The sequence below is a fragment of the Propionispira raffinosivorans DSM 20765 genome (assembly GCF_000381065.1).
Lineage (GTDB): Bacteria > Bacillota > Negativicutes > Selenomonadales > Selenomonadaceae > Propionispira > Propionispira raffinosivorans.
Genome location: NZ_KB905849.1, coordinates 1 through 57,671, shown reverse-complemented (window position 1 = coordinate 57,671; position 57,671 = coordinate 1). Strand labels below are relative to the sequence as shown.

Genomic DNA, 57,671 nt, shown 5'->3' with positions numbered 1-57,671 from the left:
ATACTTTCACTTAAATTCACTTTTTCCAAGTACTGATGTATCACTAAATAATTCGGCTCCGTTTTGAGCAAAAAGTATGGATATAACAAATTATCAGCTACGGTATCTTCAAACAAATGTGGTTTTTGCATAACATAGCCAATCCGCTTTCTAAGCGCTGTTGGCGAATACGATAAAGTATCCCTATCTAAATACATAACTTTGCCCTGGCTGGGACTTTGCAATAAATTCAAAATACGAAACAACGATGTTTTTCCTGAACCAGAACTGCCTAACAAACCTATACAATCTTTCTGATATACTTGAAATGAAAGTCCCGTCAAAACAGGTATCCCCTTAAATTCAAGCTTTAAATCCACCACATCCAACAACAGCATCTGGCACACCTCAACTTCTTTAATACAACATATATATATATATATTGGTTTATTTAACATTCATCCTCCTTTTCCCTGCATAGCAGCCCATACTTAGGATAAAAACTAAAAAAATGCACCTCCTTTACATATAAAAGAGATGCATTATACTATATAGCTTATTTGTTTAAAAAAGTTCTGATTCGATATCCGGTGTAAACGCAACTAATTGGTCAACTTCATTAGCATGGACTTTTTTTGCCCAGGCAGGATCAGCGAGCAAGGCTCTACCGACAGCTACTAGATCAAACTCTTTCTTTTCTAACCGATCCAATAAAGGAGCTACACTAGATACAGCAGCACCTTGCCCTTTCGTGAAAAAATCAATAAAATTCGTATCAAGACCAACGGAACCAACCGTAATCGTTGGCTTTCCTGTTAATTTTTTTGTCCAGCCAGCCAAATTCAAATTCGAACCTTCAAACTCAGGTTCCCAATAACGACGTGTCGAACAATGAAAAATATCCACACCAGCCTTAACCAGCGGATCTAAAAATGCAGCCAATCGTTCTGGTGTATCTGCTAATTTTGCTTTATAATCGCCAAGTTTCCACTGTGAAAAACGAAAAACAATCGGAAAGTCAGGACCGACAGCACGCCGACAAGCTTCAATCACTTCAACTGCAAACTGTGTCCGCTTAATCGCATCACCGCCATAACGATCCTGGCGTGAATTTGTTTTACTCCAGAAGAATTGATCAATTAAATAGCCATGCGCCCCATGAATTTCAACACCATCAAATCCCAATTTTTGCGCCTGTCCAGCAGCATCACCATAAGATTGAATAATTTGCTCAATTTCTTCAATCCCAAGTGGCTGCGTAACTTTTTTACCGGTCGCTACATCGATCCCCGATGGACCAACTGGAAGCACTTCCGGATGCGGATTGTCGCCACCGATCTGTCGAGCCATACCAACATGCCAAATCTGCGGAACGATTTTCCCACCAGCCTTATGGACAGCCGCTACAACCTTAGCCCAGCCAGCAAGAGGTTTTTCCCCATGAATAACTGGCCGATGCCGACCTTCTGCCGCTGCGGGGTGATTGATCAGCGTACCTTCCGTAATAATCAGACCCACTTCATTTTCCGCCCGGCGTCTATAATAGTCCACAACATTTGCTCCAGGAACACCATGCGGCGAAAAACCCCGTGTCATCGGTGCCATAACAATACGATTTTTCAAGTGAAGAGAACCAATTTTAATGGGTTCGTATAAAATATTTAAATCTTTTTTTTCAACTGCTAATTCTTGATTTATCATAAATAACCATCCTTTTTATTGAAATTAATGTCCTGCATCACGTAAAAATCAATGCAGAATGAGCTTTATACCAGATTGTATTAAACTTCATTTATTAAAACCGAAATCAACTGATAACAATTATTATCTAACTATTTTTAGTATAGTTCCTTTTTTAGCTTTTTGCAAGTAAAATAAATGAATTGAGTAAACAAAAAGAAGACAGTCCAACTAAACTTCATAGCCATACTTTGCCCGCTTTCCTCGACGGAAAATCATAGCGCCGATTTACTGCCCACAAAAAAGCACTCGTTACGATTACAATGAACGCGAGCAGCATATAACCATCCACAAAAATACTAGAATGATTCCATGGATTTAAAACAGGGGCAAATTTTAAATCCAAAAACTTTCCCGTTAAAGCCGGCCCCAAAGCCCCCCCGACAAAAGCACATAAATTATAAAGTCCCATCCCCACATTTACTTCGGCTTTAGGCAGTAGTTCAAACATATAGTTTCCCATAACGACCTGTACTGCCGCAAACCCAATATAAGCAAAAAGTGAAAAAGCAACGATTAAAAGATAAGACCCTCCTGCAAACGTAGCTGTGCACAAAAATCCTGCCAGCAGTAATACCAACACACCAGCAAGAGTATAAATCGCCCCACAAGTATCGTATAGCTTTTTTACATATTTCCCGGAAATAAAAGATAAAATTGACCCGGGAAGCAAGCATAGCCCAATTGCAAAAGCGGTCATGCCATTTACTTGTTTGAGCAGCATGGGCAGCAAGAACAAATTGCCAATGGATACAAGAAATGCAAATAATCCCACTAAAAGCATGCTGCAAAACATTTTGTTTTTCAATAAAGAAAGATCAATAAAAGATATTTTCGCATGCGAAATATAGAAAAAAAAGCCAGCTAAGCATAAAACTCCGCCAATAAAAAGATTCAGGTTAATCGAAATACCAACTACCAGCATAAAAATGCCGCAAATCAGTAAGAAACCGCCAAAAAAATCAAATTCAATCGGTTTAGATTGTCCTTTCGGCATAAGTTGGAATAAAAATGGAAGTAAAAAAATCACTGAAGCCGTAATTAAAAATAAACCTTTATAGCCAATAAAAGAAGTAATAAACCCGCCTAAAACAGGCCCTGCGCCCGTACCCAAAGAAGCGGTCGATGCGAGCAGCGTCATCCCAACCGATCTTTTTTCCACACTATAAAAAGTATGAAAAGCCAGCATCGTTAACGAAGGAATGGCAGCACCACCTGCCGCTTGAACAATACGACCCACTAATATAAAAAGAAAGGAATCGGCAAAATATCCGATAAAAGAGCCGCCAATCAATAAACTGGCTCCAATAATATACAATGTACGAAGCGGGAAAAAATCGGCGAGTTTTCCATAAATAATCGTCCCCACGGAAAAAATAGCTAAATACGTCACACTGACCAGGCTGACCTGCCCCGCTGTCAAATCATATATCGATTTGATAAAAGGCATTGCGACATTAAACATCGTGTTGTTGACAACAGCGAAAAAAATAAATAAACAAAGTATTATGGTTAATTTTGTATTAGATTTCATCTTTTATTTCACCTGCGAAAAATTATAGTTTAGTTTTTATTACGAAGTTGTAAGAGCTTTTGAAAAATCCCCTCTAAATATTGCATCATAGCTCTTTTTTCCTCGACATTCAAATTCGCACTGACTGTTTTTTCAAAATCAGCAAACAGTGCTTCAGACTTTTGTTGCAAACTTCTGCCTTGTTCCGTAAGACAGATTTGAACTTTTCTTGCATCCACTGGATGAATTTGTCGTTGCACTAAATTTTTTTTCAACAATTGCTCAACGAGCCCATTCACCGAAGAGGCTTTGATCAATAGTTCCTCCTGCAGCTGTTTTTGCATCAATGCATTTCTATTCCATAAGCAACGCAGCAGGCGCATTTGTGACAAAGTTAAACCGATTTCCTCAAGTCGTTCATTCGAAATCAAAGTAATTAAATGAGCACTTTTTTGAATATAATGCCCTAGTTCTTGTTCATATGGTTTTTTTAACATCAAAACACCTCTAGGTTAAAATTAGTTAGGTACCTAACTAATTTTAACCCAGAGGTGTTTGTGCGTCAAGCGAAAAACTTATAAAAATGAAACGCTGCCAGACACGGCTCGCCATGTATTGCAGCGTTTCATCTATATAAAATACACGAAATATATAAGTTGCATTAAATATTCTATATGGGAATCGTCAGTAATGAGGTATAGGGTTAAGTGACCTTCCGGAAGAAGCAATCGATGCATAGCTATTACAACGAATCTGTTTTCGCTGCCATAAATAAAGCTTTCGTACTAAGTGCCAAAACCGAAGCTGTGCCAAAAAGCAGCATCGCAATCGACAATGCGGCTACAATATGGATTTCATCTTTCGTCTGCGCAATATTACCTACTGAAGATGCCAGAAAAGCTACATATAACCAAGAAAAAGAATATCCCAACCCGCCAAGGCCCAAACATAAAGAAATAACTTTTTTTGATAAGTCCGCGATGTTGAGCTGTGCTAAAATTGCCAGCAAAACCAATGCTGCTGTACCAATTGCTGCTGCATGCATATGTGCTCGTTGCAGCATCTTCCAAGAACGTTCTACAATCATGGTTATTTTCTGCGGATCATTCTGATAAACTGTTGTCAATCCCGGTTGTGCCGCGGCCGTCCAAGCTTCCTTGATTTGTGATTCAGCGCCCCCCATCGCGGCGCCAAGAACAAATCCCAATAAAATTGTCAATACGGCCAAGGCAATACCCCATTTTACAGAAATTAAATTTTTCATCATCGCTAGACATCTCCTTAAAATTTTTGGACTTTTCTTTTGCCCAGTATGAATAAAGCATACACCTATATTTTGAAAATTAACGGAGAATGGCTTCCCTAAATTTACTGTAGCAAAAATAAAATGCAATAAAAATAAACCAGCATCGTCTTCATAAATGAATATAAAAACAAAAAGGAGCACTATATATGATAAAAATAGATCCTAGTGTAATAGAAGCTTTTGCTTTAATGTGGGGGCAATTCCCTGAACCTGTTACTCTCGTCCATAAAAACCGCACGGTTCTCGCAGTTAACGAAGCCGGTCAGGGAATGCGCGAAGTCGGAACAAACTGTGCTCAACAAGGTTCTCCTGATGCACATAGGGGTTGTTTAGCAAATCAGGCTTTAACCTCAGGCAAGGCAACGTATGTGAAAGGCGAATACAACGGTCGCAAAATGATTTCATACTGGCTGCCACTCGCTGGTTATCCTGAACTATTTGTTCATTTCGGTGTAGGTATCACGATTGATTATGACGCTGAACCGAAGCAAACTTAAACGTTTATACAAATAAAAATTAAAACGACCTTAGAAAAATCATCTCAACAATTTTTCTAAGGTCGTTTCATCTTTAACCACTATAAAAACGCTCCCACCATAATTCTTAAAGTTATTGCAGGTGCAGCAACTTCACTTTCAATATCCGTCGCACTGACGCATCAACTCGGTCGCGGCTAATCCGTCCATCGCGCAGCGCTTGCAGTATACCATTATATACAGCAATTTCATGATCGTATTCATGGCAAACCAACATGATATCCGCCCCCGCCAAAACAGCTTCGACGCCTAGTTCATCAAACGGATACAGTTTTGCTACCGCACCCATTTCCAGATCATCGGTAATAATCAAACCTTGAAAATCCAATTGTGTCCGCAATATGCCATGTATAATGGCTGGAGACAAACTCGCTGGATTTTCGGCATCCAGGGCTGGATATTTTAAATGAGAAACCATAACAAAAAAATCTGAATTATTTTGGGAACGAATCATCGAACGAAATGGCGCCATATCTTCTTTTTCCAGTTGATCACGTGTCACCATAATCTCGGATGATTCCAAATGCGAATCCACCTTTGACTTACCAATACCCGGAAAATGTTTTAGCGCAAAGAACAGTTGATCACGCTGATAACTTTTTCCGACTGCTGTAACAAAACTTATGACTTGTGCCGGATCCGAGCTATAAGAACGACCATTTGCCAATGCCAAATCCGCATCAGGCGCAAAATTAGTATTAATCCCCAAGGCCTTAAGTTCGCCTGCCGTCACATGCGCATAATCCGCAGCCAATTGAGGATTTCCTGTCTTACCCAATTCTTCGGCCGCTGGTGCTGCACTCAAATGTTGTTTCATTCGCACAACCTTGCCACCCTCTTCATCAATTGCAATAAATAGCGGCAAGGAATCCGCTTGTTCGGCCCTTTTTTGCAAATCTCCCGTGAGCATCTGCACCTGCGCAACGGTATCCATATTGCGATCAAATAAAATGATCCCACCGATATGATATTCCTGGAGCAAATAACTAACATTATCCTCAACCGTTTTTTCCTTAATACCAACCATCATCATTTGCCCAATTTTCTGTGAATCTGACATATTCACTAAAATTTCTTCAACCTGATCATCGAGGCTAGGCGGTGCAGCCTCCGGAACCTTGGAAATTTTCTCATCAATCAACCCATATCGTATCAACAATGTATGCCCCCAATTATTATTTGCCAAGATATAACCAAAAAAAACAGCAAAAACCACCAAGCCTAGTCCGCCAAATAGCCACATTTTTTTCTTATCCATATATACACCTTATCCGATACAATGATTCGTTGTTTTGAACCGGAAAAATCAATGTATCCTACTTTTTAATCTACATAAGCATTATAGTTACTGTTCTACTCGTTTGTGGCTTTCTCCTTTACTCAATAATTGTCGGTTGCTGAAGTAATACAAAAAGACCAAATAGCTCGAAAGCTATCTGATCTTTACTGTAACCCTGTTTGGAGCAATCCTTATAAAATCTATCTATTTTATGGTTTTATATAGCAATATCCTTGTCCCTGCAACGTAACCAGCCGAGTAATCCCCGCCGACACTACAGTAACATATTTAGGTAAATCTGTTTCTTGTACAGCATTGGCTTGCATGGCATTCCTACAAACCATTATCTTTATTCCCTGCTGCATGAGCCATTCCATTTCCTGCAATAGTTCATGCGACCCTTCATTATTGGTACCGTCAAAAATCTTTACAGCCTCGGCATTCGCAACAATTTCTATATAATACTCAGCGGTGCCAATATCTTTGATAAAATTTTTTGCATTACCTAAAGTTAGTGCCCATTTATGCATTTCGTCAATATGAAAAACGACCTTAAATAAATCCATTTTCTCCCCTCATCTCTGCTGCCATGGTTCTGTGCCCATATCGCTCAAGTTTAATTAACAGCGGCAAAACTTCATTTTATTAATTTTTATAGAAACACTTTCTATAAAGCACTCGCCGCGCAGCACCTGCAATTCTATTTATAAAGTACTAAGTACATTTTCTAATTCTTCTTTTGTCACGCCTCCCGTTTTACGATAACGAATCACTCCTTGCGAATCCACAATAATTGTTGTTGGCACCGCACGAACTCTAAATTCTTGAGATATACTTCCATCTGCATCAAGCAAAACAGGCAAACTATATCCATTGTTTTGCAAAAAATCCGTAATTGTATTTTCTGATTCTTCAATATTGATTGCATAAAACTGAACATCCTCCGTATGTGCATTCCCAAATTCATTGAGTTCTGGTAACTCCGCTTTGCAAGGCGGACACCATGTCGCCCAAAAATTCAATACATACGGCACACCTGTACCTCCAACCTGTACATTTTCTCCGTTAAGATTATTTGCCGTAAACGTCGGCATTTCTTTTCCCACTGACACACCTGTTTCTGCTTGAGCCTGACGTATCGAATACGCCCCGGTTTCAGCATTATATCCAGTTCCAAATAAGAAAGTAAAAAGCAATATACTCATGATAAAAATTATTTTGTTCACCATACACGCCCCTTTTCAATGGTTTATAGACTAGTCATAGAACCCAACTTCATTTTTCAAAAAATAGATAGGAACATGCCTAACCCTTTTTCTATCCAATCCATCCAAATAAAAATCCCGATAAAAATTAACATATAGCCTGCTATCTTTTGTATTTTTGGTAACCATTCATATATATTACGGATACAAAAAATATATTTTCTCAACACGACAGCCAATAAGAAAAAAGGAATCGAAAAACCCATCGCATAAACCAAAAGTAAAAAAGAACCCATCCCTACTGTATTTGTTCCACCTGCATAAAGCAAAATCGTTGCCAATATAGGACCCGTACAAGGTGTCCAACCAATAGTAAAAGCCATTCCCAATAAAAAAGAACCAAAAGGTCCGCGAAATGTTTGCTTTAAAAACGGACGATATTCTCTTTGCATCGGGGTGAATTTGATTAAGCCAGATAAAAAAACACCCATAAAAATAATCATCACGGCACCAACTTTTTTGAGTACGGGTTGATAATCAAAAAACCACTGACCCACAAAAGAAGCCGTTGCTCCCATCGCAATAAAAACCAAGGTAAAGCCTATCAAAAAACAAAGTGTATTGATATATATGTTCCGTGGTTTATCCGTTTCATCGGCAATCGAACCTGCTAAAATAGCAGAAAACGTCGGTAATAAGGGCAAAACACACGGCGACAAAAACGATAAGAAGCCGCCTAAAAACACAGCCATAATCGTCATATTTCCAATTTCCATCTTCGCACCTACAATTTCTTTATAATCGTTTCCAATTCGTTTGCTGTAACCCCGCCGCTTTTCCGGTAACGAATACTCCCATCCGCATCCACTACAATCGTTGTCGGGATAGCGGTAATTCGAAACAATTTAGCGACTTGTCCATCTGCATCCATTAATACAGGCAAAGAATAACCTCCAGTATTAAAGAAAGCAGAAATTTTCGGCTCATCCTCTTGCAAATTTACAGAATAAAATTGAACCGTATCTTTATTTTTTTGTGCAAAACTTACCAATTCAGGAAATTCCGCGCGGCATGGTGGACACCAAGTAGCCCAGAAATTTATTACAGTGACTTTTTTATCTTTGCCTACAGTTACTTTTTTTCCATCTAATCCAACAAGTGTAAATTCAGAAATAACATTCCCTATATTCACACCTTGATCTTCTTTAGCAGCAGTTTGGTGGTTATTTATCACAAAGTTATAACCTATGATCCCAATCGTGAAAATTCCTAACACCACAATAGCTATAATCCAATATTTACGCAATTATACGTTCCCCCTTTTCATATTTAGATACAAACCATTTTTTTAATTACATTCGAAACAATAACTAAGGCAGCAATATCTTGTCTGTTTTTCATTAACATAATTCCGCCTTCAAGCATTGCTACAATGGATTGCGCTAAAGTATGACTATCACATGAAAGCGGCAACGTTTCTTTTCGCATAAGTTCATCCAATACAATTTCCAAGTGGCTGATCCAACTTTCGAATACTTTATTTGTTTTTTCTCGAAAAATCTCACTATGTTCACTGAGTTCAACTGCTAAATTTCCAAAAAAGCAGCCACACTTGCTACCATTTTTCGTATGAACATCAATTGCACATTCAAGCATTTTTTCGATTTTCGCCTTCGGATCAGCTTCCGATTCTAAAATATCTTTTATAACTCGTTGATTCCATTTTTCAAAGCAATAGTCAACAACTGCTATACCAAGATCTTGCTTCGAAGAGAAATAATAATAAAATTGCCCTTTGCCAATTTGCGCAGCTTGTAAAATATCTTGAATGGATGTTTTTTCATAACCTTTCGAATGAATAAGTTTTGCTGAAACTTCTATAATTTGTAATTTTTTATTTAGCATATATTTATCGCTCGCCTTCATTTTACCTACCGGTTGGTACACAATATTTTACCATATACTATTTACTAACACAATATTTTTAATTTAAGTTTGCACCGTTCTTTTTGATAAGGTTATATGTCATACTTTTCTTGTAAATACATGAACGTTGGCAAAGACGTAGCCAAACAAACACAAATTGGAAATAAATATTCTGGTGAAAAACGTGACATTTCCAATAATAAGATAGCTGCTGTAAGCGGCATTTTCTGTGCTAATCCCAGGTAAGTAGCTGCACATACAAAAGCAGCCATTCCTGGCGCAATGATTGGAAAAAATTCATTCCATACGATCGCTAATATTAACCCCAGCATACCCCCAAGCATCATCGACGGAGTAATTCGTCCTCCAGAGGCTCCAGCTAGAATAGCCAAAACAACCGCTAACCATTTTGTACCAAATAAACCAATTCCATACTGCCAATCTATAGAATACGTAAAACTTAGCTGATTTCCCGCTTTACCATTCCCCAGAATTTCTGGATACCACATAGACATAAAACCGATAGCAGTAAAAGCTAAAATAGCGATGAATACTGTTTTAAAACTATTTTGATAAACTACCGGGGAAAATTTTAAACTTTTTTCAAAAAGAATAACACTTATAGCAATTATGGGACCAACTACAGCCGCCCAAATAATGAATGTTTCATTGAAATCAGCTTGCGGCAGAGAATATTGTAATGAGTCACCAATTCCTAAACGTACAACACAGGTAGCTGTACCACACGCTAACATCGCGGCACTAATCGAGCGAAAACTCCAATCGCGTATTAGTGTTTCCAATGTAAACACAACTGAAGCTACAGGAATATTGTATACGGCAGCTAATCCGGCTCCAGCAGCACAAGATAATAAGAGCCTACTATTTTGTTCATCAATATGCCACAGGGAAATCAACTTTGCAGCAAAAGCAGCACTAATTTCTCTAGGTGCTGTTTCTCTACCTAATGGAGAGCCTAGTGCTATCGTTAAAATTTGTAGTAAACTATGACAAATTGTAGTAATAAAAGGCATAGAATGATTCGGCATATTTACAGCCATTTCAACGGATATGATTGTTTGACCATATCGATGAATACAGGTCCATCCTAATCCAACTATGATTCCACAAATCATGAGTACAAACAGCCGTCGCCACGTTGATACATATTCCACGATTTCACGAAAAGAAACCTCCCCATAACCGTTATAACCAAAAGCATAATGTTGGATTGTATGCATAAATATAATTAATACAATTCCTGTTAAACCAGCTATTATTCCCAGTATAATCAACTGAGCTATAGTTCTTATATTTAAATGTTTCATAATAAGTAAATCCCCTTTAAAACAAGATTAAAATAAATAGTCTCATTGGATAATTAAGTTTAACTAAATAAAAACCCATAATGAGTCCACTCATACTAACAACACAATAACATCTTATGACAAATGCGACCTCATCACTGAACACCAGAATACGTTGAATAAACTCATTTTTCATCATCAACAATCCTCAAGTCTTTTTTGTTTCAATTTTAGTTTACAACTTAGATATATATAAGTAAAATTATTATATCTTATCTTTTGAATAAGTAAATACTTATCATTAATAACATACATTCGTTCTTATGCTGTTTTGTTTTACGTAGCAGCCTGTTTGTTATTGTTTAAATTTACTACTTTTTCATTGGCTTCAAATTTCTGTATTTGATCCCGCCAAATTGCATACCCTTTTTCATTTAAATGCAGTCCATCCACTGTATATTCAGCAGGTAATCGTCCATCTTTATCCGAAAAATATTTTGTCAAATCAATGTATGGGTCATTGTATGCCTGCGCTAAGCGCTTTATGCCAACATTAAGAATTTTTATATTTTCATTTGTTCTTAAATATGCAGATGGGAAAATATGGTTATTAAAAGGTAAAACACTTTCTACATAAATTTTAGTATTAGGCAGTCTTTGATGTAAAATGCCAAGAATTTTATCGTAATTCGTTATAATATCTGGAATCGCGCGATTAAAACAAAGATCATTCGTTCCTATCATCAAAAAAATTGTAGGTGGATCTAGTGCAGTAACTTGATCTATTCGATTCAGTATTCCTGTCGTTGTATCTCCACCTATTCCCCGATTCACTAAATTCAACTGTGGGAACAATTGATGCCAATGGCCTTCATCCGTCATACTGTCTCCTAAAAAAACAATTGGATCAACTTTATGCGGTTCAATGTAAAAATACGATTTACGAAGCCTATAATGTAAGCTCAAATAAGATGGAGTGTCCTCACTACGGCTAAAGTCATCCAATGAAGAATATAAGTTTGCCTCTATTTTTTGCAAACCTTGCTCAGCAACAGCAATTCCGATAAATATAAATCCTAAAATAAAACAAGCAAGACAGATCCTCAAAACCCTTGCTTGAAAAACGTTTTTCATAAACAATGCTCCTCCTGTTTTTTATATTATCATAATATGGTTTTTAAACTATTGGTACTTTTTGAAAAGCAACAAAAAAACTTTGCTTAACTAAAAATTATAGTTAAACAAAGTTTTGTATTATTCATAACTAACAATAACCTCTTTCATTTCTATAGTAACACAATTTAATAATAATCTAATTTTATGAAAGAAAACTGATAGAATCGAAATATTATTATATTTTAATCAAGTCATTAAGGATGAAAATACCTTGCAAAAGAATAACGTATGTTTCTTTATTTGAAAATAAAAACATCATCCTACGGTATCTTCGGCAATACCATAGGATGACATTTCAAAAACATAATAATACACATTTTTGCGATTTTGTATTTTCGCGATTCCAAGTATTACTTGATCGATAATGCTCCCTTAGGACATATTTGAACGCATTTTCCACAAGTAATACATTTTTCTACGATTATTTCCGGGGCTTGATATCCTGCTTGAATAATCGCCCGTGTTGGACAATGTTTCATTGCCGGGCATACATGATTTTGCGGACAATTTTCTTTAATTACGTATGCAACTGCCATTTTCTTCACTCCTAAAGGTTTCTATTTACTCAACAATGCCAAAATGTGTTCTTTTGGTATAGCACCAACCGATTTTGTCTGCATTTTTCCGTTTTCAAATACCAACAGCGTCGGAATGCTCATTACTGCAAACTGTTCCGCCAGTGCTGCCTGTTCATCAATATTCACCTTGCCTACTTTCACTTTACCAATATTTTCTCCAGCAATTTCATCAATAATTGGTGAAACCATTTTACAAGGTCCACACCAGGGAGCCCAAAAATCTAAGAGAACTGTTTTCTCTGCATTCAGTACTTCCTGCGTAAAATTTTCTTTTGTAATCGTATGCAACTGCCATTCTATCCACTCCTAAAATTTACTAAATAAACAAATTTACATTGGCATCTTCTGCCGCACTGAGATAAGCACCAACGCCACCAATTTGAACACCATCAATAAGTTCTTCCTGCTTAATTCCCATAACGTCCATCGACATCTGACAAGCGATCATTTCAATCCCATTGTCCTGAGCACTCTTTATGAGACTTTCCAAAGAATCTATATTTTTATTTTGCATCACTTGACGCATCATTTTTGTTCCCAAACCAAACATATTCATTTTTGACAGTTGTAAGTTTTTGCTGCCCTGCGGCATCATCCAGCCAAACATCTTATCAATGAAACTTTTTTCAACATATACATTTTCTGGTTTACGCAAAATATTAAGACCCCAAAACGTGAAAAACATGGTAACTTTTTTATCCATGGTAGCTGCTCCATTGGCAATGATAAAGGATGCAATAGCCTTATCCATATCACCACTGAAAACGACGATGGTTTTGTCATCTTTCACCGAATGAAAATCGTTGGCAGCAAGCTGTGATTGTGCTTTAATACTACCTTTTTGTATCCATACAGCCACCTGACCTTTGTCTTGTTCACGTTTCAGCAAAAGATTATGGGTACGATCACACCAGGCTTTACTATCATTGTAAAATCCAGCATCTGAAGCGACTGCCTTCACAATTTTTCCCGCTGGCAACATATCAAATTTCAGTTTTAACTTCATCAACGGACCAGGGCAGGACAGCCCAGTAAGATCCATTTCTTCATCAAAAGCAAATACATTAGGGATTTGTTTTTCAAGCACTTCCGATTTCGTTGTTACCGCTGGCTCTGCCACCACTTCATCTATGGTAAAATCTTGCTGCAATGCCGATGTATAACCACCCAACAGATTTTTAACCAAAAATCCATTTTGTTTTAAAATTCGTTCCGCAATATAACCACGAAGACCAACTTTGCAATAAACAACCATCGGTACCGTCTTGTCAAGTTCTATTAAGCGATTGCGCAGTTCATCTAGAGGAAAATTCACCGCACCACTCAAATGACCATTTTCATATTCCAAATCCGTTCTCACATCAATCAGACGTACCCCTTTTTCTATTGCCTCCGGTAAATCAGTATAGGCAATGACATCCGTTAGCCCAGACAAAACATTTTCCGCAGCATAACCTGCCATATTAACCGGATCTTTAGCAGAAGAAAAAGGCGGTGCATACGCTAGTTCAAGTTCTGTTAGATCATAGATCGTACCACCCAAACGTAAAACTGTGGCAATCACATCGATACGCTTATCAACGCCTTCAGCACCAACGGCCTGTGCTCCTAAAATCCGACCTTCCGAATCAAACAGCAGCTTCAAAGTCATCTGCCTAGCACCTGGATAATAACCTGCATGCGACTCAGGATGGATTTGAACCGACTTATATGGAATTTGCTGCTTTTGCAAGCTTCGTTCATTGCTTCCTGTCGATGCGGCAGTAAGATCAAAGACTTTCAAGATTGAAGTTCCCTGTACCCCTTTGTATTGACTAGGAATGCCAACGATATTGTCAGCTGCAATTCTCCCCTGCCGATTCGCGGGACCAGCTAAAGGTACAGCTGTTTTTCCGCCACTCACAAAATCGACGATTTCAACAGCATCCCCGACAGCGTAGACATCTTCAGCATTTGTTTGAAGATGTTCATTAACTACAATATGGCCACGAGCACCAAGTTTTATTCCACTATTTTGCAGAAACTGGGTATCAGGACGAACACCAATTGCTAAAACGACAAAATCGGCTTGAATTTCCTTGCCGCTGCTAAGGCTGACATCTACCGTATTTCCATTGTCCTTAAATTTCTTAACACCATCGGCCAAAATTAATTTAATACCTTTTTCCACGAGTTCTTTTTCGACAATTTTCACCATGTCGGTATCAAACAAAGCTAAAATATGTGGTGCGGCTTCAATGATTGTAACGTCTAAACCACGCTGACGTAAATTTTCTGCCATCTCAATTCCAATAAAACCACCACCAATTACAGCAGCACGGTGTAAACCGTCATCGGCAAAACGTCTAAGTTCATCGGCATCAGGGATATTTCGCAAGCTAACAATTTTCGGACTGTCAATACCTGGAATAGGCGGGCTTAATGGCTGCGCACCCGGTGCCAAAATCAACGCATCATATGTTTCTTCATAAACACCACGATCAATCGACTGTACTGTCACTTGCTTAGCCTTTGTATCAATTTTTGTCACTTCGCTGCGTACTCTAACGTCAATATTAAAGCGTCCATTTAACTTCTCCGGTGTTTGTACCAGTAAGCGATCACGATCTTTAATTGTATCGCCAATATAATATGGCAAACCACAATTTGCAAAAGATACATACTCACCGCGTTCAAATAATATAATTTTCGCTGATTCATCAAGTCTTCTAAGGCGAGCCGCTGCCGTAGCACCACCGGCTACACCACCAACAATAATATATTTTTTCATACTTACTACCTCCTAATATTTTCTTTTATGTTGAAACTTTATCAATCGTTTTTTAATACAAGCTCTGTTTGAAATACTTCACTCCATAAGATCAGATTTTGCTGAACAAGATGGGCAATAATACTTTTACCCGTTCATCGCTTACCGTGTATTTTATTTCTAAACCATTACGAGAACCTGTAACAATACCAGCACTGCGTAATTTTTGCAAATGTTGTGAAATCGTAGACTGCGGAGCACCTAAACACTCTTGCATATGCGAGACATTGCAGCCTCCATTTTCCAGCAAACCCTTCACGATACATAATCGAACCGGGTGAGCCAATATTTTCAACATTTCAGCAACCTCATTGTATTTATTGAAATCATTATCCATACCATCACGCTTCCCTCTTATAAATCATTATATTCATATATTACGATATATTAATTTATAAGTCAATAAAAAAATACCTGTTTTCTCAAATATTAAGGGAAACAGGTATTTTGTATAAGATTTCTTGCCTTTCAAAATCTCTTTTAATTAACCAAATTTGGGTTAATAAAAAATAAGGGTTTAGTAATTCAAACAATTTTTATTATCGATCCAAAGAAATATATAACAAAAAAGAACCAAACAGCTCGAAAGCTATCTGATCCTTATTATAAACATTTTTGGAGCGGGCGAAGGGAATCGGACCCTCGTGTCTTGCTTGGGAAGCAAGCGCTCTACCATTGAGCTACGCCCGCATATGCGGTACACTGACTTAACTAGTCTAACACAAACCCGTTTCGATTTCAAGATAAATTACCATTTTTCTCTAAACAAATTCACCTCTGTACAAAGAAAACTGTGCAGAGGTGCAATTTCTCATTATCGTAAACAAGGTCCGGTTGTATCTCGTTCAATTAAGATGTTATCGAGAACTACTTTTTTATTTTTTCCAGTTTGAATTTTTTCAATCAGAAGTTCCGCCGCATTGGTACCGAGAGCAAACATATTTTGGTCCATTGTCGTGAGTTTTGGCTCGATAACGTGACTGAGTGAAATATTATCGTAACCAATAATCGACATGTCCCGTGGAATTTGAAGCCCCATTTTTTTACAGGCATTAACTGCTCCCACTGCCATGAGGTCATTGCACGTAAATATAGCTGTTGCATCCAAGTTGAGCATCATATCCATAAGTTTATACATGCTATTATCAACGGTTTCCGTACCATTTCCCTCGCCGACATTCACAATATAAGCTGGATTGTACAAACCTTTTTTCTTCATGATCTCGATATAGGCATCTTCTTTAATCTGATAAGAATCACTATTAATGCCCCGCAAGAACAAGATTTTTTTATGCCCGTAATCGAGTAAATATTGCAAAGCCATTCTGGAACCCATATCTTCATCATTCGATACATAGGATATATTCGGTAATTTCGCATAACTGTTGATAAAGACAATCGACTGATGCTGTACCAGCTGTTCATAAAAATTGGTTTCAATATTTTCCGTATTCGGACTAATGACGATAATTCCCGATACATTCCGAGAAATAAAATCATTGATGCACTTAGCTTCCTGTTTCGGGTTGTTTTTAGCACACGATAAGAGCAGTGAATAAGAATCTCGGCTCAAATAATCTTCGATCCCGTTGATAACTTCGGCAAAAAACATATTATAAAGACTTGGCACAACGACACCAATTGTCGTTGATTTTTGCATATTAAGTTCCCGCGCCTGGATATTTGGCACATAGCGCAGTTCTTCAATTGCCCTCATAACGCGTTGCCTAGTTTCTTCCTTCACAGGGTAGTTCCCATTGACGACCCGTGATACGGTCGCCACAGAAACACTTGCTTTTGCTGCTACATCAATAATCGTTGCTTTCATTTTCGTATCCTACTCTTCTTTATCATTCTATTTTTTTACAATTTGAACAAAAGCATCAAATGCTTTGATCCCATGATTGTCTCGTTTAAATACACCAGCATGTGTCAAAACTTGCATAAATTTAAGACCAATTTCTGTTTTGAGTATATCATCAATTGTTGTTTCCGTAAATTGAGGATATTTAAGCCGCAAAGCCTGATACCAATCTGCATGTTTTTTTATGGATTCTATATTGGAAACATCCGGACTTCCCTTTAAGAGTTCCGTACGTAGAAGTTCTAGTTCTTCTTTTAGGCGAGCTGGCAAAATAGCCAACCCAAGCACTTCAATGAGACCGATATTTTCCTTTTTGATATGATGTACTTCGGCATGTGGATGAAAAATACCCATTGGATGTTCTTTGCTTGTCCGATTATTACGAAGAACTAAATCAAATTCATAAGCGCCATCACGTTTGCGGGCAATTGGCGTGATCGTATTATGTTTTTCGCCATCACTTTCAGCCAAAATAGCAGCATCTGCATCGCTATAGCCACGCCATAAATCCAGTATTTTTACAGCAAGATCAACGATCTGCTGCGCATCGTTTGAATGCAGACGCAAAACAGACATTGGCCATTTCACACGACCAACCGAAACTTTTTCAAAGCCTGGTATTTTATATTCTTGTTCCACAAGGGCTTTGTCCATCGCAAATGTATAACGACCGCCTTGATAATGGTCATGTGATAAGATGGAACCACCTACAATCGGCAAATCAGCATTCGACCCAGCAAAATAGTGCGGAAACAAGTCAAGAAAATCTACTAAATTCGCAAAAGTTATGCGCGATATTTTCATCGGTATATGTTCACTATTTAGGATAATACAATGCTCATTATAATAGGTGTAGGGCGAGTATTGCAAAAACCAGGCTTTTTTCTGCAATTGCATTGGAATAATGCGATGAGTTTGGCGCGCCGGGTGATTGATATGTCCCGCAAACCCTTCATTTTCTTTGCAGAGAAGACATTGTGGATACGATGAAGATTTGACTAGTTTAGCTTTCGCAATGTCACGCGGATCTTTTTCTGGTTTGGACAGATTGATCGTAATATCCAAGTCACCATATTCCGTTTGTGTCTTCCATGCGATATTTTTATCAATGCGTGTTTTACGAATATAGTTTGATGCAATATTAAACTTATAATAGAAATCCGTTGCTGCCGCTGGCGAAAGCTCATATTGCTTTTTAAACTGTGCAATGACTTCGGATGGACGCGGCATCAAACAGTTCATGATCCGCGTGTCAAACAAGTCGCGTTCCGTAGTTGTGTTTTCGATGAAACCATTTTTTACTGCATACTCAAGAATCTTTTCGAGAATTGGTGTTGGTGTTTCCAGTGTTTCTTCGACTGTTTCTTCAGTAAATTCTGCCAGCTGTAATTCTGCCAGTAAAAGATTGGCCGCATAAATTTTATCTTCGACAACTAACAGCCCCTGCTGCAGGGCAAAATTCACTAAACGATTTATTTCGTAATTAATCATAATCTTCTTCCCTCTATCCCCAAGCCGATGAACTCTGTTTTCTATTCGTCGTAACCGTTTGGATGTTTTTTATGAAAGGTCCATGCCGTTTTGATAATTTGTTCAATATTTGTATAGCGAGGTTTCCAACCCAAAATTGTCTGTGCTTTTTCGCTGGAGGCGATAAGCTGCGCTGGATCTCCAGCTCTACGAGCGCCGACTTCAACTTTGATGGATTCACCCGTAGCCTTTTCGGCAGCAGCGATCATTTCTTTGACTGAAAAGCCTTTGCCGTTACCCAGATTGAAAATATTGCTTTCTTTGCCACTTCGTAGATAATTCATCGCACGGATATGGGCATCCGCCAAATCAATGACGTGAATGTAATCACGCAGACAAGTACCATCTTCCGTTGGATAGTCTTCACCAAAAATTGTGATATGCTCTCTTTTTTTGAGTGGAACCTGTAAAATAAGCGGAATCAAATGTGTTTCCGGTGTATGGTCTTCGCCGATGGAACCATCATCGAGTGCTCCCGCTACATTAAAGTAACGCAACGATACATAGTTGATACCATTGGCTTTATTGACCCATTTCATCATTTTTTCCATCGTTAATTTTGTTTCACCATATGGGTTTGTTGGTTTTGTTTCATCATCTTCCATAATTGGCACTCGTTTTGGTTCGCCATAAACAGCCGCTGTAGAAGAGAAAACAATCTTGTCAATTTTGTATTTAACCATGCTTTCGAGTAAAACCTGCATGCCATACACATTGTTATTGAAATATTTCAATGGTTCAACCATACTTTCACCAACGAGTGAATTAGCCGCAAAATGAATGATCGCATCAATTTTGTTTTCCGTAAAAATCTTATCAAGTATTACCGCATCACGAATATCACCCTGATAAAATTTTGCTTGCGGATGAATCGCCTGTTTATGTCCTGTCTGTAAATTATCGACAATCACAACGTCTTCATTTTGTTGAATCAATTCATGTACAGCGTGTGAACCAACATACCCTGCACCACCACATACTAATATTGCCATTTTATATTCCTCCTATTTTATCAAACCTGCACCGTCCGAAATATTTGCTACATAAAAATCTGGGGCATAACCAATTTTTGCTGTGTATTCTGCTGCGATATTTTTTTCAAAGGCAGCAATGCATTCATCTTTAACAATACTTACGGTACAACCGCCAAAGCCACCACCGGTCATACGTGAACCCAAAACGCCTTCTTGCTTCCAGGCAAGTTCAGCTAATGTATCAAGTTCGATACCCGTAACTTCATAATCATCTCGCAAAGATACATGCGAAGCATTCATTAATTGACCAAATTTAACCAGGTCTTTATTTTCTAATGCTGCGACCGCTTCTAATGTTCTCTGGTTTTCATAAACGGCATGATGGGCACGCTTACGTTGGATTGGATTCGAAATAGCCTTGGAAAGTTCATCGAACTGTGCATCCGTAAGTTCGCCCAAGGCCTTCATGGATTTTACAGTTTGCAGCTGCGCCAGTGCGGCTTCACATTCACCGCGGCGTTCATTGTATTTTGAATCACCAAGACTATGTCTTTTATTGGTATTGGCTATAACAATGCTATACCCATTAAGTTCTATTTTACTATATCGATAGACCAATGTGTTGCAATCGAGCAAAATCGCATGATTTTTTTTACCCATGCCTACAGCAAATTGATCCATAATTCCACAGTTTACACCCACGAATTTATTTTCAGCTTCCTGGCTCATTTTCACCAAATCGACCCGATCGATTTTCAAATTCAAAAATTCATTTAAGATAACTCCAGTCAGTACTTCTAATGAAGCGGAAGAGGAAAGACCGGCACCATTTGGCAATGTACCATAAAATAAAATATCGAACCCTGTAGCAATTTCAAAACCATGATTCTGTAATATTTGGATGACACCCATTGGATAATTTGCCCAGTCATATTTTTTATCATAACTCAAGGATGCAATTTCAAATTCAATAACACCTTTTTCTGGTATATTCATCGAATACAAACGCATTTTTTTATCCGTGCGCTTGGCAGCGACCGCATAGGTACCAAGTGAAATAGCACAAGGAAAAACATTCCCTCCATTATAATCGGTATGTTCACCAATTAAATTAACACGTCCTGGAGAAAAAAAGGTACTTGTTGCCTGGTCACCAAAAATTTTTTTAAATTCAGCCTGCATGTTTTTTACAATATCCATTGTAATTCGCCTCCGCTTATATTTTTAGTATATCTAAAAGCTGTTTTCTTTGTCGTAAAACAAAAAAGAAGCTGTTTTTCCGGTAAATATTATATATTCCTTTCTATTTTTATGTAACTATTTAAAAAACCATATAAAGCAATTCTATTATTCATAAAAAAACAGCCACAACAGTAAACGTTTACCATTATTAATAAAATATAAGGAACGCATGAATTTAGTCAGCAAGTCCAATTGTTCCAAGTGTCTATACAAAAATTAATTTTTACTATATATGTATTACTTTACTACCTGCAATAATATCTGTCAATATGTTTCCGTAAACGTTTCCCACCCTAATGACCCACATCACAGGAAAACAGAAAGCATATTTTCCACATGCTTTCTCCCTGCATCGATTGGTCTTAACGAATTGAAAAACCATATGTTGTTACATGATGATAGTGCTGACCCTTTTTGAGAACAGGCGACGGAAACTGCGGTAAGGCTAAGGAATTTGGAAAATATTGTGTTTCCAAACAAAAACCACTGCGGCGTTGGTAAGCCATGTCATTTTTACCAAGCATACCATTTAAAAAATTACCACTATAAAACTGTACGCCTGGCATCGTCGTTTGAGACGTCATTTGGATACCACTTTCCGTGGCATAAGCAACGGAAAATTCATTGAGACCTTTGCTTTCTGTCAAAACAAAATTGTGATCATAGCCCTTACCGAAACGAATCTGCTCATTCGTATCATCATCAATTTCAGCACCAATTTTTTTTGGCTGCCGAAAATCAAATGGAGTGTTTTCTACAGGCAGATATTTACCGGTGGTAATCGATTCATGGTCCATTTCGGTAATTTTATCACTATGCAATTGCAAGAACTGATTTAGCATTGTACCGCTGTCTGCTCCATTTAAATTGAAGTAAGTATGGTTGGTAAGATTCACCACAGTGTCCTGATCTGTATCAGCCTGATAATCGAGTGTCAATAAGTTATCGTCATCAAATGAATATTTAACGGCTACCGTCAATGTGCCTGGATAATGTTCTTCACCATCTGGTGAAACACGTTTAAAAACGACACCGTCTGTTACGATTTCATACTGCCAAATTCGGCGATCAAAGCCAGTCGGGCCACCATGCAAATGGTTTTGATTATTATTTTTTGCTAATTTATATGTTTTGCCGTTAAGGATAAATTCTGCTTTGCCAATACGATTGCCATAACGACCGATAGAACCGCCTAAATGCCCGCCATTGTCCTCATACTCAGCCGCAGAGTCATAACCGAGACATACATCAACCAATTTTCCTGTGTGGTCAGGAACCACAATGGATTGAATCGTTGCACCATAATCCAAAATATTTACATAAGCGCCTTTGCTGTTTTCCAAGTGGAAGCAGGTAACTTCCTGTCCATCTTTGGTCTTACCAAACGAACTACGAGAAATTTGCATAAAAAAACACCCCTTAGATTTTATTAATTCATCCTGCTACGTCTGATTTCAGTCGTATATTGTATTTATATACACCAAATAATCCACAAATCCTGCAAAGCAAGAAAAATACGTAAACGTTTTCTGTCGAAAAAAGTGCTGGCAAGCCCATGCAGCAAACTATCACCTTTCGATTTTTACAGCGAATAAAAACGCCGTAGTAACATGATTCACAAAACGTATACACATTTCGATAAAAACCAGCAATAATTTTATATATTGTATACATTTCGTGAATCATGTATACATATGTCGTATCTATTTACTATTTTTTCAGCACATGTCATAATGAATTTACATTCTTTTTTTAAATTAAAATTTATATTGATGGAAAGGTCGTGTTTCTTATGAATAAACAATCTACTATGCAGTGTCAGTATTGTCACGAAAACAAATGTTATGCAAATGCCGCAACATCTCCGGAAGAATATGATAACCATCCCATTCAATGCCATGGTTGTAAAACTCCGGTACTAAAAAAAGAAGCTTAACGCACATGAACAAAATTTTCTTATCACAGCAAAAAGCTCCAGCAAATCACAAAATGCGCTGAAGCTTTTTTTCATTTTTTATTTCAACGCATAACAAAAATCCTGTCTAAAGAGACAGGATTAATTTTTCATATGGTGGGCGATGACGGGATCGAACCGCCGACATCCTGCTTGTAAGGCAGGCGCTCTCCCAGCTGAGCTAATCGCCCATATGGTGACGCGTATGGGATTCGAACCCATGAAACCGCCGTGAAAGGGCAGTGTCTTAACCGCTTGACCAACGCGCCAAATAAAACTTCACAAACTATGCTTGCATCACTAGAATATTATACATAATTTATCAATGAATTGCAACTTATTTTTCATTCCAAAAAACAGCTGCCACTCATAAAATAAAAAACCTTCTAAACAAGAGCCTAGAAGTGTATTAACAAAATGGTGACCCACCCGAGATTCGAACTCGGGACACCCTGATTAAAAGTCAGATGCTCTACCAACTGAGCTAGTGGATCAAAATAAATGGTGCCTTAGGACAGAATCGAACTGCCGACACGAGGATTTTCAGTCCTCTGCTCTACCGACTGAGCTACCAAGGCATAATGGCGACCCGAAGGGGACTCGAACCCCTGACCTCCGCCGTGACAGGGCGGCATTCTAACCAACTAAACTACCGGGCCATATATTATTTTGGTGGGCGATGACGGGATCGAACCGCCGACATCCTGCTTGTAAGGCAGGCGCTCTCCCAGCTGAGCTAATCGCCCGTAATGGTGACGCGTATGGGATTCGAACCCATGAAACCGCCGTGAAAGGGCAGTGTCTTAACCGCTTGACCAACGCGCCATAAATGGTGACCCACCCGAGATTCGAACTCGGGACACCCTGATTAAAAGTCAGATGCTCTACCAACTGAGCTAGTGGATCGTCTTGTGAGTAAAAAATGTTTTGGTGACTCAATTTTGTCTCGCATTTCATGTGCCACTCACAAGACAATATTATACTGATTTATCGAGTCTTTGTCAACACTTTCTTTTTGAAAAATTTTTAGTTGTGCTTAAATTCGCTTAAAATTCGTGATATCGCTTGTTTTTTAGTTATATTTCATCAAAATATTCTTGATTGTTCCCGTATCTGCTTCAAACTGCAATCAACTGGAGATACCAACTATATCTGCTAAGTTTAGCTGCTATGAAACCGTTGTGTTGTGGGGTGCATCGTCCGTAAGGACGTAACTGATAGACTTGCTGGCAGACCCTTCTAATACAATGCCAGGCGATGTTGTATCGATTATAGAGTCCTGCCCGCCTTTTCTGATAAACGGATATATAAAGCCAATTTCTGCCATACAGCCTTATAAACAAATGCAGCCTGAACAAGCAAATCGTTTGTTCAGGCTGCATTAAAATTCCTATAAGCTTTCTTGCTTAAAAAATATCCTTTTTAACAACAATCGTTTGCGCACGATTCGGGCCAACAGAAACATAGCCTATGTTGATTTCTGCCACTTCAGCCAAACGTTCTACATACTTTTTAGCATTTTCCGGCAAATCTTCATACTGACGAATTTTTGTAGTATCCGTCATCCAGCCAGCAAATGTTTCATAAACTGGTTCTACTGCCCCAAGCACTTTAAGGCTGGCTGGCATTTCATCGATGATTTTACCATTATATTTATAAGCAACACAAATTTTAACTTCTTTAAATGTATCTAAGATATCAAGACGCGTGATTGCCATGTAGTCAATCCCACTCAAGTAACCTGCATAACGGACTACACACGCATCGAGCCAGCCAGTACGACGTGGACGACCAGTAACCGTACCGAATTCATGACCACAGCTGCGAATCTTATCACCGACTTCATTGAGTTGTTCCGTTGGGAACGGACCTTCTCCGACACGTGTACAGTATGCTTTGACAACTCCAACGACCGTATCAATTTTTTTCGGTGCAATACCAGCACCTACACAGGCACCACTCGAAGTTGGATGTGAAGATGTTACATAGGGATATGTACCATGGTCAAGATCCAACAGCGTTGCCTGCGCACCTTCAAACAATACTTTTTTCTTTGCTTTGAGCTGTGCATTCAGGTAAGCAGATGTATCAATGACATGCTTACGCAGGCGATCTGCATAAGCCAGATATTCGCTGCGAACTGCATCATAGTCAAAACCATCATGGTTGTAAACTGCTTTCAATTCTTTATTTTTAATAGCAAGAACTTCTTTAAGTTTTTCGCTGAATACTTCTTCATCCATAAGATCAACAATACGAATACCGATGCGGTTATCTTTATCCATATAGCAAGGACCAATACCACGTTTTGTCGTGCCGATTTTATTATCGCCACGAACGTTTTCTAAGAGTTCATCCATTAATTTATGGTAAGGCAAAATAACATGAGCCCGATTGGAAATACGTATTCCATCTACCTCAATTCCTTGTGCCGTCATTCCATCCATTTCCTGAAGAAGAACTTCCGGATCAACAACAACACCATTGGCGATAACACATGTTTTACCTTTGTATAAAATTCCTGAAGGCAGTAGACGCAGTTTAAATTCTTTACCTTCTACGGTAACTGTATGACCTGCATTACTCCCTCCTTGAAAACGAACGACAACATCGGATTGTTCTGCTAAATAATCGACGATTTTACCTTTACCTTCATCGCCCCACTGAGTTCCCATTACAACAACTGCTGACATAAGACCTCTCCTCTCAATAATATGATTTATATAAAAGTGAATTTAGATACCCAAAAACGCCATAATTGCATTTACATTCGTAAGTACTAGAAAGCGTATTCAAAATATTCACAGCTTCCTATTTCTTGACATTCATTTTGGAAATCTTCACCTTTTATCCATTTTTCCATAGCAATACTGTACGCATTTATAAAAAGCATCACCTGTAACGTATCGATTGAAAACGGTAATTAGATCACTTGTTTTTTTCTATATTGGCTTATAATGTCAATGAAACAACAAAAACACTCAAATTGGCATACGCATGCCTCTTTTTGAGTTTGGTGAAAAAATATGTCCTAATTTCCCTTGAATATCATAGCATTGATTATAGCAGCATGTCAATTTAATTTACAAAAACCATTCTATTTTTATCATTTTGATCCTACAATGACAAAACGAGCCTGTCCCATATAGACAAAACACTATTTTTATGCGTCAAAAGCCATCACAGGTAAAGATACCTGAAGGGCAGTACGCAAAACAGGCTGCCAGCTTATAAAAAGCGAGCAGCCTGTTTTTTAGTTAGGTATTATGACCAATAACAACACCAAGCACCAGTGCTGCTATTTCATTTAATGTATTATTATGGCGATCATTTTCCCGATCTTGACGTTCCTGCCATTCTCTATCACTTTCATGATCATGTCGTCTCATTTCTCGTTCATGTCTTTCATTTTCTTCACGCATCCGTCTATCATGCTCAACTTGACGGTCACCATTGTCGCGGCCACCATCATGTCTATCATCAAAACGAACGTCTTGGCGGTTATCACGATGCATCGGAGAAGCTTCAAGCACGGCGGTCCCAAAACCTGTTTGAATGATACCAATCATAGAAAGTATCATGATTTTTTTTGTTATATTATTCAAAACGAACTCCTCTTTTCTTTAAATATTACGAATCTTTATCTATGGAAAATATACTATCTTAATTTCACCTTCTGTGGAAAGGACCCTGTTGATCTTTTTCTCGTGCTAACCTCTGTAATATTTGTTCATGACGATGTTTTTCATGTGATCTTCGTTCACGCCAATCCTGTCTGGTTTCAAATCGATGCCGTTGAATTTCTTGTTCATAACGGTCGTTCTCTTCGCGAACTTTTCTATCATATTCTCGCTGGCGAAATTCATCGCGATCATGATCTCGATGATCAAAACGAGCTTCTTGATGATCTCGGTTCATCGGACGATCGTTCTGAAATGCCGATGCTTCAATTATCGAAGCGCCAAAGCCTGTTTGAATGATACCAATCATAGAAAATATCATGATTTTTTTTGTTATATTCCTCAAAATAAAACCTTCTTTCCAATCAGAAAATACGATATGCTTAAATATGGAAGAATAGCGATGTATACGCTTCTATTATTTAAGAGTATACATTACTATTCTTAGGAAAGGGTTTGAATTCTAAAATTTCACCCATTTAATTTTTTTCTGCGTACCAGTTTACAAAACAGAACAGATTCCGAGGAATCTGTTCTGTTTTGTATAAATTAGTTTTGTATCCGTGATAAATCGGCAAATTTTGTAAATTGTTTGTGAAAAAACAACTGGATGGTATCAACCGGACCATTACGATGTTTGGCAATGATCACATCTGTAATATTTTTATTTTCCGTATCAGGATCATAGTAATCTTCCCTATAGAGAAACATAACAATATCCGCATCCTGTTCTAGGGAACCGGATTCACGAAGATCGCTGAGCATTGGTTTTTTAACCTGCCGTGATTCCACACTACGACTGAGCTGAGAAAGAGCAATAACCGGTACATTGAGTTCCCTTGCTAATGCTTTGAGTGAGCGAGATATTTCCGATATTTCCTGCTGGCGATTATCGCCGCCTTTGCTGCTGCTGCCTTGCATGAGCTGCAAATAATCAATAACAATCAATTTCAGGTCATATTCCGTTTTCAAGCGTCTTGCTTTCGAACGCAATTCCATAACAGTGATACCAGCTGTATCATCAATAAAAATTGGTGCAGTTGACAATCGATCTGCAGCACTAATCAGTTTTCCCCAATCCTTATCGTCGAGTTCACCGATGCGAAGACGCTGCGAGTCAATCGCTCCCTCCGAACAGAGCATACGCTGTACAAGCTGTTCTTTTGACATTTCCAAAGAAAAAAAAGCCACTGCCTTTTTTTCTCGCACAGCAATATGGGTAGCCAAATTGAGTGTAAACGCTGTTTTCCCCATACTTGGACGAGCGGCGACCAAAATAAGATCGGAGGGCTGGAGTCCTGATGTTAATTTATCCAAATCCTTAAAACCAGTTGGAGTTCCTGTAATTCCGCCTTTAGAAGCGTATAAAACTTCAATTTTACTGAACGTATCCAGCAAAATGTTTTTAATCGGTGTAAAATCACCGCCGCCGCGTTTTTCTGCGACTTCCAAAATCATTTTTTCAGCCTTGTCCATTACATCAATTACATTTTCATTGTCTTCATACCCCATACCAGCAATCGCCGTAGCAGAATTAATCAAATGCCGAAGCTGCCCTTTTTCTTTGACAATCTTAGCATGATACTCAATATTGGCTGCCGTCGGCACACTATTGGCCAACGATGTAACATAGGCTATCCCGCCAACCTTATCAAGTTGTTCATTTTTGCGCAGTTGTTCCGTAATCGTAATAAGATCAACCGCTTCATTTTTATTGAAGAGTTCGAGCATTGCATCAAAGATAATCCGATGCGCGTCTCGATAAAAATCTGTTCCAATTAAAATCGTCACAACTTCCGAAATCGCTTCTTTTTTTATAAGCATCGCACCTAAAACAGCTTGTTCGGCTTCAATATTCTGCGGTGGTATTCTATCAATCAACAAGAATCACTCCTCTCAAACAAAAACGGAGACCGGGGCAAAATATGCCCCAAATCCCCGCCCGTCCTACAGACGGAAACCTCCTGTAACAGAGATTTATGCGATTATTTCTTTATCTTTATCGTCTTCAAACAATACCGCAAAGGCACCTTCAGCAGTCGTTACCGGATGTATGTCCAGTCCCAAATGTCCTTCTGGTATGTCTTTTTCATTTTCTTTTGGAATTACCAACGTTGTAATACCAGCTTGTTTTGCCCCATAGGCTTTCTCAAATACACCGCCGACTGGACGAACAAGCCCTTGGATCGATATTTCACCGGTAACAGCAACGTTCTGCCTAATTTTGCGTCCCGTAATAGCCGAAATCAAGGCGGTCAAAATAGCAGTACCAGCTGACGGACCGTCAATATTACCACCACCAATGACATTGATATGGATATCATAGTCATGCACATCTTCACCAGTGATTTTACGAAGTACGGAGGCTGCATTAAATACGGAATCTTTCGCCATGCTGCCAGCTGTTTCATTGAACCGAACCGTCCCTTTGCCTTTTTCATTTGCCTTAAAAGCCACTGCTTCAATTTCAATGACAGATCCCAAGTATCCTGCTACCCCAAGTCCAAAAACCTTACCAACTTCAGATCTCTCTGATGCTTTTTGTGTAACAAATGGTGACAGACGACTTACCTGGGTAACTTCATACACATCTTCTTTGTTTATAATAATAGCCTCATCTGTATCACCGATTCTTTGTAATGCCAAACTGTACGCATCAGCCAGAATATTGATAGCTTTTCGGCCCTCAATTGTATATTCACTGATCAGTGCAGCCACATCATCAGCAATCGTAACTTCCAATTTTTCAGCTGCATTTAAAACAATCGTTTCAATGTGTTTGGGTGTAAGCGGTTCAAAATAGATTTCAGCACAACGCGACCTGAGGGCTGGATTAATATACCCGGCATCACGCGTAGTCGCTCCAATCAAGACAAAATCTGCCGGTGCACCGTCTTCAAAGAGTTTTCTGATGTATTTCGGCACATTTTCATCCGTCGGATCATAATAGGCCGATTCAAAAAAGGCCCGTTTATCTTCTAACACTTTAAGTAGTTTATTTTGCAGCATGGCATCCATTTCACCAATTTCATCGATGAATAAAATGCCACCATGTGCATCGGTTACCAGCCCCGGTTTTGGTTCTGGTACGCCACTGTCGGCAAGATCTCGGCGAGCACCTTGATAAATTGGATCATGCACAGAACCCATAAGTGGATTTGTCATGTCCCTCGGATCCCAGCGCAAGGTAGTACCATCGGTTTCGACAAACGGCGCATCTTCATTAAATGGTGTATATTTCGTTTTACTGGCAGCTTCCAAGACCAGTCGTGCCGCTGTCGTTTTACCAACGCCTGGCGGTCCGTACAGAATCAAATGTTGTGGATAGGGGGAGCTTAGCTTAGCTTGAAGCGACTTCACAGCTCGTTCCTGTCCCACAATCTCAGCTAATTTATTCGGTCTCAATAGTTCCATCACAGATTTCGTCAATTTAACGGTTTCCAATTTTTCTAAAGCCTCAAATTTTCCTTTTGCCTGCGGTGTTTCTTCTTCTTCAACTTTTTCGTCTTTTAAAACCTGCATTTTGATATCTTTAACATACTCTTGATGGCGTTCTTCCATTTTTTCAGCAATTTTTTTCTCAATTTTATCTTCTACACTACGTCTAGCCATAAGTTCTGCCAGTTCTTCCGACAATTGTTCCAAAAGATCCGGAATTTCTTCATCAGTCGGAATTTTATCCAGTGTCGGATTTTCCCAAATCAGTTTTTGCAGTGCTAAAACTCGTTCACCACGGTTTTGTGAACGCATCAAATCCATCGCATCGAGTTTTCCCGCTCGCAAAACAAGTTTTTCCGAACTGAAAATATCAACTAATACGCCATATAAGGCATCGATTTGTTTATCGATGCCTTCTGTCTTTTTGAGTATTATTTTTTTATGCCCGATTTTTTCCATCGGTGCTTCTTCTTGTTTATTTCTACGAAATAATTTATTAAAAAAACCTTTCATACTCTGCCTCTTCCTAGCCAGCGATTACATGTACCTTAATTGTACTTGTAATCTCCGGGTGCACTTTGATTACAGCATCATAATCGCCAACACCCTTTATACCGCCTTTAATTTCAATTTTTCTTTTATCAATCTCAAGATTGTGTGTGGTCTGTAAAATATCCGCCACATCTTTACCCGTTACAGAGCCAAATAATTTACCGCCTTCACCGATTTTAACAGGAATGCTTACTTCAATTTTTGACAGCTGGGCCGCCATAAGCTTTGCCTCATCCGTTTCTTGTTGTTTTTTTAACTGGGCTGATTTTTTCTTTGCATTGGCTACATTCATATTAGCAGTATTGGCTTCAACTGCATATTTTTTCGGCAAAAGAAAATTTCTGCCGTAACCTTCCGATACTTCTAAAATATCACCTTTATTGCCTACTTTTTTAATGTCCTGTTGTAATATTACTTTCACTTTTGTCACTCTCCTCAATATACTGAACGCTCAGCTCAATCGCTTTGCGTCTTATTTCTTCTATATCAGCATGTTTAATTTGTGCACCAGCAACATTTTGATGTCCACCACCGCCAAACTCCTCCATGATAACCTGTACATTGATTTCACCGGTTGACCTGGCACTTATACCTACGATACCATCTTCCAAATGGAATAAAACCATACTCATTCTCACATCTTCAATCCTAAGTAAAGAATCCGCAATCTGAGCCGCAATAACTTGGGCATTCGAAATTCCGGCTGGGCAAGAAGCCACGATAAGTCCGCCTTTAACAAATTCTGAACTACACAAAGACCGTGCTTTCGCCAGATTTGTTTCATAGTCAGTCCTAAAGAGGTGTCGCACCATCACTGGATCTGCACCAGACCGCCGCAAATAGGCAGCTGCATCAAAGGTTCGCACCCCCGTCTGCACTGCAAAATTTTTGGTGTCCACAACAATTCCTGAATAAAGTGCCGTCGCATCCATACGAGTCAAAACAAGGTCTTCACTGAAATACATCAAAAGTTCTGTAATGAGTTCGCTCGTTGAAGAAGATGCCGGTTCTATATAAACCAGCAGGGGGCTTTCAATAAACTGCTCTGAGCGTCGATGATGATCGATAACGATTACTTGCGAAACACGATCCAGAAGTGATGGTGCTGCAACAAGATGTGGAATATGCGTATCAACAATAAATAAAACCGGATTCAGCGCCGTAATTGTCCCTACGTCACTACTACTCATAAAGAGGTCTTGATAACTTTCATCATCTTTAAGCAAATCTGTAAATTTATCAATGCCTTCATTCATATCACTTAATATAATATGAACGTCCTTATTCATATGGCGAGCCATTTTGGCAATCCCCATCGACGACCCTAAACAATCAAAATCTTCATTGTGATGACCCATTATGAGCACGCTGTCCGAATTGTCGATGATTTCATGTAAGGCATGTGCCACAACACGAGCTTTCACTCGCGTGTGTTTTTCTACAGCTTTCGCCTTACCACCATAAAACTGCATCTTCCCATCAACCTGTACAGCGACTTGATCACCACCACGACCAAGAGCCAGATCCAACCCTGCTGTAACTTGTTCACCAAGCTGAGCAATCGTCGTATCATCGCTGACAGCGGCCACGCCAATACTTAATGTCACCGGAAACTTATTCGCACCATGAATTGCTCGAACTTTATCGAGAATATCAAATTTGTCCGCGAGCACACGATCTAAAGCACGGCGTTCCATAATAGCTACATAAAGATCCTCTGAAATACGTCGCAGAAATCCACCGATGCTCAAAATCCACTCATCGAGCAAACGATTAACTTCTACAATAATTGTTGTTCGCTGTGCTTCACTGATTCCCTGCAAAACTTCATCATAATTATCAATCTGAATATAGCTGAGTACTGGTTTTTCCATCGTACTACGACGCTTGAGTTTTTCAAATTCACTAACATCCGTAACATAAAACACCATAAGGCCCTGTACATCATCCGATGTCGCTACCGGACGATGTTTGGCACGATAAAACTTGTCTTTATAAGCAAAAATATATTCACTATCTTTGCCCCAAATTGGCGTTACAATGGCACGCGGCCAAAATTCTTTAATAGAGGTCCCAATTTCCGGTTTAAAACCCAGCCACTTACTAAGCTCTTTATTGTACCAACGAATTCTGGCGTCATAATCGACAATCAAAATAACCGTTGGCAATTGTTCAATGGCATAATTGGATAATTCATTGATATTTTGAATGATATTTTTATAGTAATAATCCAAAGCCCTCTGGCGATCCTGACAACGTTCTTTTGCATAAAAAAACAACGTAACCCAAATCAGCAGCCCAATCAGCGCAATATAGATATTATAATGCAATAGCACCAAAAGCAACCCGCCCATAATAACCATATGGATACAAATATCAAGCCATGCAGACATATTCCGAGGCATAGAAAAACCTCCCAGTTCACTATCTTTTCTTATCATTTTTTCATTGTAAAACGGCGCCGATAATCAAAAAGTATATCAAACAATCCTGTGAATCCCAAAATCTGAATAAACGCTCCATTTGTGAGGATAAGAATAATTATAATACCTCGCATGAGTTTTGACAATTGATAACGGTTCGCTGCATATTGCAAAAGAGCCAATCCCTGAATAAGCCCTAAAAAAGTTGCCAGCATATTTGCATTGATTGAGATCTGATACAAAACCGTCAGCTCACGCGTCCCGCCCCAGTACATACCCACAAGGGAAAATCCATACAAATAAACCAACACTCTAGGCAGGCGCCATTCTTCAAAGACAGGCAGTGTCGGTAAATCTTTATGACCCAGCCGACGCAAAACTTTCCCCGCTACGGCAAAATTAACATAAGCATCTAATGTGCCCATTAATATAACAATGAGTGGAAACAGCATTGTAACAAGCTGCAATCCTTTTGTGAAATCCGTATCCATTTGCGTTAGCTGCGTTTCGCTCATTCCAGCACCACGATAGATATCCAAAGACATCTCAAAAGCTTCTTTCAGCATATCAACCTGCATCGTTAGTGGATTGATATTCATTAAGAACATCACCATCAAAAGTACAGCTGATTTAGCAATAATAGAAACGCAGACACTACTAATTAATGCTTTTACTGCACTATATTTTTTGCGATAAGCAAATCCAAGCATCAATCCAACCGGTGCAAATGCTACAACCATGCGTATGGCTGTCATGGGTTCGATTAATAGAGCAATCAAAACACCCGATACAATTGATGCCATAATGCCCCAGCGAATTCCATGCCGCACACTTAATATAATAATCGGCAACGGCCAAATGATTGCCATGACGGTTCCCAAAACCGGTACATAGACACTAATCAATGCCATAACAACAGCAATTGCCGATAAAGCTCCACTTTCTGTCAGGGGCGCTAGTTTTTGATTCACCATTGGTTCACCTCTTTTTAAAAATTATTCGGACCCTGTTTTCCACATTATTCGAAATAAAATACAAATCGTTCTGCCGAACACACTTGAAAGAATCGACAGGTAATTTTACATTATTATTTTATTTGATATACATTAAAGATACCATAGATTGAGCAGAAACACAAAAATATTGAAAAGGAGAATCATTATAAAAATGAATTACTGCTAAAAAATGAAATTTCCGGTTGTTCACTTAGAATTGCGTTTATTTTTTCTCAGCATATACTCAATACCTCAATAAAAAAAAGAAGTCTTTTATGAATGATATTTTACTAAATACTTTATGTGTATCTCTAATGATTGATATTGGCTGCCTGTAAAAAAACGATGATTATGTAAAAAACAGTCAACCTAAGCGCATCATATGCTATTATGCTCAGCTTAATTATCATGACCGGGATTGTCTACTGGACGTAAAACAGAAAAAATAAGACTACGGCACCGGAAGCTGCTTGTAAAGCGAGAGCAACCAATGTGTCGTAGTCTTATTGTGATATTTTTTACCATTCAATGCTTGTTTTTTATCAGATAATACCTTCTAAATGAAGCATGATTTCAGCAATAAAAGTTGCACAGATAAATGTTCCTGTATAAACGGCCAAAGCGACCACAATGATACGCCATGACATTTTTTTGAACATGACAATATCTTTCCCGATCGTCAGGCCGGCATAAGACAATACCACGGTACAAATCGCCAGAAAATCAACTTTTGTAGTGTACTCTTTAACAAAGTCAGCAACAGGTGAAATTGGCGTTGAAGACAAAATAGCCAGAATTGATACCCAAAAAACCATGGGCAGCTTGCCTGGAATTATTTTTGCAAGCCATATCCCCAAAAGTGTAATAAAAACCAAAATACCACACCCGATTAAAGCATCCCAAACGGGTACGGCGTAGCCAACCATGCAGACAATAGCAGCAATCAAGCCCGCAACAAGAAAAGTCAATACTGTTTCACGCTGATTCATTGACTTGCACCACCTTTTTTCAAACGATTCGGACTTAAAATCGGACTCAGCCGTTTATATAAATAATTGGTAATCGGCAATGAAACAAACAAACAAAAATAAATGCCAACAATGGTCGTCAGTAAATTACTAGCTCCCGCATACATTAAGATCTGCTCTTTTTGTTCAGGAAATACCGTAGCAATCGCCCCTGTGGCTGCAGCCATCATACTGCCAGAACCAACGCCGGACCCCATCGCTAAAGCATAAGGATGAAAAATGTGCATTGCTGCTAAAAAGCCAGCAATCAGACCAATCCAAATTGCACCAAAAACAGTACCACAAATATAAATTGCCATGACCCCACGGCCTTCTGCTGAATCAAGACCATATTTTTCGGCAATGATTGCAATATTTGGTTCACGATCAATCGAAAAAGTTGCGCCGACTGATTCCCTGCCCAAACCTAGAGCAATTGCAATTGGTAGCCCTAAAACAACCGTCCCGAGAAAATGTCCCAATTCTTGTATTGATAAAGCAAACCCGGCTTCAGCGACTTTATTTAGCGAAGGCCCAATAATGACGCCTAATTTTGTGACCAAAATCAAAGTCAACAGACTAAGTACCGATGTGGCGTGTTTCATTTCGCCAGCTTTTATCATTTTCAACTTTGGCCAACTAATAATGCCACCTAAAATCATTGCGTAGAGCATTGGTAAAAATAGCAGAACGCCTGGTCCAACTGGTATTTTTTTGACTCCAATTAATTCTGAAATAATTGCCAAAATAAGTGCTATGATATGAATTTTCCAGTTTTTTAATACATCCAAAGTAAATCTCTCCTTCATTGTTATGCTTTTTAAGCATAAGAAAAACCTTCGTAATGTTGTATACGAAGGCCCCATTGCCAAACATAAACGATTTTATTAATTTATACAGCTAGCATAAATTGATAATACTTGTTATTATATTGAATAATAGGATGTATGTCAATTTATAAATCGATTTTATGAGTTTTTACTCAAAGGACAACTGTCTTTTACGATAGACAAACACTCTAAACTAAAAACAAGGAGTTGTTATTTTGCAAGATTTATTAAAGCAAAAAGTCTGTGAGGCTATTTATGCCCACAAAGAAGAAATTATCACGTTAGCAAACTCAATTGCTAACGAACCAGAACTTGGTTTTAAAGAAATAAAAACCTCCCAAAAAATCACCGACCTATTCGAAAAATATGAAATTCCTTATACACGTGGTCATGCGATAACGGGCGTCAAAGCGCGACTGCAAGGAAAATCCAGTAAACGAAAAATTGCCATATTAGGTGAAATGGATGCGATTATCTGCCATGACCATCCACTGTCCAATATGGAAACCGGGGCCGCACATGCCTGCGGTCATAACGTACAAATGGCAATATTAGCGGCATGTGCGATCGGTTTAAAGACGTCTGGTGTAATGCAAGCGCTCGACGGCGATGTAATCCCGTTTGCCGTACCAGCCGAAGAATACGTGGAAATCGAATATCGCAACCGTCTAAAAGAGCAAGGAAAACTAAAGTATTTTGGCGGAAAATCCGAACTGATTCGCTGCGGCGATTTTGATGATATCGATATGGCGATGATGATGCATGTTTCGATGCAGGGCGAAGAAAAACGACGCATCGATGTTGGTGGCACAAGCAATGGTTTTATCGGCAAAATGATTCGCTTCAAAGGTAAAGAAGCACATGCTGGCAGTGCCCCACACGAAGGAATTAATGCCTTAAATGCCGCTTTAATTGCGCTTACTGCCGTAAATGCACAACGCGAAACCTTTCGCGATGAAGATTGTGTCCGATTTCATCCAATCATCACCAAAGGTGGTGATTTAGTCAATGTAGTCCCAGCAGAAGTCTGCATGGAAAGTTATGTACGAGCCAAAACAGTCAAAGCGATGATGGATGCAAATCAAAAAGTCAATCGCGCCTTAAAAGGTGGTGCAATGGCCATCGGTGCCGAAGTTGAAATCAATGATATGCCCGGTTTTTTACCGATGATCAATAATTTGACACTAACGACCATCTATGAAAAAAATGTATTGGAACTTTTAGGCGAAGACTCGATTGAGCACCTCGGACACAGCTCAGGCAGCACAGATATGGGTGATCTGTCACATATTATGCCTGTCATTCATCCGTGGTTTGGTGGCGGCACCAAAGGTACCGTACATACACGTGAGTTCGCAGTAACCGATGACGAGATGGCTTACTTGCTTCCCGCCATCACTATGGTAGCAACCATAATTGATTTATTAACGAATCAAGCCGAACAAGCCGAAGAAATTCTGCAGGATTATCAACCAGAAATGACAAAAGAAGCTTATTTGCAGTTTATGGAATCCATTCATTAAGACAAAATGGAGTTATCTCTTGATTGAGATAACTCCATTTTCTTGCATTTACACAAGTTATCCACAAAATCCTGTGGATTTCCTGTGCATAACTTGTGTAAATTTATGTTTTTCTTAAAAAAAAAGAGCCCTAAGGCTCTTCTATCTTATTCAGCAGTGAACGGCAGTAAAGCAATATTACGTGCGCGTTTGATTGCTACAGTTACTTGACGTTGATGTTTTGCACAGTTACCTGAAATACGGCGCGGCAAAATCTTCCCACGTTCCGTAACATAACGGCGTAATTTAGCAACATCTTTATAATCGATAGATTCTACTTTATCAACGCAGAAACTACAAACTTTTCTTTTTGGTTTTCTTCCTCTTTCACGTCTCATCGAACATACCTCCCTTAAAATGGTATTTCTTCGTCAGGGAAGACTTGTGATCCAAAGGAATCTGCACCGCCCGTTGCAGGTGCTGCACCAGCCTGATCTTCCGGTCCTCTAGTAGGTTTGCCACCCATGAATTCAATCTCTTGGGCTACTATTTCTGTCACATAACGCTTCGATCCGTCCTGTGCATCATAGTTTCGAACCTGCAGCCGACCTTCTACTAAGACCTGACTTCCTTTAATCAAATTATTTCCACAAATTTCGGCCAGTTTTTCCCATGCAACAACAGGAATGAAATCAGCTGTATTTTGCTGATCGCTTCTACTGAAGCGGCGATTCACTGCAACAGTAAACGAAGCAACCGCTTTCCCACTTTGCGTATAACGCACTTCAGGGTCACGTGTAAGCCGACCAACTATAATTACCTTATTCATGGTAAGTTCCTCCCTGGCTTTATTATTATTCTTCTTCTTTAATGATCATATGTTTTAAAATCTCGTCAGTAATCTTCATTACACGATCAATTTCAGCAACGCATGCTGGATCACATGTAGCGTAGAATAAGCAATAGAAACCATCTGCATGGTCTTTAATTTCATATGCAAGATGTTTTTTGCCCCAACGATCTTCTTTGTCAACCGTACCACCATTGGCAGCAATCAAATTAGCGAATTTTTCAATTACAGCGTTTGTTGCTTCTTCTTCAATTGGTTTAACAATGAATATGACTTCGTACTTTCTCACGAAATCACCTCCCTCTCTGGACTAATGGCTCCTATATTTCAGGAGCAGGGAAGGCCCAAAATTGTATTTTGAAACCTAACTGTCTTATGACTAAATGATTATATCATTTATTGCCGCATGATGCAAGATAATTCACAAAGACTTTTATGTTCCTCGCGCTAAGGAGACAAAGACACCACACGCACAACAAAAAGCCTGAACGGCAAAAATCACGGTAAAACTGTGCAGCATCACTGTCGCAGAAACCCCCATCGTCTGCGGATAGAGTGACAATATAACCGTCACCACCGCCATACTGAGCGCCTGTCCACTCAGACGCATCACCGATAAAATCGAAGATGCCACCCCATAAATCGGTGGATCCACAGCCCCCATGACTGCATTGCTATTCGGTGAAGAAAAGAATGCAAAACCAATACCTATGAGAATCAAATTTAGACCAAGCAGCCAGATCGGTGTTTGCTGCGTCAAAAAAGTAAAAAAGAACAAACCCATCATTGTCAGAAACATCCCCGCCGAGGCTACGAAACGCGGCTGAATTCTATCTGACAAAGCACCCGCCCAGGGTGAAAAAATTGCCATCAAAAGTGGTTGGATTAACAAAATCAAACCAGCCGTTGAAGCATCAAACCCTCGCACAACCTGCAGATAAAGTGACAAAACAAAACCAATGGCAAACGTTGAACTATAGTGGATCATTGCTGCCAAATTTGACATAGCAAAAATTGTATTGCGAAACAAATACAGTTCAATAATAGGTTGTTGGCTTTTCGTCTGTTCATACACAAAAAGCACCAACAGTAAGACCCCACTCCCCAAAATACCAACCGCCCAAGGATTGACCGCATAGGCTGATAATCCATATAAAACAGCTATACTAGAAGTGCAATACAAAAAGCTGCCAAAAACATCAAGTTTTTCGCCTTTTACGCCATACCATTCTATTTTCACTTTTACGATTGCCACGAGGCTCACCAATAGTCCCACTGCTGTAAAAAAAAAGATAGCCCGCCAGCCTAGATACTGCGTAATCAAGCCACCAATCACCGGTCCAAACGATAGGCCCATATAGGTTGCTGCCGCTGAATAACCAATCACTTTACCACGATCCTGCGCCGTATGCCCCGAAATTAAAAGGGCCATACTCGTACTGAAAATCATCGCCAAGGACAGCCCTTGCAATAACCGAAAAACGATCAGCATTGGCAGCGATACAGAAAAACCGGCTAAGCAGGTCGTTACCAACAAGCAAATAAGCCCGCTTTGATAAATTTTTTTCCGGCCTATGCTGTCAGCCAGTTTTCCAAATGGAACCAAAACGGCAACAGATCCCAAAAGGTATGCGGTTACAACCCAACTGAGCATCGCCGGTGGGAAGACGAAAGTTTCCGCAATAGACGGAATCGCTATATTGATAGAACTGCCCATAAAAGGTCCCAAAAACGATGTTGTCAAAACAGTCAGAAAAATTAAATTTGCCTGTGACATGCTTTTACCCCCTGTTTCTCTTTAAAAGGGTCCTTTGTCATAAAAAATACTATTTTTATAGATGAATAACATTACCACTTATTGCGAATCCATTTCAATTTATAATCCAGACTGTATTTTCCCGGACCAATCGCAATCGCCGCAAAAAAAGAAAAACCATCTTCCAATGATTGAGATGCTTTCGCTAAACCTTTGTCACTCATCATCTGCGTACTGAAAGCAGTCATCATATTGGCAAATAAAAAAAAGCAGGCAAAGCGATAAAAAAATCCTAAGAAAAGAAACAGACCTCCGAAAAACTCAATAACACCAGACATAAAGCCAAAAAAAACTGGAAAAGCGGTAATGCCAAATACGGCCAAAGACTGCCCCAGCCCTGTCCAGACATCAACACCTCCTGTAATTTTGGGAAACCCATGCCACATAAACATGCAGCCAATCACGATACGGAAAAGCAGTACCGCCGCATCGATTCTTGCATTTAAAAATTCATTGATGTCTTGTAAAAAATATTTCATATCATGACCTCTTTTCAGTAAAATTAATATGTAAAAAACAACGCATGACCCTATTGCCATGCGTTATCTGTCTTACTTATACGTTGAATCTAAAATAAGTTACGTCTCCGTCTTGCATTACATACTCTTTTCCCTCAAGACGAACTTGACCTTTTTCCCGAGCCGCTGCATTACTGCCCGCAGCAATCAGATCATCATAGGATACGATTTCAGCTCGAATGAAACCACGTTCAATATCCGTATGGATTTTCCCGGCAGCCTGCGGAGCCTTTGTACCTTGTGTAATAGTCCACGCACGACATTCGTCAGGGCCGGACGTCATAAAGGTCAAAAGGCCAAGTAATTTAAAAGAAGCCTTGATCAATTTAGTCAAGCCAGATTCTTCAAGCCCCAGTTCTTCTAAAAACATCTTGGCATCATCGCCATCCAGTTCAGCAATTTCAGATTCAACTTTTGCCGAAATAACAACGACTTCTGCACCTTCTTCAGTAGCATATTGTTTTACTTTCTGCACATATTCATTCTCGGTTTCCGCCGTTACCACTTCATCTTCCGCAACATTAGCAATAAATAAAGTTGGTTTTAGCGTCAGCAAATGTAGTTCGCGAACCATCGTCACTTCTTCTTCCGTCATTTCAACACGACGAGCTGGTTGTGCTTCTTGTAAAACTTCTTTGATACGAAGAAGTACATTTTCTTCGACTTTCGCATCCTTATTGCCACTGCGAGCAATTTTGGCTAAACGGTCCAATCGTTTGTCCAGCGTTTCCAAATCAGCTAGGCACAATTCCGTATTGATGATTTCAATATCACGCAAGGGATCGATTGATCCTTCAACATGGGTAATATTGGAGTCGACAAAACAGCGCACAACCTGTGCTACAGCATCCACTTGGCGGATATGCGCCAAAAATTTATTTCCCAGCCCTTCACCCTGTGCAGCACCTTTTACAAGCCCTGCAATATCAACAAAACGAACCGATGCTGGTGTCGTTTTTTTTGAATTATACATTTCATGCAAAACCTGAAGTCTGACATCCGGTACATCAACAACGCCAATATTTGGTTCAATCGTACAGAAAGGATAATTCGCCGCTTCCGCCCCCGCTTTTGTAATCGCATTAAAAAGTGTACTTTTTCCTACATTTGGCAGCCCAACAATACCTACTTCTAAATTACTCAAAACATATTCCACCTTATTTTTAATATAGAGACAACTCACTTACATTTATCTTAAACAACCGCCACAAAAAACGGCATTGTAAAATGAACAGAAAACCTAAATTTTCTGTTCATATGTTCGAAATTTTCAATTAAACTATTTTTGTAGTCTTTTCTCATTTTAGATGATACAGACTTGAAATGCAATACCTTACAACATTTTGTTCCAGTATACAGAACACAAAAAAATGACCAGTGCAGGATTTCATAAGCCGTATAGAGAAGTGCTTATTTATTCCACTGTATAGGAAAACGGAAAATTTATAAATTTCTCTCACAAAAACCAATCGTATCCCTGTGAAGACGGCTTCACACAAAGCACACTGTGTATTTTTTAGGAGGCTTTTTATGATTCATCGAAAACGAGTATTAGCCGAATTTTTTGAGCTCGTACAAATTAAATGCTCTACACGCCAAGAAAGAGAAATTGGCAATCTACTCAGCAAACGCCTAACAGATTTAGGTGGTCAAGTGATTGAAGACAATGCCGGAGAAAAAATCAACGGCAGCTGTGGCAATCTAATTGCCACTTTTGAAGGAAATATGCCCGGACTCCCCACCATCATCTTCACTGCACACATGGATTGTGTTGAGCCGTGCAGCCCTGTGAAACCACAAATCATTGATGGCATCATCACTTCCGATGGAACGACCATTCTCGGTGCGGACGACAAGGCCGGCATCACCGCCATCTTAGAAGCCCTTCGGCTTATTAAAGAAGAAAACCTTCTTCACGGTAACATCCAAGTTCTTTTCACTGCAGCCGAAGAAGGCGGCGTATTGGGTGTAAAACATGTCAATCGCAATTTATTGCATGCTGATTTTGGTTATACATTAGATTCAAGCGGCCGTCCAGGAAAAATCATAACGGAAGCTCCTGGCAAAAATAAAATTTTTATTAAAATACATGGCAAAGCAGCACACGCTGGCATCTCCCCAGAAAATGGAATCAATGCCATCGTTACCGCCGGAAAAAGCCTCGCCAAGCTGCCGCAAGGACGAATTGATGCAGAGACGACCTGCAATGTTGGTACCATTCAAGGTGGACAGGCAACCAACATTGTAGCTGATCTTGTAGAAATCGTCTGTGAAGCACGCAGCCGAAATCAACTAAAACTGGATGAACTCACGACGCAAATATGCGATATTTTCAAAAACGAAACTGAGGCAGCCGGTGCAGCACTTGATATTGAGATTCAAAAAGATTATGGTCCCTATATCCTAGACAAAAACTCGCAAGGCATTTCCATTGCGGCAACCGCTGCCAACAAACTTGGACTGCAAGTTGAACTGACGACATCCGGTGGCGGCAGTGATGCAAACGTCTTAAATAAATATGGCATTCCCGCCATTGTGCTTGGTGTCGGCATGGAAAAAGCCCATACCACCAATGAATATATCATTGAAGAAGATTTATATTCATCTGCTGCCTGGGTACTGCAAATTATAAAAGACACAGCTCAGGTACGCGATTAAAAAATAAGCAGCGAGAGCAAATAGATGCTCTCGCTTTTTTATATAAAGCAAACGCCACAAAAACGTATATTGTCTTCAAAAGTTCTTCATAACATCTTCACATTATTTGCGTATTATGAAAGTAAGCTGTATATAATGCATTAAATAAATGACATCTAGCTAATCTGCCAGGAAGGGGGTATAAGGCATCTTTTGCTTCCTACGTAACCCCACTGAGCCCTTCCTGACGATTGCCATATAAAATATTTAATGCAACTTGTATATTATTCACTGAAAAAGCATTTTGACAGACTTCAAATTAAGAAAGGAATTTTCTTTATGCCTCCATATTCCGTCCTCATTGTCGACGATGATGATAAAATCGTCCAATTACTTAAAGCCTATTTCGAAAAAAACAATTTTCTTGTTCATACCAACAGTAATGGCTTAGATGCTATAAAATCTATTCAAGAAAAACATATTGATATCATGATCTTGGATTTGATGCTGCCTGGATTAGATGGCTGGGAAGTCTGTAAAAAAATCCGCCAGCAAAGTGACTTGCCAATCCTTATGCTGACAGCCCGTGATGAAGAAAGTGACCGACTTGTTGGTCTTGAACTCGGTGCGGATGACTATGTTACGAAACCATTCAGCCCCAAAGAAGTCGTTGCCCGTGCCAAGGCAATTCTCCGACGTACGTATCGTGAAACCGGCACACAGGAACAATGGATACAATCCGGTCCATTAAAAATTGATCTGGCACGTCATCTTGCGTTAAATAACGAACAAGCCCTAGAATTGACGCCAACTGAATTTAAACTACTAGAAATTCTTGTCCAAAATCCCGGAAAAGTTTTCAGCCGACTGCAATTAATCGAACAAATACAAGATTTTGCCTATGAAGGGTATGAACGAACCGTTGATGCACATATTAAAAACCTTCGTCATAAATTAGAAGAAGATAGTAAAAAGCCAAAATATATTGTAACCGTCTATGGCATTGGCTATAAGTTTGCAGGTGAATAAACATGTATAAAACCTATATATCTATTACGACTAAAATTGCGGGTTTAACATTTCTTCTAGTTTTAGCCACCATCGCTATTTTATGTTATATCGGTCACAGCCAGATCACGACTTTATTCCATGAATATCTACGCGTCAAAGGTGCTGCTCTGGCTAATGCTTCCATAGACTTCAGTACCATAAATGGTCCAGAACAAGATTTTCTTGATGGCTTTCGTGAATCATTTCGCATGGCCGCCATTGCGGTATCGTTAGTTGCAATCATTGCCGGATATGCTCTAGCGCGTACTATAACAGACCCACTGTGTAAGCTCAGTAAAGCAACGGAAAGAATCGCTAAAGGACACCTTTATCAAAATGTAAACGTTGAGACTAACGACGAAGTTGGGTGTTTAGCTGACAGTTTCAATCGCATGTCAAAGTCATTAGCTAAAAATGATAAAGTGAACAAGCAACTACAAGCAAATATTTCTCACGAGCTCAAAACACCACTTGCTATCATCCAAGGAAATCTTGAAGGAATGCTTGATGGTATCATTGAACCAAGTGATGAGCAACTGCGCTCCTTACATGAAGAAGCGGTTCATCTCAACCACCTAATCAAGGAACTGCATGATTTGTCACTGGCGGAAGTCTATCAGCTTCATTTACAAAAAGTTTCTTGCAATATCAATCAAATTATTGGACGCAGCCTGCGTGTTTTGAAACCACTTAGCGATAAAAAATCCATTGATCTACATGCCGATTTCGCAAAAAATATTCCTAATCTGGAACTCGACATTGAACGAATCCATCAGGTTTTTTATAATATTCTATTAAACGGAATTCGTTATTCTCCTATTGGCAGCCAAGTCCAAGTGAAAACACAGCGGCGCACGATGGCTGGACAACGCTGGGTTTGCATTTCCATCAAAGATAATGGACCTGGTATCAATCCCGAAGATCTGCCACATATATTTGATCACTTTTATCGCGGTGAAAAATCACGTGATCGCAAAAGCGGCGGCTCCGGACTTGGTCTTGCCGTAGCAAAACATATGGCTGAAAACCACGGCGGTGATATCTATGTGACCAGCTCCCTTGGTGTCGGAACAACATTTGAAGTACTACTGCCGCTTGAAACGATCCATGCCACTACCTAAAATGCAAAAGGTGCAGTCTAGAATAAAATTTCCTGACTGCACCTTTTTTTATTTTGGATATTGGAGTGGTATATTTGCCGTCAGCAGCATATCTGAAACCCGTTTTACATCAGTAGAGGTCGCCGCTGGAACACCTTCCAGCTTATAGGCCATACCTAATTCATTCCATTTATAAGCGCCCATAAAATGGTAGGGCAATACATCTACTTTTAGCTGTACACTCTTAATAGAATGCAGCAATTCGATAAGCTTCTTTATTGATTCTGCATCATCGGTAACCTGAGGGATAACAACATAGCGCACGGTTACCGGTTTACGTTCGGCAATATAACACAGATTGCGGATTATAGCCTCATTAGAATCAGCCAGAGTAAGCTTTCGATGCAATTTCTGATCAATCGCTTTCAGTGAAAACAGAACATGGTCTGTATAAGGTAAAACTTGCAAAAGTGCTTCCGTTTTACAAAATCCAGCCGTGTCCAAGGTTGTATGGATACCATCTTTCTGACAGGCGGCAAAAAGGTCTGCTACAAAGTTCGGCTGCAAAAGCGGTTCTCCACCACTAGCCGTAAAGCCTCCACCGGAAGCATCATAAAAATTCCGATACTGATTTATATCCTTGAGTGTCGCCTCGACCGTTATTGATCGTTCACCCTTGGTCCAAGTATCAGGATTGTGACAAAACGCGCAGCCGAGCCCACACCCTGCCAGAAAAAGCACATAACGAATACCCTCTCCGTCCACTGTACCAAACGTTTCTTTCGAGTGATAATAGCCAATCATCATACCACCCGCTTATACAGCTTCATAAAAAGTACGGCTAATGACTTCCAACTGATGAGCCTGACTCAATTTGACAAAATGCACGGCATAACCCGATACGCGGATTGTCAGTTGTGGATATTTTTCTGGTTCTTTCATCGCTGCCACAAGCAGTTCCCGATCAAAAACATTGATATTAATATGATGCGCTCTGTATTTTGAATAACCATCCAATAGTGCTGACAGGTTATTGATTCGAGCCGTTTCTGTTTTTCCTAGCGCCCCCGGCACAATCGAAAATGTATATGAAATACCATCTCGACAATCATCGTATGAAATATTTGCCACCGATCGCATTGCCGCCAGTGCCCCATTGGTATCGCGACCATGCATTGGATTAGCACCTGGAGCCAGTGGTTCTCCTGCTTTTCGACCATCTGGTGTCGATCCTGTTTTTTTGCCGTACATGACATTCGATGTGATCGTCAATACCGATAAAGTATGCTTCGCCTGACGATATGCCGGATGTTTTCTAAGTTCCGTAATAAATTCATGGGTAATTTCTGTGGCCAGTGAATCAACACGTTCATCATTATTTCCGTATTTAGGAAAATCTCCCTCTACGACAAAATCAACAGCGACACCTGCCTCATTACGGATTGGTTTTACTTTTGCATAACGAATTGCACTCAAAGAATCAATGGCCACCGAAAGACCCGCTACACCAAAAGCCATCAGGCGTTCGATTTTACTATCATGCAACGCCATCTGCCCGGCTTCATACGCATGACGATCATGTGAGTAATGGATTACATTCATCGTATTCACATAAAGTCCAGCCAGCCAGGCTAAAACTTCCGAATAATTTTTGCGAACAACTTCATAATCCAGATATTCCCCTTCTGGAATTGGCATTACTGGTGCGAGCTGTTTATCTGTCTTTTCATCCTTCCCTCCATTGATGGAAAGCAACAAAGATTTAGCCAAATTCGCCCGAGCGCCAAAAAACTGCATCATTTTCCCGAGTTTCATTGCAGATACACAGCAAGTAATACCATAATCATCACCATAGACATCACGCATCACTTCATCGTTTTCATATTGGATGGCACTGGTCTTTACTGAAACTTTTGCCGCAAATTTCTTGAAGTTTTCCGGTAAGCGATCTGACCAGAGAACCGTTAAATTTGGTTCAGGTGCCGGACCAAGATTATATAGGGTATGAAGCATTCGATAAGAATTTTTCGTTACTAAAGAACGTCCATCCTGTCCGATGCCGCCGATTGATTCGGTAACCCATAATGGATCACCAGCAAAAAGTTCATTGTACTCTGGTGTCCGGAGCATGCGCGCTAACCGAAGCTTAATCACAAACTGATCGATAATTTCTTGAGCCCCAGCTTCCGTAAGAATACCCGCCGCTAAATCACGAGTAATATAAATATCTAAAAAGGTCGAAGTCCTGCCAATTGACATCGCTGCACCATTTTGTTCTTTAATGGCCGCCAAATAACCAAAATAAATCCACTGCACCGCTTCTGTCGCATTTTTAGCTGGCAGAGAGAGATCAAATCCATAGGACTTACCAAGTTCAATCAAGTCTTTTAACGCTTTAATCTGCTGTGAAATTTCATCACGAGTTCGCATCGTTTCTTCTAACATAGGTGAAACAAAAACCTCGTCTTTGTCTTTTTGTTTCTGTGCAATCAGATAATTTACACCATAGAGAGCAACGCGGCGATAATCACCGATGATGCGACCACGTCCATAGGCATCGGGAAGTCCTGTCAGCAGACCCAACGAGCGCGCGCGGCGCATTTCTGGTGTATAGAGGCCAAAAACTGCCTGGTTATGCGTTGTAACATGATTGGTATAGATGTTTTCAATTTCCTTATCTAGTTTATATCCATATTCTTCACAAGCTTGTTCGGCCATACGTAGACCACCATTAACAATAAGACCTCGTTTAAGGGGTGCTTCCGTCTGAAGACCAAAAATGACTTCATTTTCTCGATTGATGTATCCTGGTTTATGTGAAACGACGGTCGAAACCACTGCCGTATCGACATCAAGAACACCACCTTTTTTATTTTCTGCCGCTAAAAGTTCAGTACATGTATCCCAAACTTTTTTTGTCTTATCCGTTGGTCCGGTCAGAAAGTTATCATCGCCATCATAAGGCAAATAATTTGTCTGTATAAAATCTCGTACATCAATTTCGCTCTGCCATTTTCCTTTGTTAAAACCATCCCAAACATTCATGAACCATACCTCCACTATTTATATGTTACGTTATATTTTTTATGAAATAAATATTCGTCTCACTTGCTGCAGCATGAAAGCTTTGCTCATTATATTCCTATTTCACAAACTATGTCAATATATCACGTGCTGGTTTTAAGACTTACTACTAACTATTTCAAATATTTATTTAAAATCTCATATTTAAAAAGGATATACATTTAGCACCTAATCTTAATTATTGCGCAAATAATCCAGGTTATTTTAGGTCTAAAAATAGACAAAGACCGCCTAGGCAAGGTCAATCTCGCCCAGGCGGTCGGCAATTCACAATACAGTTCCTCGTGGTAATCCACATTTTCCGCCAGTCCTGTATCGGCTAAAATTTATCTCATGAGGTTATTATAGTTTATGCAAATAAGCGTGTCAATAAAAACAGATTACGATTTCCGCTTCTATTATAGTTAAAAATTATCGAAACTTTTAATGGCTATTATGGTATTAAACAACAAGTAAGGCAAAAAATATATATCAAACTTTTTTATAAATAAAAGCTATCTTGCCATAAAAAAATAATCATTTAATGTAAATTCAAAAACAAAACGAATGCCTCTTTTCACAAGAAATTATGTATTTCAATAGCCTAATGGATCAGGTTTAAAAGGTTCTGTATTCTTTTCCACAATCAATTTGACTGCCTTCTCAAATTTCGGACGCGGTATCATTACAAACCGACCACACCCTTTACATTTCAAGCCAAAATCAATACCAGTCCGCGTTATTTCCCATAAATCGCTGCCACATGGATGCTGCTTTTTCATCTTTACCACATCACCAATATCATATTGTATTCTTTCCATAGAATCTTCACCAGCTTCCATTGATATTTCTATTCTTATTTTATACAAAAACACAAGAGAATAAAAGCTTTTTCAGTAATTTGTAAATAAACTTCTGTTTAAATTTACTTGCTTTTTCTATGCTATGGATTCAAAATAGAAGCAATGGCTTTTTTGCTTCGTAAGCTATAAATTTCAGGTTTTTCTTTAACAGTAAATGAGGTGTAATTATTTCATGAAAGTATCTTTACTACAAATGCACATCAAATTTGGTGATTTTGCCGAAAATAAAAGGACTATTGTTAGGCTGCTAGAAGAAACCATGCTTAAAAATCCAGATATAATCGTGCTTCCCGAAATGTGGAACGTCGGATTTTATCCGAAACCAGTTGGAGAATATGCAGACCCAGATGGAACTGACACTAGAAAGTTTTTGAGTAAACTCGCCAAAGATCATCAGGTCAACATCGTCGGCGGCTCCATTGCCAATCGCATCGGAGAAAGAGTCTACAATACAAGTTATGTCTTTAATCGCGATGGTGAACTTGTGTCTACCTATCATAAAACACATTTATTTTCACCCGCTCAGGAAGATATCATCTTTACACCCGGAGAGCATTTCAATACCTATGTTCTTGATGGTGTAAAATGCGCTACGATTATTTGTTACGATCTACGATTTTGTGAACTCGTACGACTTTTAGCCTTAGAAAAAATATCCGTTTTATTTATTCCAGCAGCTTGGCCGATTGAACGATTAATGCACTGGAAAACCTTAACTCGGGCCAGAGCGATTGAAAATCAAATTTTTGTTGTAGCCGCAAATGGCTCGGGGACCTTAGACATGTTGCAGCTCGGCGGAAATTCGCTGATCATCGATCCCTGGGGCGAAATTCTCGCCAGGGCAGATGAAGATGAACAAACTCTCCATGCCAACCTAAAACTGGCTATTTTACAAGATATTCGCAGTTCGATGAATATCTTTCAAGATCGCAAACCAAAATTATATGAACAATAAAAAAACGGGGGACTGTCTCGATTTAAATCGTGATAGTCCCCGTTTTTCATTTTATGCTGCATTTAATTTTCTTTCATGATAAAAGTTTTGGTTCTGCATGATGATCGGATGGTTCTGCATGAATCAGTACATCAAAAGATCCTAACGCCGTTTTAATTTCGCTCTCAAGTTCATCACAAATTTGATGCACTTGTTCTAAAGACATATCTTTCTCAAAAATAAGGTGTACATCAAGCAAACAATACGATCCAGAACGTCTTGTCCGCAAGCGATGAAACCCCATAACGTTATCATGCCGACTGAATATTTCACCGATTATCCTTTCTTCTTCTTCAGGCAGGCTTGTATCTGTAAGCTCTTTTGCACTTTCGATTACCATTTCATACCCTGTTTTAAAGATAATAATCGCCACAAAAATAGCAATCAAGGGATCTAGCCAGAGCCACCCTGTAATTTTTATTCCCACCAATCCTGCAAGAACACCCACCGATGTCCATATATCCGCGCGAAGATGTAAGCCATCTGCCTCAAGTGCTTGTGACTTAGTCTTTTTAGCCACAACCATCAGCCTAGCAGAAACAAAATAATTCACTACAATTGAAATGAGCATAATCAAAATACCATATTCCAAAAATTCAGGTTCAGCAATATTATTAAATTTTTGTATCGATTCATAAACAATTGCAATTGCGGCAAAGACAATCAACAGTGCTTCGATCGCAGACGATAAATTTTCAAATTTACCATGTCCATAATCATGTCCCATATCTGGCGGCTCAACGGCCTTTCTTACGGCAAAAAAAGCGATGATTGCCGCAATAAGATCCACACCGGAATGCATAGCCTCCGAAACAAGGCTTACTGCCCCCACATACATACCAACAATTAATTTCAAAACGACCAGCAGTGTATTTGATAAAATAGATAACCAAGCAGTTCGTTGTTTTAATGCATTATTTTGCTGTTCTTCTGTCATTATACTTCCTCCTAAAAATGGCTCAAAATAGTTTAATAATCCAAACAAATCCGCACAGACCATCCTTATTTTCTCAATTAGGGTATAAAAAAGCCTGTGAGACCCATTTACATGGTCCCACAGGCTTTAACTCTGCTGCAATACGCCCGGCCATCTCAGTTTACACTGATTGGCTTGATCCTACATCTTATCTTACCATAATTTTTTAATTTCTGTAAAGTATTTTCAATAAAAATTTTTAATTGATAATTACTTTCGTTATTATTCTCATTTATATTATCCGATTTTCACAAAATGCTCAACGATATAGGCCTTGGCAGCAAGTTTTTCTTTAATCAATTCAATATTATCAAAATCACCGCGAACAACAATTTCATATTCACCGGTATTTTTTTTACAGGTAACTAAACTATCCAAGTTCAAGCCCATTTCAAAAAACACTTCAGCTATTTCTTTAACTGCACCAATTTTATCTTTCACGGCAATCGTCAGCCTCGTTTTCCCTTCAGGCAAACCCATAACATCCACAAACGTTTTAAAAATATCTGTTTCCGTTATGACACCAACCACCGCACCAACGCTGCTTACAACTGGCATCCCACCAATTTTATGCTTATACATAAGAAGTGCCGCCTCTTCAATTGTCGCATCAACAGGCACTGCAATAACTTCTTTTTGCATGATTTCCTTAACCGTCATCTTAGCTAAAAGCGAATTAATTTCATATTTAGCCAACGTTGTCGCTGGTGATGGAGCCACTTTCATAATATCGCGGTCACTTAAAAAGCCAACCAATGTACCGCCTTCAATAACAGGCAAACGGCGAAATCCATGTTTTTTCATCAATGCAGACGCTTCGTCTACTTTTGTTTCCGGTTCGACCGTAATCGGATTTTTGGTCATTCTATTCGCTACAAACACATAAAACAACTCCTCTCGCAATACTTGCTTATACTGAGTAATGTTCGATATTTCTTAGCATCTTCCTTTAAAAAATAAGCAAACAGCAAAAGCGGTTAGACAATTGCTGTTTGTTTATGATCAACCGCCAAGATAAGCTTTGCGAACCGCTTCACTGGCCGCTAGATCTTTTGCTGCTCCGGCTAAGGTGATACGTCCTGTTTCCAGAACATAAGCCCGATTGGCAATCGAAAGGGCCATATTGGCATTTTGTTCCACAAGCAAAATCGTTGTACCTGTTTTATTAATATCTTGAATAATTGAAAAAATTTCTTTTATCAACAGAGGTGCCAAGCCCATGGATGGTTCATCCAAAAGTAAAAGCCGCGGACGACTCATCAAGGCCCGTCCCATAGCCAGCATTTGCTGCTCCCCGCCAGACAAAGTTCCCGCTTCTTGTGTTTTACGTTCTTCTAACCTTGGAAAACGAGCAAATACCATTTTCAGATCTTCCTGAATCACTGCTTTATCACTGCGCACATATGCCCCTAAATCAAGATTTTCCATTACCGTCATATTCGCAAAAATACGGCGGCCTTCTGGAACTTGTGATATTCCTGATTTAACAATACGCTGGGCTGCAATACCAGCAATATTTTGGCCTTCAAACTCAATTTTACCGGTTTTAGGTTTCAAAAGACCCGAAATGGTCCGCAAAATTGTCGATTTACCCGCACCGTTTGCTCCAATCAGAGTTACAATTTCGCCTTCATTTACCTCCAGGCTGATGCCTTTTATCGCATGAATTGCCCCATAATATACATTGATATCTTCAACTTTAAGCATAGTTCCCATTATTCTACCTCGCTTCCAAGATAAGCTCTGATAACTTCAGGATTATTCTTGATATCGGCTGGCACCCCACTAGCAATGATACTACCATATTCCAGCACATAAATACGTTCGCAAATCCCCATAACCAGACTCATATCATGTTCAATAAGCAGAATTGTCAACCCGAATTCCTCGCGAATCCAGCGAATCATTGTCATCAATTCTTGTGTTTCCTGTGGATTCATTCCGGCTGCTGGTTCATCTAACAACAGCAATTTAGGCTGTGCGGCTAACGCCCGCGCAATTTCCAAACGACGCTGTGCACCATAGGGAAGATTCTTGGCTATTTCATCTTTTTTATCATCTAATTTGAAAATCTTCAGAAATTCAATCGCTTTTGCTTCGATCTCTGCTTCTTCTTTAAAATAACGCCCCACACGAAATACCGATTCAAACAAACCATACTGCACATGAAAATGATAGGCTATTTTTACATTATCCAAAACACTCAATTCCGAAAACAAACGAATATTTTGGAAAGTACGTGCTATACCGCGCTGCGTAATTTGATAAGGTTTCATTCCAAGCAGGCTCTTGTCATCAAAATCAATCGTGCCGGTTGTTGGCTGATAAACACCAGTCAACAAATTAAAAGCTGTTGTTTTTCCGGCACCATTTGGTCCGATGAGTCCCACAAGTTCACCCTTATTTACATACATATCAAAATTAGAAACGGCTTTTAACCCGCCAAACAGTTTAGAAACACCTTCGGCTTTCAGTAAACTCATTACTTACGACCTCCTTTAAAACGCTTAAATATCTTCAAATCGGTAAGTTCTATATTACCAAATAAACCTTGCGGACGATAGAACATTAATAAAATTAAAGCAAGCGAATAAATAATCATTCTAAATTCTGGCCAGCTGGCAAGTGCCGCTGAAATAAATGTCAAAATAACTGCACCGACAATAGAACCTGTAATGGAGCCAAGCCCTCCCATTACAACCATTGTAAGATAGTTAAACGATGCCATAAATGTAAACGACGCCGGATGAGCAATGTAGAAATAATGCGCAAATAAGCCTCCTGCAACGCCCGCAAAAGCAGCACCGATTGTAAATGCCATCACTTTATATTTAGTCGTATCGACCCCCATGGCTTCGGCAGCGATTTCATTTTCACGAATCGCGATACAGGCCCGTCCATGTGATGAATTTACAAAGTTTTTAATAAAGAAAATACTGAACAATACGATAAAAAACGTCCACGCAAAGTTGGTATAGCGAGGAATCCCCATAAAACCAGATGCTCCACCAACATATGAAATGTTAAGGATGCAAATACGAATGATTTCACCAAGACCAAGTGTGGCAATGGCCAAATAATCGCCCTGCAAACGCAGCGTTGGCAACCCAATCAGGAAACCTAAAGTACCCGCACCAGCGGCACCACCAATTAGTCCCACGAGAAAAGGCATTTGAAACTTAACGGTCAAGATAGCACTTACATAAGCCCCCACTGCCATAAACCCAGCATGTCCGAGGGAAAACTGCCCCGTATACCCATTTATTAGATTGAGACTTACCGACATGATAATGTTAATCCCAATCAAAATGATATTAAGTTCCCAAAAAGAACCTATGATATTTTCTGTTAACAAAAGCTGTATGATCGCAAAGCCAACGATACTTAATGCTATAATCTTGATGTCTTTTATTCTTGATAAATTCATCTTTGCCACCTACACTTTCTCGCGGGTATTCTTACCGAATAGACCCGAAGGTTTAAATAATAAAACAAGGATCAAGATGGCAAAAGCCGCCGCATCGCGGAAAGTCGAAGAAAGAAAACCACTAACCAGCGATTCAATAACACCCAAAATGACCCCGCCAGCCATAGCCCCCGGTATAATCCCAATGCCGCCAAGCACTGCAGCAATAAAAGCTTTGAGTCCCGGCATAATCCCCATAAGTGGGTCAATTGAATTGTAATAAACCCCGACTAAAACGCCGCCGGCTGCCGCCAGTGCGGAACCAATACCAAACGTAATTGAAATAACACGATTGGCATCAATGCCCATAAGCTGTGCCGTTTCTGTATCAAAAGATACCGCACGCATGGCTTTGCCGATTTTTGTTTTTTGCACGATATACGTCAAAATCACCATTAAAATAGTCGTAATAACCAAGATCAAAATTTGCTGACTATTAACTACAAAGGGTCCCATATGATAAGTCACCGATTCCATGACATTGGGAAAAGTCCTTGGCTGCGGTGATACAAAAAACATACTCGTATATTCCAAAAATAAAGATACACCAATTGCCGTGATCAATACAGAAACTTTCGGTGCATGACGAAGTGGTCTATAAGCAAGCCGTTCGATAAGCATGCCCAAAAGCCCTGTAACCACCATAGAAATAATCAAAGCTGGCAATACCGGTAAATGCAGCATGGATGTGGCAAAAAAGCCAATGTAGGCTCCCACCATATAAATATCACCATGTGCAAAGTTAATCAGTTTAATAATACCATAGACCATCGTATAGCCCAATGCAATAAGTGCATAAATACTTCCTAGCGATACACCATTAATGAGCTGTTGAATCAACTGTTCGGAAAATGATGAAAAGTCCATTTTGTCTCCTCCATTCGTATTGTAATTCTGCGAAATCAAGCTTCGAACCTTGTTCAGCCTAAAAATAAACGAAAAACCTTCAGCCATCGTTGGCCAAAGGTTCAACTGTCCCCGTCCACGCCATTTTTAAAGGCTGCTCACCATTGAGCCGTAAAGCTTCAATTACCTGCAAATTCATACTATCAACTTACACTATCTAACATTATAGTGTTACATTGTATACCTGTCAATAACATGGAATATATTTTTCTTTTTTAGCAGAACACCTGTCGTTTTGCATGGTACTTTTGTTGCAAAATATCCATTTAATCCCTTTTTGTTTTATTCATTAAAATTTATTTGTCCATTTCAGAAGTACATCTTGCTAAAAGAGATCGAAAAAAAGAAAGAGACGGCTTAAGATTTTCTAAAGAACACTTTTGTCCAATCTCAAACGAGTCTCTTTCAGTATGGTCTTATTCTGGTTTTACTTTTTCTTTAAAAGTCTGCTTGCCGTTTTTAAATTCAATGACAACCGCATCTTTTATGGCATCATGCTTTTCATCCAAAGTAATCATGCCCGATACACCAGCAAAATCTTTTGTTTTAGCCATTTCATCCTTTATTTTCACTGTATCAACCGAACCAGCTCTTTCGATTGCTTTGATAATCATCATCGTTGCATCATAGGAAAGAACAGCAAAAGAATCCGGAACCTGTCCGTATTCCGCTTTATAGGTTGCAACAAAATCTTGGATAGCCGGACTTTGATCATCGGGAGAATAATGATTTGCAAAAAATGTATTATTTAGCGCATCAGTGCCAGCAATTTCCGGTAATTTTTCACTATCCCAGCCATCACCACCCAAAATAGCAGCGTTAATGCCAATTTCACGAGCTTGTTTTATAATCATACCAACTTCTTGATAATACCCTGGAACGAATAAAATATCAGGATTGCTGGATTTAATCTTAGTCAATGTTGACTTAAAATCTGTATCCTTAGCCAAATACGCTTCTTCTGACACAATCTGACCACCATTTTTAATGAAAGTTTCTTTAAAGAATTGTCCGAGCCCTTTTGCATAGTCACTAGATGTATCAATATAAATTGCCGCGGTCTTTCCCTTAAGTGATTTGGAAGCAAAATTTGCCATAACCGCTCCTTGGAAAGGATCAATAAACGATGCTCTAAATAAATAATCACGAACCTTTCCAGTGTCTGGATCAACCGTCACTTTTGGATTTGATGCGGTTGGACTGATTGCCAATACTTTACCATCATTGTTGACCTGTGCTCCAGCCATAACACTCGACGACGCAATCGGGGCAATAATTGCTGCCACTTTATCCTGTGAAATTAATTTCTGCATCGAGTTTGCTGCTTCGGCGGCTTCACTCTTATTGTCAGCGACTACAAGTTCAAGTTTTTTGCCAAGGACCCCGCCTTTTTCATTCGCTTGCTTAATGGCAAGTTTCGCTCCATTCGTAGCGGATTGACCAAAGGTCGCATTTGATCCGGTCATTTCAAGATTTGCCCCAATTTTGATTGTATCACTGCTTTGATCCCCACACCCAGTGGCAAAAACAGTAAACATACCCATTGCGGTTATTGCACAAATTAATTTTTTACTTTTCTGAAATATCATGATTTCCCTCCTGTTATGTATTTTTTGCAAAACTACCTCTATTGAGATTTGCTGCGTAGCACAGGAAACTATGTAAAGATGATACGCACTTGATTCAACATAGATAATTGTAAATTCGCACTTAACTATTGTCAATTACTTTTTTCTATTCCCATCAGTCTTATGTCCTCTTCAAAAATATATAATGTTTATTTTTGTACATATATATGGGATGCAGTCATGACCTCCGGTAAACCGGAGGCTTGCTCAAGCCCTGGAAGGGCATATTACTAACATAAGCCCCTCAAGGGGCGTCCGAATGGTCTAACCAACGTTTTACTTTTTCGGGCGACCCCTAAAGGGGCTTTTTATTTATGCCTTTTGCTTCTTGCTACCCGTAAACGGGTCCACAAACTCCTTTAAACTCATTTGTTCTGTTATTTGATCTTGTTCTAACTGATTCCTAATGTAGTTCTCTATCTGCTTTTTATTTCTTCCTACCGTATCCACAAAATAGCC

55 protein-coding genes, 9 tRNA genes, 1 pseudogene and 1 riboswitch (1 of these 66 running past the window's edge) are annotated in these 57,671 nt (G+C 39.2%); of the genes and pseudogenes, 6 read left to right on the top strand and 59 right to left on the bottom strand.

Annotation, left to right across the window (positions count from 1 at the left end; translation table 11 throughout):
- The 5 genes from F606_RS20955 to F606_RS0110150 form a co-directional block, all read right to left on the bottom strand.
- Positions 1 to 437, bottom strand: partial view of an ABC transporter ATP-binding protein gene (locus F606_RS20955; RefSeq protein WP_019553777.1) — the 5' portion only. 313 nt of this gene lie to the left of the window's left edge; 437 of the gene's 750 nt are visible here — the first part of the coding sequence; it begins with the start codon at positions 435 to 437; the stop codon falls past the left edge of the window.
- A 106-nt stretch (positions 438 to 543) separates the two neighbouring features.
- Complete coding sequence (locus F606_RS0110165) at positions 544 to 1,680, bottom strand: NADH:flavin oxidoreductase (RefSeq protein ID WP_019553776.1); 1,137 nt, start codon at positions 1,678 to 1,680, stop codon at positions 544 to 546.
- Between the two features lie 217 nt (positions 1,681 to 1,897).
- Positions 1,898 to 3,253 carry an MFS transporter gene (locus F606_RS0110160; protein ID WP_019553775.1) on the bottom strand — a complete coding sequence of 452 codons (1,356 nt, stop codon included), beginning with the start codon at positions 3,251 to 3,253 and terminating at the stop codon, positions 1,898 to 1,900.
- A 29-nt stretch (positions 3,254 to 3,282) separates the two neighbouring features.
- Positions 3,283 to 3,729: a MarR family winged helix-turn-helix transcriptional regulator gene (locus F606_RS22310; protein WP_019553774.1), complete on the bottom strand. Its 447-nt coding sequence runs from the start codon at positions 3,727 to 3,729 to the stop codon at positions 3,283 to 3,285.
- A gap of 245 nt (positions 3,730 to 3,974) precedes the next feature.
- A complete protein-coding gene (locus F606_RS0110150) occupies positions 3,975 to 4,499 on the bottom strand; it encodes a hypothetical protein (RefSeq protein WP_019553773.1) in 525 nt (174 codons plus the stop codon).
- Positions 4,500 to 4,726: 227 nt separating this feature from the next.
- On the opposite strand from F606_RS0110150, the gene F606_RS0110145 reads away from it, so the two are divergent.
- Entirely contained in the window at positions 4,727 to 5,035 is a 309-nt protein-coding gene (locus F606_RS0110145) for a hypothetical protein (protein ID WP_245542110.1), read from the top strand.
- Between the two features lie 112 nt (positions 5,036 to 5,147).
- On the opposite strand, the gene F606_RS0110140 is transcribed toward F606_RS0110145, so the two are convergent.
- The 36 genes from F606_RS0110140 to F606_RS0109960 form a co-directional block, all read right to left on the bottom strand.
- On the bottom strand, positions 5,148 to 6,332 hold the full coding sequence (locus F606_RS0110140) for a glycoside hydrolase family 3 protein (protein WP_019553771.1): 1,185 nt from the start codon (positions 6,330 to 6,332) through the stop codon (positions 5,148 to 5,150).
- 230 nt (positions 6,333 to 6,562) lie between these two features.
- Positions 6,563 to 6,919, bottom strand: coding sequence for a DsrE family protein (locus F606_RS0110135; protein ID WP_019553770.1), 357 nt, complete (start codon positions 6,917 to 6,919; stop codon positions 6,563 to 6,565).
- 138 nt (positions 6,920 to 7,057) lie between these two features.
- Positions 7,058 to 7,582, bottom strand: coding sequence for a TlpA family protein disulfide reductase (locus F606_RS0110130; protein ID WP_019553769.1), 525 nt, complete (start codon positions 7,580 to 7,582; stop codon positions 7,058 to 7,060).
- A gap of 53 nt (positions 7,583 to 7,635) precedes the next feature.
- Entirely contained in the window at positions 7,636 to 8,334 is a 699-nt protein-coding gene (locus tag F606_RS0110125) for a cytochrome c biogenesis CcdA family protein (protein WP_019553768.1), read from the bottom strand.
- An 8-nt stretch (positions 8,335 to 8,342) separates the two neighbouring features.
- Positions 8,343 to 8,864 (bottom strand): TlpA family protein disulfide reductase, encoded by a 522-nt coding sequence (locus tag F606_RS0110120; RefSeq protein WP_019553767.1) that lies wholly within the window; start codon positions 8,862 to 8,864, stop codon positions 8,343 to 8,345.
- A gap of 23 nt (positions 8,865 to 8,887) precedes the next feature.
- Positions 8,888 to 9,484 (bottom strand): TetR/AcrR family transcriptional regulator, encoded by a 597-nt coding sequence (locus F606_RS0110115; protein ID WP_211210057.1) that lies wholly within the window; start codon positions 9,482 to 9,484, stop codon positions 8,888 to 8,890.
- A 92-nt stretch (positions 9,485 to 9,576) separates the two neighbouring features.
- A complete protein-coding gene (locus F606_RS0110110) occupies positions 9,577 to 10,812 on the bottom strand; it encodes a chloride channel protein (RefSeq protein WP_019553765.1) in 1,236 nt (411 codons plus the stop codon).
- Between the two features lie 315 nt (positions 10,813 to 11,127).
- Entirely contained in the window at positions 11,128 to 11,925 is a 798-nt protein-coding gene (locus F606_RS20945; RefSeq protein WP_019553763.1) for a GDSL-type esterase/lipase family protein, read from the bottom strand.
- A gap of 392 nt (positions 11,926 to 12,317) precedes the next feature.
- Positions 12,318 to 12,503: a 4Fe-4S binding protein gene (locus F606_RS0110095; RefSeq protein WP_019553762.1), complete on the bottom strand. Its 186-nt coding sequence runs from the start codon at positions 12,501 to 12,503 to the stop codon at positions 12,318 to 12,320.
- 21 nt (positions 12,504 to 12,524) lie between these two features.
- Positions 12,525 to 12,833, bottom strand: a complete 309-nt coding sequence (gene trxA, locus F606_RS0110090) for a thioredoxin (protein WP_019553761.1) — start codon at positions 12,831 to 12,833, stop codon at positions 12,525 to 12,527.
- A gap of 28 nt (positions 12,834 to 12,861) precedes the next feature.
- On the bottom strand, positions 12,862 to 15,315 hold the full coding sequence (locus F606_RS0110085; protein ID WP_019553760.1) for a DsrE/DsrF/DrsH-like family protein: 2,454 nt from the start codon (positions 15,313 to 15,315) through the stop codon (positions 12,862 to 12,864).
- Between the two features lie 91 nt (positions 15,316 to 15,406).
- Positions 15,407 to 15,691: an ArsR/SmtB family transcription factor gene (locus F606_RS0110080; RefSeq protein ID WP_019553759.1), complete on the bottom strand. Its 285-nt coding sequence runs from the start codon at positions 15,689 to 15,691 to the stop codon at positions 15,407 to 15,409.
- A 279-nt stretch (positions 15,692 to 15,970) separates the two neighbouring features.
- Positions 15,971 to 16,044, bottom strand: a tRNA-Gly gene (locus F606_RS0110075).
- A gap of 124 nt (positions 16,045 to 16,168) precedes the next feature.
- Positions 16,169 to 17,182, bottom strand: coding sequence for a LacI family DNA-binding transcriptional regulator (locus F606_RS0110070; protein WP_019553758.1), 1,014 nt, complete (start codon positions 17,180 to 17,182; stop codon positions 16,169 to 16,171).
- A gap of 27 nt (positions 17,183 to 17,209) precedes the next feature.
- Positions 17,210 to 18,709: a UDP-glucose--hexose-1-phosphate uridylyltransferase gene (gene galT, locus F606_RS0110065; RefSeq protein WP_019553757.1), complete on the bottom strand. Its 1,500-nt coding sequence runs from the start codon at positions 18,707 to 18,709 to the stop codon at positions 17,210 to 17,212.
- 41 nt (positions 18,710 to 18,750) lie between these two features.
- Positions 18,751 to 19,740: a UDP-glucose 4-epimerase GalE gene (galE, locus tag F606_RS0110060; RefSeq protein ID WP_019553756.1), complete on the bottom strand. Its 990-nt coding sequence runs from the start codon at positions 19,738 to 19,740 to the stop codon at positions 18,751 to 18,753.
- Positions 19,741 to 19,752: 12 nt separating this feature from the next.
- Positions 19,753 to 20,922 carry a galactokinase gene (locus F606_RS0110055; RefSeq protein WP_019553755.1) on the bottom strand — a complete coding sequence of 390 codons (1,170 nt, stop codon included), beginning with the start codon at positions 20,920 to 20,922 and terminating at the stop codon, positions 19,753 to 19,755.
- A 404-nt stretch (positions 20,923 to 21,326) separates the two neighbouring features.
- On the bottom strand, positions 21,327 to 22,370 hold the full coding sequence (locus F606_RS0110050; protein ID WP_019553754.1) for an aldose epimerase family protein: 1,044 nt from the start codon (positions 22,368 to 22,370) through the stop codon (positions 21,327 to 21,329).
- A gap of 663 nt (positions 22,371 to 23,033) precedes the next feature.
- A tRNA-Val gene (locus F606_RS0110045) sits at positions 23,034 to 23,109 on the bottom strand.
- A 3-nt stretch (positions 23,110 to 23,112) separates the two neighbouring features.
- Positions 23,113 to 23,187, bottom strand: a tRNA-Glu gene (locus F606_RS0110040).
- A 149-nt stretch (positions 23,188 to 23,336) separates the two neighbouring features.
- Positions 23,337 to 23,412, bottom strand: a tRNA-Lys gene (locus F606_RS0110035).
- A gap of 8 nt (positions 23,413 to 23,420) precedes the next feature.
- Positions 23,421 to 23,496, bottom strand: a tRNA-Phe gene (locus F606_RS0110030).
- Positions 23,497 to 23,500: 4 nt separating this feature from the next.
- Positions 23,501 to 23,577 (bottom strand) — tRNA-Asp (locus F606_RS0110025).
- Between the two features lie 11 nt (positions 23,578 to 23,588).
- A tRNA-Val gene (locus F606_RS0110020) sits at positions 23,589 to 23,664 on the bottom strand.
- A gap of 4 nt (positions 23,665 to 23,668) precedes the next feature.
- Positions 23,669 to 23,743, bottom strand: a tRNA-Glu gene (locus tag F606_RS0110015).
- Positions 23,744 to 23,748: 5 nt separating this feature from the next.
- Positions 23,749 to 23,824, bottom strand: a tRNA-Lys gene (locus tag F606_RS0110010).
- Positions 23,825 to 24,324: 500 nt separating this feature from the next.
- Entirely contained in the window at positions 24,325 to 25,611 is a 1,287-nt protein-coding gene (locus F606_RS0110005; RefSeq protein ID WP_019553753.1) for an adenylosuccinate synthase, read from the bottom strand.
- Between the two features lie 564 nt (positions 25,612 to 26,175).
- Entirely contained in the window at positions 26,176 to 26,499 is a 324-nt protein-coding gene (locus F606_RS0110000) for a hypothetical protein (RefSeq protein ID WP_407635976.1), read from the bottom strand.
- An 88-nt stretch (positions 26,500 to 26,587) separates the two neighbouring features.
- Positions 26,588 to 26,944: a hypothetical protein gene (locus F606_RS0109995; RefSeq protein ID WP_019553751.1), complete on the bottom strand. Its 357-nt coding sequence runs from the start codon at positions 26,942 to 26,944 to the stop codon at positions 26,588 to 26,590.
- A gap of 203 nt (positions 26,945 to 27,147) precedes the next feature.
- On the bottom strand, positions 27,148 to 28,479 hold the full coding sequence (gene dnaB / locus F606_RS0109990; RefSeq protein WP_019553750.1) for a replicative DNA helicase: 1,332 nt from the start codon (positions 28,477 to 28,479) through the stop codon (positions 27,148 to 27,150).
- Between the two features lie 96 nt (positions 28,480 to 28,575).
- Positions 28,576 to 30,549, bottom strand: coding sequence for a Lon family ATP-dependent protease (gene lonC / locus F606_RS0109985; protein ID WP_019553749.1), 1,974 nt, complete (start codon positions 30,547 to 30,549; stop codon positions 28,576 to 28,578).
- A gap of 13 nt (positions 30,550 to 30,562) precedes the next feature.
- Complete coding sequence (gene rplI, locus F606_RS0109980; RefSeq protein ID WP_019553748.1) at positions 30,563 to 31,009, bottom strand: 50S ribosomal protein L9; 447 nt, start codon at positions 31,007 to 31,009, stop codon at positions 30,563 to 30,565.
- Complete coding sequence (locus F606_RS0109975) at positions 30,981 to 32,993, bottom strand: DHH family phosphoesterase (protein WP_019553747.1); 2,013 nt, start codon at positions 32,991 to 32,993, stop codon at positions 30,981 to 30,983. Before F606_RS0109975 ends, rplI begins: the two co-directional genes overlap by 29 nt.
- 32 nt (positions 32,994 to 33,025) lie before the next feature.
- Entirely contained in the window at positions 33,026 to 33,985 is a 960-nt protein-coding gene (locus tag F606_RS0109970) for a YybS family protein (protein ID WP_019553746.1), read from the bottom strand.
- A gap of 563 nt (positions 33,986 to 34,548) precedes the next feature.
- Positions 34,549 to 34,995 carry a hypothetical protein gene (locus F606_RS0109965; RefSeq protein ID WP_019553745.1) on the bottom strand — a complete coding sequence of 149 codons (447 nt, stop codon included), beginning with the start codon at positions 34,993 to 34,995 and terminating at the stop codon, positions 34,549 to 34,551.
- Entirely contained in the window at positions 34,992 to 35,804 is an 813-nt protein-coding gene (locus tag F606_RS0109960; RefSeq protein ID WP_019553744.1) for a DUF3100 domain-containing protein, read from the bottom strand. The genes F606_RS0109965 and F606_RS0109960 overlap by 4 nt, the downstream gene beginning before the upstream one ends.
- Positions 35,805 to 36,058: 254 nt before the next feature.
- Here F606_RS0109960 and F606_RS0109955 point away from each other — a divergent pair, with 254 nt between their 5' ends.
- Complete coding sequence (locus F606_RS0109955; protein ID WP_019553743.1) at positions 36,059 to 37,366, top strand: amidohydrolase; 1,308 nt, start codon at positions 36,059 to 36,061, stop codon at positions 37,364 to 37,366.
- A gap of 146 nt (positions 37,367 to 37,512) precedes the next feature.
- Here the strand turns inward: F606_RS0109955 and rpsR are convergent, their stop codons facing one another.
- The 6 genes from rpsR to ychF form a co-directional block, all read right to left on the bottom strand.
- Positions 37,513 to 37,743, bottom strand: a complete 231-nt coding sequence (gene rpsR, locus F606_RS0109950; protein WP_019553742.1) for a 30S ribosomal protein S18 — start codon at positions 37,741 to 37,743, stop codon at positions 37,513 to 37,515.
- Positions 37,744 to 37,757: 14 nt separating this feature from the next.
- Complete coding sequence (locus F606_RS0109945; protein ID WP_019553741.1) at positions 37,758 to 38,174, bottom strand: single-stranded DNA-binding protein; 417 nt, start codon at positions 38,172 to 38,174, stop codon at positions 37,758 to 37,760.
- 25 nt (positions 38,175 to 38,199) lie between these two features.
- A complete protein-coding gene (rpsF, locus tag F606_RS0109940; RefSeq protein ID WP_019553740.1) occupies positions 38,200 to 38,484 on the bottom strand; it encodes a 30S ribosomal protein S6 in 285 nt (94 codons plus the stop codon).
- A gap of 144 nt (positions 38,485 to 38,628) precedes the next feature.
- Positions 38,629 to 39,972, bottom strand: a complete 1,344-nt coding sequence (locus tag F606_RS0109935; protein ID WP_019553739.1) for an MFS transporter — start codon at positions 39,970 to 39,972, stop codon at positions 38,629 to 38,631.
- Positions 39,973 to 40,043: 71 nt separating this feature from the next.
- The gene (locus F606_RS0109930; RefSeq protein ID WP_019553738.1) at positions 40,044 to 40,490 is read right to left on the bottom strand and encodes a DoxX family protein; all 447 of its coding nucleotides are present in this window, start codon (positions 40,488 to 40,490) and stop codon (positions 40,044 to 40,046) included.
- Positions 40,491 to 40,566: 76 nt separating this feature from the next.
- Positions 40,567 to 41,673 carry a redox-regulated ATPase YchF gene (gene ychF / locus F606_RS0109925; RefSeq protein WP_019553737.1) on the bottom strand — a complete coding sequence of 369 codons (1,107 nt, stop codon included), beginning with the start codon at positions 41,671 to 41,673 and terminating at the stop codon, positions 40,567 to 40,569.
- Positions 41,674 to 42,059: 386 nt separating this feature from the next.
- Between ychF and F606_RS0109920 the strand changes: the two genes are divergently transcribed.
- Together F606_RS0109920 and F606_RS0109915 are read left to right on the top strand one after the other, a co-directional pair.
- The gene (locus F606_RS0109920) at positions 42,060 to 43,187 is read left to right on the top strand and encodes a M20/M25/M40 family metallo-hydrolase (protein ID WP_019553736.1); all 1,128 of its coding nucleotides are present in this window, start codon (positions 42,060 to 42,062) and stop codon (positions 43,185 to 43,187) included.
- Between the two features lie 318 nt (positions 43,188 to 43,505).
- Positions 43,506 to 44,195: a response regulator transcription factor gene (locus F606_RS0109915; protein ID WP_019553735.1), complete on the top strand. Its 690-nt coding sequence runs from the start codon at positions 43,506 to 43,508 to the stop codon at positions 44,193 to 44,195.
- A gap of 94 nt (positions 44,196 to 44,289) precedes the next feature.
- On the opposite strand, the gene F606_RS23675 is transcribed toward F606_RS0109915, so the two are convergent.
- Positions 44,290 to 44,460, bottom strand: a complete 171-nt coding sequence (locus F606_RS23675) for a hypothetical protein (protein WP_245542112.1) — start codon at positions 44,458 to 44,460, stop codon at positions 44,290 to 44,292.
- Here F606_RS23675 and F606_RS23665 point away from each other — a divergent pair.
- Positions 44,426 to 45,337 carry a HAMP domain-containing sensor histidine kinase gene (locus F606_RS23665; RefSeq protein WP_281166765.1) on the top strand — a complete coding sequence of 304 codons (912 nt, stop codon included), beginning with the start codon at positions 44,426 to 44,428 and terminating at the stop codon, positions 45,335 to 45,337. The genes F606_RS23675 and F606_RS23665 overlap by 35 nt on opposite strands.
- Before the next feature lie 48 nt (positions 45,338 to 45,385).
- On the opposite strand, the gene pflA is transcribed toward F606_RS23665, so the two are convergent.
- From pflA to F606_RS0109895, 3 genes are all read right to left on the bottom strand, one after another.
- Positions 45,386 to 46,123, bottom strand: coding sequence for a pyruvate formate-lyase-activating protein (pflA, locus tag F606_RS0109905; RefSeq protein ID WP_245542109.1), 738 nt, complete (start codon positions 46,121 to 46,123; stop codon positions 45,386 to 45,388).
- Positions 46,124 to 46,132: 9 nt separating this feature from the next.
- Positions 46,133 to 48,361, bottom strand: a complete 2,229-nt coding sequence (pflB, locus tag F606_RS0109900) for a formate C-acetyltransferase (RefSeq protein ID WP_019553732.1) — start codon at positions 48,359 to 48,361, stop codon at positions 46,133 to 46,135.
- A gap of 281 nt (positions 48,362 to 48,642) precedes the next feature.
- A riboswitch (ZMP/ZTP riboswitch) is annotated at positions 48,643 to 48,722 on the bottom strand.
- Between the two features lie 253 nt (positions 48,723 to 48,975).
- The gene (locus F606_RS0109895; RefSeq protein ID WP_019553731.1) at positions 48,976 to 49,221 is read right to left on the bottom strand and encodes a DUF951 domain-containing protein; all 246 of its coding nucleotides are present in this window, start codon (positions 49,219 to 49,221) and stop codon (positions 48,976 to 48,978) included.
- A gap of 193 nt (positions 49,222 to 49,414) precedes the next feature.
- Between F606_RS0109895 and F606_RS0109890 the strand changes: the two genes are divergently transcribed.
- On the top strand, positions 49,415 to 50,197 hold the full coding sequence (locus F606_RS0109890; protein WP_019553730.1) for a carbon-nitrogen family hydrolase: 783 nt from the start codon (positions 49,415 to 49,417) through the stop codon (positions 50,195 to 50,197).
- A 73-nt stretch (positions 50,198 to 50,270) separates the two neighbouring features.
- On the opposite strand, the gene F606_RS0109885 is transcribed toward F606_RS0109890, so the two are convergent.
- From F606_RS0109885 to F606_RS23660, 8 genes and pseudogenes are all read right to left on the bottom strand, one after another.
- Positions 50,271 to 51,173, bottom strand: coding sequence for a cation diffusion facilitator family transporter (locus F606_RS0109885; RefSeq protein WP_019553729.1), 903 nt, complete (start codon positions 51,171 to 51,173; stop codon positions 50,271 to 50,273).
- Positions 51,174 to 51,449: 276 nt separating this feature from the next.
- A complete protein-coding gene (locus F606_RS0109880) occupies positions 51,450 to 52,094 on the bottom strand; it encodes a CBS domain-containing protein (RefSeq protein ID WP_019553728.1) in 645 nt (214 codons plus the stop codon).
- 120 nt (positions 52,095 to 52,214) lie between these two features.
- Entirely contained in the window at positions 52,215 to 52,919 is a 705-nt protein-coding gene (locus F606_RS0109875) for an ABC transporter ATP-binding protein (RefSeq protein WP_026329335.1), read from the bottom strand.
- A gap of 8 nt (positions 52,920 to 52,927) precedes the next feature.
- Positions 52,928 to 53,695, bottom strand: a complete 768-nt coding sequence (locus F606_RS0109870) for an ABC transporter ATP-binding protein (RefSeq protein WP_019553726.1) — start codon at positions 53,693 to 53,695, stop codon at positions 52,928 to 52,930.
- Positions 53,695 to 54,639 (bottom strand): branched-chain amino acid ABC transporter permease, encoded by a 945-nt coding sequence (locus F606_RS0109865; protein WP_019553725.1) that lies wholly within the window; start codon positions 54,637 to 54,639, stop codon positions 53,695 to 53,697. Before F606_RS0109865 ends, F606_RS0109870 begins: the two co-directional genes overlap by 1 nt.
- 9 nt (positions 54,640 to 54,648) lie before the next feature.
- Positions 54,649 to 55,545 carry a branched-chain amino acid ABC transporter permease gene (locus tag F606_RS0109860; RefSeq protein ID WP_019553724.1) on the bottom strand — a complete coding sequence of 299 codons (897 nt, stop codon included), beginning with the start codon at positions 55,543 to 55,545 and terminating at the stop codon, positions 54,649 to 54,651.
- Positions 55,546 to 56,000: 455 nt separating this feature from the next.
- On the bottom strand, positions 56,001 to 57,128 hold the full coding sequence (locus F606_RS0109850; RefSeq protein ID WP_407635977.1) for an ABC transporter substrate-binding protein: 1,128 nt from the start codon (positions 57,126 to 57,128) through the stop codon (positions 56,001 to 56,003).
- Between the two features lie 396 nt (positions 57,129 to 57,524).
- Positions 57,525 to 57,671, bottom strand: a pseudogene (locus tag F606_RS23660) (IS200/IS605 family transposase); the annotation flags it as partial.

What these genes read in the sequence shown, in the direction of transcription:
- F606_RS0110165 (WP_019553776.1), bottom strand. Translation starts at nt 1,680, where the DNA reads ATGATAAATCAAGAATTAGCAGTTGAAAAAAAAGATTTAAATATTTTA.
- F606_RS0110160 (WP_019553775.1), bottom strand. Translation starts at nt 3,253, where the DNA reads ATGAAATCTAATACAAAATTAACCATAATACTTTGTTTATTTATTTTT.
- F606_RS22310 (WP_019553774.1), bottom strand. Translation starts at nt 3,729, where the DNA reads ATGTTAAAAAAACCATATGAACAAGAACTAGGGCATTATATTCAAAAA.
- F606_RS0110150 (WP_019553773.1), bottom strand. Translation starts at nt 4,499, where the DNA reads ATGATGAAAAATTTAATTTCTGTAAAATGGGGTATTGCCTTGGCCGTA.
- F606_RS0110145 (WP_245542110.1), top strand. Translation starts at nt 4,727, where the DNA reads ATGTGGGGGCAATTCCCTGAACCTGTTACTCTCGTCCATAAAAACCGC.
- F606_RS0110140 (WP_019553771.1), bottom strand. Translation starts at nt 6,332, where the DNA reads ATGGATAAGAAAAAAATGTGGCTATTTGGCGGACTAGGCTTGGTGGTT.
- F606_RS0110135 (WP_019553770.1), bottom strand. Translation starts at nt 6,919, where the DNA reads ATGGATTTATTTAAGGTCGTTTTTCATATTGACGAAATGCATAAATGG.
- F606_RS0110130 (WP_019553769.1), bottom strand. Translation starts at nt 7,582, where the DNA reads ATGGTGAACAAAATAATTTTTATCATGAGTATATTGCTTTTTACTTTC.
- F606_RS0110125 (WP_019553768.1), bottom strand. Translation starts at nt 8,334, where the DNA reads ATGGAAATTGGAAATATGACGATTATGGCTGTGTTTTTAGGCGGCTTC.
- F606_RS0110115 (WP_211210057.1), bottom strand. Translation starts at nt 9,484, where the DNA reads ATGAAGGCGAGCGATAAATATATGCTAAATAAAAAATTACAAATTATA.
- F606_RS0110110 (WP_019553765.1), bottom strand. Translation starts at nt 10,812, where the DNA reads ATGAAACATTTAAATATAAGAACTATAGCTCAGTTGATTATACTGGGA.
- F606_RS20945 (WP_019553763.1), bottom strand. Translation starts at nt 11,925, where the DNA reads ATGAAAAACGTTTTTCAAGCAAGGGTTTTGAGGATCTGTCTTGCTTGT.
- F606_RS0110095 (WP_019553762.1), bottom strand. Translation starts at nt 12,503, where the DNA reads ATGGCAGTTGCATACGTAATTAAAGAAAATTGTCCGCAAAATCATGTA.
- F606_RS0110085 (WP_019553760.1), bottom strand. Translation starts at nt 15,315, where the DNA reads ATGAAAAAATATATTATTGTTGGTGGTGTAGCCGGTGGTGCTACGGCA.
- F606_RS0110080 (WP_019553759.1), bottom strand. Translation starts at nt 15,691, where the DNA reads ATGGATAATGATTTCAATAAATACAATGAGGTTGCTGAAATGTTGAAA.
- F606_RS0110070 (WP_019553758.1), bottom strand. Translation starts at nt 17,182, where the DNA reads ATGAAAGCAACGATTATTGATGTAGCAGCAAAAGCAAGTGTTTCTGTG.
- galT (WP_019553757.1), bottom strand. Translation starts at nt 18,709, where the DNA reads ATGATTAATTACGAAATAAATCGTTTAGTGAATTTTGCCCTGCAGCAG.
- galE (WP_019553756.1), bottom strand. Translation starts at nt 19,740, where the DNA reads ATGGCAATATTAGTATGTGGTGGTGCAGGGTATGTTGGTTCACACGCT.
- F606_RS0110055 (WP_019553755.1), bottom strand. Translation starts at nt 20,922, where the DNA reads ATGGATATTGTAAAAAACATGCAGGCTGAATTTAAAAAAATTTTTGGT.
- F606_RS0110050 (WP_019553754.1), bottom strand. Translation starts at nt 22,370, where the DNA reads ATGCAAATTTCTCGTAGTTCGTTTGGTAAGACCAAAGATGGACAGGAA.
- F606_RS0110005 (WP_019553753.1), bottom strand. Translation starts at nt 25,611, where the DNA reads ATGTCAGCAGTTGTTGTAATGGGAACTCAGTGGGGCGATGAAGGTAAA.
- F606_RS0110000 (WP_407635976.1), bottom strand. Translation starts at nt 26,499, where the DNA reads ATGATACTTTCTATGATTGGTATCATTCAAACAGGTTTTGGGACCGCC.
- lonC (WP_019553749.1), bottom strand. Translation starts at nt 30,549, where the DNA reads ATGAAAGGTTTTTTTAATAAATTATTTCGTAGAAATAAACAAGAAGAA.
- F606_RS0109975 (WP_019553747.1), bottom strand. Translation starts at nt 32,993, where the DNA reads ATGCCTCGGAATATGTCTGCATGGCTTGATATTTGTATCCATATGGTT.
- F606_RS0109970 (WP_019553746.1), bottom strand. Translation starts at nt 33,985, where the DNA reads ATGGTGAATCAAAAACTAGCGCCCCTGACAGAAAGTGGAGCTTTATCG.
- F606_RS0109965 (WP_019553745.1), bottom strand. Translation starts at nt 34,995, where the DNA reads ATGAATCAGCGTGAAACAGTATTGACTTTTCTTGTTGCGGGCTTGATT.
- rpsR (WP_019553742.1), bottom strand. Translation starts at nt 37,743, where the DNA reads ATGAGACGTGAAAGAGGAAGAAAACCAAAAAGAAAAGTTTGTAGTTTC.
- F606_RS0109945 (WP_019553741.1), bottom strand. Translation starts at nt 38,174, where the DNA reads ATGAATAAGGTAATTATAGTTGGTCGGCTTACACGTGACCCTGAAGTG.
- F606_RS0109935 (WP_019553739.1), bottom strand. Translation starts at nt 39,972, where the DNA reads ATGTCACAGGCAAATTTAATTTTTCTGACTGTTTTGACAACATCGTTT.
- F606_RS0109930 (WP_019553738.1), bottom strand. Translation starts at nt 40,490, where the DNA reads ATGAAATATTTTTTACAAGACATCAATGAATTTTTAAATGCAAGAATC.
- F606_RS0109920 (WP_019553736.1), top strand. Translation starts at nt 42,060, where the DNA reads ATGATTCATCGAAAACGAGTATTAGCCGAATTTTTTGAGCTCGTACAA.
- F606_RS0109915 (WP_019553735.1), top strand. Translation starts at nt 43,506, where the DNA reads ATGCCTCCATATTCCGTCCTCATTGTCGACGATGATGATAAAATCGTC.
- F606_RS23665 (WP_281166765.1), top strand. Translation starts at nt 44,426, where the DNA reads ATGGCCGCCATTGCGGTATCGTTAGTTGCAATCATTGCCGGATATGCT.
- F606_RS23675 (WP_245542112.1), bottom strand. Translation starts at nt 44,460, where the DNA reads ATGATTGCAACTAACGATACCGCAATGGCGGCCATGCGAAATGATTCA.
- pflA (WP_245542109.1), bottom strand. Translation starts at nt 46,123, where the DNA reads ATGATGATTGGCTATTATCACTCGAAAGAAACGTTTGGTACAGTGGAC.
- pflB (WP_019553732.1), bottom strand. Translation starts at nt 48,361, where the DNA reads ATGAATGTTTGGGATGGTTTTAACAAAGGAAAATGGCAGAGCGAAATT.
- F606_RS0109895 (WP_019553731.1), bottom strand. Translation starts at nt 49,221, where the DNA reads ATGGAAGCTGGTGAAGATTCTATGGAAAGAATACAATATGATATTGGT.
- F606_RS0109890 (WP_019553730.1), top strand. Translation starts at nt 49,415, where the DNA reads ATGAAAGTATCTTTACTACAAATGCACATCAAATTTGGTGATTTTGCC.
- F606_RS0109885 (WP_019553729.1), bottom strand. Translation starts at nt 51,173, where the DNA reads ATGACAGAAGAACAGCAAAATAATGCATTAAAACAACGAACTGCTTGG.
- F606_RS0109875 (WP_026329335.1), bottom strand. Translation starts at nt 52,919, where the DNA reads ATGCTTAAAGTTGAAGATATCAATGTATATTATGGGGCAATTCATGCG.
- F606_RS0109870 (WP_019553726.1), bottom strand. Translation starts at nt 53,695, where the DNA reads ATGAGTTTACTGAAAGCCGAAGGTGTTTCTAAACTGTTTGGCGGGTTA.
- F606_RS0109865 (WP_019553725.1), bottom strand. Translation starts at nt 54,639, where the DNA reads ATGAATTTATCAAGAATAAAAGACATCAAGATTATAGCATTAAGTATC.
- F606_RS0109860 (WP_019553724.1), bottom strand. Translation starts at nt 55,545, where the DNA reads ATGGACTTTTCATCATTTTCCGAACAGTTGATTCAACAGCTCATTAAT.
- F606_RS0109850 (WP_407635977.1), bottom strand. Translation starts at nt 57,128, where the DNA reads ATGGGTATGTTTACTGTTTTTGCCACTGGGTGTGGGGATCAAAGCAGT.